Here is a 46,167-nt window from a genome sequence, read left to right on the forward strand (position 1 = left end):
GCTGCCAAGCCGTCCACGGTCACGGTGGTGCCACTGACCGATTTGACCAGCGAAGCACCCTGGTAGACGTCGTACCCGGTGACACCCACGTTGTCGCTCGCGGCATCCCAGGCCAGTGCGACGGTGGTTTCGGTCGTGCCGGTGGAGCGCGGATTGCCCGGGACCCCCGGGGCCACCGTGTCGGGCGCGGCCTGCGTCCGCACGGTCACCGCGGCGCTCGGGGCCGACTTGTTGCCCGCGGCGTCCTTCGCGACCACCGTGAACGAGTACTCCGTGTCCGCTGCCAAGCCGTCCACGGTCACGGTGGTGCCACTGACCGATTTGACCAGCGAAGCACCCTGGTAGACGTCGTACCCGGTGACACCCACGTTGTCCGTCGAGGCGTTCCACTCGAGGGCCACACTGGTTTGCGTGGTTCCGGTGGAGCGCGGATCGCCCGGCGCCGCGGGAGCCTGCGTGTCCGGTGCGGCCTGCGTCCGGACGGTCACCGCGGCACTGGCGGCCGACGCGTTGCCCGCGGCGTCCTTCGCGACCACCGTGAACGAGTACTCCGTGTCCGGCGCGAGGCCATCGACCGTCGCGGAGGTCTCCGTGACCGTCTTCACCAGGGTCGCGCCGTTGTAGACGTCGTAGCCGACGACACCCACGTTGTCGCTGGATGCCGACCAGGACAGCTTGACGCTGGACTGGCCGACATCCGCCGCGGCGAGGCCTGCCGGAACACTCGGCGCTTCGGTGTCCGGGACAGTGGCCGTCCGGACGGTCACCGGTGCGCTGGGCTGGGACTTGTTCCCGGCCGCGTCCTTGGCGACGACCGTGAAGGTGTAGTCGGTGTCGGCGGTCAGACCGTCGACCGTGGCACTGGTTTCGGTCACCGACTTCACCAAGGCCGTGCCGTTGTAGACGTCGTAGCCGGCCACACCCACGTTGTCGGTCGAAGCATCCCAGGCCAATCCGACGCTGGCCGCGGCTGTGCCGGTCGAGTGAAGATTGCCCGGCACCCCCGGAGCCTGCGTGTCCGGCGCGGCCTGCGTTCGAGCGGCCACCGCGGAACTGACGGGTGACTTGTTCCCGGCGGCGTCCTTCGCCACCACTGTGAACGAATACTCGGTATCGGCGCTCAGCCCCTCGATCGTGGCGCTCGTGTCCGTGACCGTCTTGACCACCTCGCCACCCCGGAGCACGTCGTAACCGGTGACACCGACGTTGTCACTCGAGGCGTCCCACGCCAGCGTCACACTGGTCTGCGTGGTCCCGGTCGAGCGGGGATTCGCGGGCGCCGTCGGCGCCTGCGTGTCCGGAGCCTTCGCGGTGTGAGCCGTCACCGGCGCGGTGGCCGGGGAGACATTGCCCGCCGCGTCCCTGGCCTTGACCGTGAAGCTGTAGTCCTTGTCCGGCGCGAGACCGTCGATCGTGGCCGAGGTGCCGGTCACGGCCTTGACGAGGTTGGTGCCCTCGTAGACGTCGTATCCGGTCACGGCGACATTGTCGGTGGCGGCGCCCCAGGACAACCCGACGCTGTTCTGCGTGACTTCACCGACCGTCACCGCGCCCGGAGCCGAAGGCGCGGTGGTATCGGGCGCGGACGTGATGGTGAAGGTGTGCAGGACGTTGGCCTGCCCGTTCGCGGGCGTGCAGTCCGCGACGAACGTACCGAGGCCGGTCTCCGCGCCGGTAGCCGTCAGCGGGGTCATGGTCAGCACCAGATCGTGCACCGACAAGGTCGCCGTCCCCGGCTGGTCGAACCGCAACGACGGCGCGGCCCCGCTCGCGTTGATGATCAGATCGTTGCCCTTGGCCGGAATCGGCTGCAGCGGGACAGCGGTCGGCACACCGACGGCCAGGTGGCCTTGCGGGCTGGAAACCAGCGAGGTGGCCAGCGCCGATCCCTTGATGGTTTCGGCGCCGACGAGCCGAAGTCCCTCGGTCGCCGTCTTGCCCGCGTTGGACACCGCGGTGATGTCGATCTTCGGGGTGAACTGGCCCGCCGTGATCGTGTCGGGCAGCGTGGCGTTGATGTCGACCGCCACGTCCTGGTTGCCGATCAGCGGGAACGGACAGCTGTAGACCTGACGGAGCGGCGGATGGTTTCCCACGCCCACAACGGTTTCCGGGGTGACCGGCGAGCCGGTCACCGTATAGGTCTGCAGGACGGTCGCGGCCCCTTCCGACAGGACGCAGTCCGAAGTGAAAGTGCCGAGACCGGTCAGGGTGCCGTCGGCCTTGAGCGGGGTCATCACCAGCTGGAGACCGTTCACCGCCAGGGTCGCGGTTCCCGGCTGATCGAATCTCAACGCGGGCGCGCTGCCCTTGGCGTTGACGACGAGGTCGTTGCCCGCCGCCGGAAGGGGCTGATTCGGCACGTCCGCGTCGACCTTCACCGTCAACGCGCCCTGATTGCCGGGCATCGTCACGGTCGAAGTCGCCTTCGCGATGCCCTGGATGGTTTCCGCGCCGACGAGGCGAAGGCCGTCCGTCGCGGTCTTGCCCGCATTGGACACGGCCGCGATCTCGATCGCGGGAGTCAGCTTTCCCGCCTCGATCGTCGAAGGCTGGGTGGTCTTGATCGTCACCGAAACGTTCTGATTGCCGATCAACGGGAACGGGCACGAATAGGTCTGCGTGAGCTCACCGGGTGCCGCGACACTGGCACCCGAACCGGCCACGAGACCCAACGCCACCAGCGCCGCCGTGGTCGCCACGGCCATCACTCCGGTCAGTCTTCGATTACGTCTTCTGTGCTTCACAGGTCACTCTCCCAGTGCTCACTCAAAGCCCACGGAAACAACGACACAAAAAAGCCTCTGCCGCCCGTCCCCCCAACGATTTTCGGACGCGCTACCGGCATGCCATACGGAATTAACACACCCGAAGCACAGGCCAGGCAAGAGAAAAGACGAGACCTGTAGAACGATTCGAAACACTTGTCACGGGCGGGTGCTTCACCATCCGCGAACCTGTCAAGCGCGGGATATATCGAAGCCCGTTATGACGCGACCGCTGATGGGTTCTGACCAACTGTCGGCACAATGCCGAGATTGTCCAACGGGCGTTGCCTCAGCCACGTCGAGGCGGCGCTCATCGACGCGCTCGGCGGGACGATCGGTGCTCGCGCCTGCTCTTCCGCGGAGACTCCCGGGATTTGCGGATCACCTTCACCGAACCCCACCAGGCGAACCCGGTGACCCGCAGAATCGGCGTACCCACCAGCGATCGCTGTCCCGCCGGCCTCCGGCCGCCCCCGAACCCGCCCATGAGCCCGACACCACGGACATCGACGACAACGTCCTCGGGGACCACGATCTTGATCCCGCCCATGATCGCCCTGGCCTTGATCGTGCAGAGTCCGTCGACGAATTCCGCGTGACGCAGGTCGAGGCGGACACTCCCCCAGAACGCACGGCTGACGTGTTCCGCGGGCAACACCCCGTCGAACCGCCGCGCGACTCCGGACATGACCGCAACCGACCGCCGCGGCCCCTGTACGCCGTCATCCGGGTGCACCGGGCGGGCGGGGGAAGCGGCCGGAAGGTCCGCGATGATCGGCTCGAAATCGGCGAAAGTCTTGGCCGCGTAGACGAGATCGAGCCTGCTTTCCACTTCGGCGGCGGTGAGCCGCCCCGCCCCCATGGCCTCGTAAAGGAGTTGTGCCATCCGCTCACGGTCGGAATCGGCCACCCGCATCGCCGATCGCTCCAGGTTAGACATGACAGCGACTATAGAACGCGCAATGGAGCACGGATCTGCCGCACAGGACATTCTTCTTTCCAGTCGCGGGCTATAACGGCCGTCAGCATGAATAGCGCACAGAGGCTCACGCATCGCACAAAAAAGGTCGACCGGGCACTGACCACGAGCGAATCGGGCGCAGGACGAATCCCGCCTGGCAGCGCAAGAGTCACGATGCGGCCTCGACCGGTAACGAAAGATCAGGTTCGCGGGACATACCGACGTAGACCATCGTCATGCTGGAGGAGTTCGTGACCATCCGTCGTATCGTGGCCGCCGCTTCCGTCGCGCTGGCCGCGCTCTCGTTGGCCGCGTGCGGCGGTGGCTCGCCGTCGGCGATCGGTTCCGCCACGGCCACCGCCGGGAGCAGTGCCCCGAAGACCGCGGAAGACGTCACGAAGACGCTCGGCGAAAAGATCGCCACACTGAAGCCGATCAAGGCATACACCGCCGAGGACGACCCGAACCACCTGTTGGGCCGACCGAACGGCTACACGTCGAAGACGGCGTTCGGTGACTCGCGGGTCAAGACAGCCGACGTCGAGTACCTGGGCGCGGATTCCGTGGAGCGCGGCGGGTCGGTCGAGGTGTTCGCGGACGAGGACGGCGCGAAGACGCGGATGGACTTCATCCAGTCGGTGTCGAAGAACCTGCCTATGGTCGGCGAGTACGACTACATGAAGGGCTCGGTGCTGGTGCGGGTGTCGCGGTTCCTCACTCCGGACCAGGCAAAGGAGTACGAGGCCGCACTGAACGGCTGACGGAGCAAGGAAAACGCTCCGGCTGTCCCGCTCACCTATCGCCTCGGGCCCCGGCGATCCGGCCGAGGACAAGCCCCATGACGCGGGACTCGCGAACCCAGGTTCGGACTGCGAGGCGCGGCGGAGGTTCTGACAAGAAGCACCCACCCACGCGTTTCCGCCTCCTTGCCTTTGACCTCCAGCGGCGAATACGACGCCGCGTGACTGAATTCGCTGTGCTGGATCACCTCATCGAAAAACCACTCGGACCCGACGATGGCCAGAACCGCGGAGCTGTCCGCGAGCGCCACCTTGAGCGATGACGCGTCGAGGAGCCGGAACGCGTGGATGATCGAGTAGCCCGTGACTCCGTAGTCATCGTAGTTGATCTCCCCCGCATGCAGGACAAGCCGAAGGCGCATCTGTTCTTCATACGGATGAGTCGAATTGTGCCTGGACAACTCCAGCGCGAGATTACAGGGAAGACGGTCGACGAACAGGCCCTTCGGCGTCTCAGCACGAGAGAGGATCAAGATGCCGTCACCACGGTCTTCGCGGTGACACGAAAGCCACGGAATTCCGGCGCCTTCGAAGGCCGCCCGCATCACCTTGTAGAGACCGCGGCGTATGCGCACTCGGTTCGCGTTGCTGCGGTGATGCTGCCCGAAGCCCTCGATGTCGACCGCGACGATGGTGCAGTGGGCCGCGGCCTGACCGACCGCCTCCAGCGCCACAGCGTCACTCACGTCGAAACTCAGCGTCGTCGGCGACTGCGGATCATCGCTCGCCATGACAGCCTCAGCGCGGGGAGGCGAACCCGTCGACAGTGAGCGGCGGCCGGTGATGGACGGCTCAGGATGGGCATCGGGCCCATATCGACCAGGAGTTGACATCTGGTTCCTCCCCGTTGGCGTACGGCATCGATGTGGCGGCACACCGCCAGAAAGCCAGGCGCGGGGTCCCGGTCGCGGAGCGTCGGACTGGACTCTCGATGGGCCCTTGTAACCACGACATGCAGCTTGACTGGGCGGTCAGCTTGCCAGGTCGCTGAGAACGTTAGAGTGGGGTTACACTTCCCCGCTACAGTGACCGGTCTATCGTGTGGTTACCGTAACCATGCACGTGAACCAGCTCATGCACGAAGGTGACGACCGGAGGGGAGGGGAAGTGTCACAGCCGACATCTCCCGTGGTCGCGGCATGGGAGCTCGCCCTTCGACTCCGCGAACGTCGCGATCAACTGAACATCGACGTCAAGACCATCACCGCCACGCTGGGCTTCTCACGCAACTACTGGTCCGCCGTGGAAAACGAACGCAAGATCCTGTCCGAAGAGAGCCTGAAAAAACTCTTGACGCTTCTCGAGTTGGACGACAGCGAGCGGCAGGAGTTGCTTGATTTGAGACACCTTGCCAAAGAGCGAGGCTGGTGGACCAAATACACCAGCTTCCTCGGCAACGAGATTCAACGCATGTTCGGCCTTGAACTGGGCGCCCAGGGTGTCCGCGATTACGAAAGCCTGATCATTCCCGGACTACTACAGACCGCGGACTACGCAAGGGCGATCATGACACCGGCTGTCGTCGTTCGCCAAGTCGAGGTCGATCAGCGCGTCGACGTCCGGCTCCATAGGCAGCAGCGACTCGGGGGCGAAAATCCACTCCATGTCACGGCCATTATCAGCGAAGCCGCGCTGCGACAGCGGATTGGCGGCCCGGCTATTTTGCGCGACCAGCTCGACTACCTCGCGAACATGATCGAAGAGCATTCCGAAACCATCAGAGTTCGCATTATCCCCTTCACCGCGAAAGCATGTGGGCTCTTCGGTGCGTCCACCGTACACATGATCGATTTCGAAAACCCGAGGTTACCGACTGTCGCATGGCAAGAGACGGTCACAAAATACGATATCATCGACGACCCGACACAAATCCGCGATCTGACATTGACCTACAGTGACGCATTCGGCCAAGCCATGGACGAACAGCAATCACTGGAAATGATCCGCCAATACGCCAGGGAACTAGATTGAACGACGCTCAACTTCCGCCGTCAACGACAACTCAGGGAGACTGGTTCAAAAGTAGCTATTCGAACGCGGCAGGCAGCTGCGTAGAAGTAAAATTTTTGAGCGATCACGTCTTGGTGCGCGACAGCAAAGATCGCGCGGAAAACCAGCCGACAATCAAAGTCGAACTTACCAGATGGCGTTCCTTCTTGAAATCTCTCGAAGCACCTTCGTAGCAGAGACGCGCGAGGACCCGACGGCGCCGAAGTCGATCTGGAACAGGTCGGCCCACTCGCTGTCCGGACGCCCTCAGTCGGACGCGAGGATTTCGGCCAGCCGGACAGTGTCTTCGAGGTAGCGCTCATAAGGAAAGCCTGCCGCGACGAGCGCCTCGCGGAACTCGTCGTAGAGCGGTTTTCCGGCGGCATGGAAGGCTTTCCGGCCGAGATCGGTGAGGCGGACCAGCCGTCGCCGCGCGTGTTCGGGGTCGACGGTGATCCGCACCAGGCCGTCCGCTTCGAGTGGCCGCAAGGCCCGGCTGATCGCCGGATCGGACACCGACAGCGCCTGAGCGAGCCGATGCTGCGTCGTCGGCTCGATGTCCTCAAGCGTACCCAGAAGCCGTATCTGGCTGTAGGTCAAACCGTCGGGGTCGTCGGTGCGCCGCCGGGTCGCTTCGCCCATCAGCATGACCACGCGGTGCAGCGAGTCTGCGAGTCCGTCGTCCACGACCTCACCGTACCACATTGTTGACTTGTTAATATTAACTAGGCAAGACCTGTGCTGGCTCCCGATCGAGCACGGCCGGATAACCGGGGCCACGCAAGGGTCCGCTCATGATCTCCGCGAAATGGTCCCGCTGCGACGCAGGCGCTCGCGGGCCTCACTCTCGGACAGCGAGGTGATGGGCAGCCCGGCCACGGCTTGATACTTCGCGTCGTAGGCCCTGGTCCAGACACCGGCCGCCCACGACCGCTCACGTTCGTCGGCGCTGAATACCCGGCCACGAGCTTGGCAATACGCGTCGAGGAACCGCTCAGTGTCCTCGACGGTCGCCAGCTCGTCCACGCTGCCGGTCGAATACAGCGCGGCGGCAAAGCCGACGAGAACGGCTTCGCCATCCACGGTCATGCTGTCCCAGTCATGCACCACCAACAGCGTGTCTCCGCTCCAGCGCAGGTTGCCGGCAAGCCAGTCGCAGTGGCCGATCACAGCCTCGGACTCGCCGTCTCGCAGCCGGTCACGGGCACTGCGCCCGGCATCGTCGATCCACTCCGGACCGGCGACCGCGTTGAGGTCGGCTTCTTGATTCTCCGGACATGGCCACAGTCCGTCCTCGGCGTGGTCCCACGCCGCCCACGACGGTGCCGGTTCGAGCGTGGACACCTCGGCCGGCGGTGGGGCGAGCCTGATCAGCCGCGCGAACGCCTCAGCGAAGACCCGGGCCGCGTCGTCCGCGCCCGGGAGCATGGCGCCGCCGGGGACGTAGGTCTCAGCGGTCGCGACATCCTCCCCGAGAGGCTCTGCGCCGGTGAGCGGCTGGGGGCACGGATACCCAGCCTGGAACATCCGGCGCTGGACGTCGACGCAAGCCGCTGTCCGGGGCATGTCCGGACGAACCTTGACCACGACCTCACGGTCGTCGGCCAGCCGGAGCCCGATGACGGTGGAGAGATGCCCGGAGCTGAAGATCTCGTCCGCCGGAGGGCTGCCGAGATGCTCCCTGCACCACTGAGCAAGGCGCGCCGGATCGATGGCATGTGCGCGAGACGACATCCGAGCATCCTCACCTGCGCTGCTTCCGAAAAGGGCGACCAGACCACTTACCACCGTAACGATGATTGCCGGTGTAAGTGGCAAGTTCGACCGAGAACACGCAAGTCAAATACAATCGACCAGCATGTATGACGGCTTTTCTCCTCACTCCCCTGCCCTTGTTAGCCTTATCCAGTGAAACCCTGATAGACGGTGCATAAGTGATGCTTTCCGGGGTAGACGGACAGCATGCACACCGGAGCAGCAGCCACCACGACCCAGGACGCGGAAGGCGGCCGGGCGAGTCCCTGGCTTCCCGGTCTGTCCGGGCTGGCGACACTCGCGGTCACCTACGGCTTCGGCCGCTACGGATTCGGTCTCTTCCTGCCACGCTTCCAAGCCGAATTCGGCGGTTCCACCGGCGCGCTCGGAGCCGTGACCAGCATCGGTTATCTGGGCGAGTTGGTCGCGCTCTGTGTCGTGGGATGGTGGGCGGGCCGGAGGTCGCCGCGGTTGCCGATCGGGATCGGGCTGGGCTGCGCCGGTACCGGGATGCTGCTCATCGCCGTCGCTCCCGACATGTGGGTCCTGGCTGCCGGGGTCGCGGTGTCCGGAATGGCACCGGGGTGGGTCTGGACGCCGTATTCCGACGTCGTCCAAGAGACCGTGAAACCCAGTGGGCGGACACACGCGCTGTCGATGATCAGCACTGGCACGACCTTCGGGGTCGTGCTCGCCGGCCCGGCCGCTTTCTTCGCCACGGACTCTCGATGGAGGCTGGTCTGGCTCGGCGCCGCGGTGGTCGCGTTCCTCGTGATGGCTTGGAACATCCGCGCACTGCCGTCCGCGCCGGTGAAACGCGCACAACCACATGCGACGGTTCAGTGGCGTGAACTGGTCGGCAGGCGGGGCGCGTGGCCCTTGTTCGTGGCAGCCACGTCATCCGGGCTCATCGGTGCGGCCTACTGGTCGTTCGCCGGAGTCGCGGTCGCGACGGCCAACGGCGGAAACGAACGCGTTGCCCCGGCACTGTGGACGGTCATCGGGATCGCGGGAACGATCGGCGTGTTCACGGGTCGTTTCGTGCGACACCACGGTCTTCGTGCGATCTTCGTGACCGCACAGATCGCCCTTTCCCTCTCGACGGCCGTTCTGTGGCTGGCGCCCGCGGGCTGGGGATTCGCCCTGACCTCCGCCGCGCTCTACGGCTGCGGCTTCATGGTCGGCGGCACGCTGCTGTCGGTGTGGAGTTCGCTCGTGTTCCCGGACCAGCCCACCCGCGGCTTCAGCGTGGTGGTCGTCTTCATCACCCTCGGCGCCGTGGTGGGCCCTGCGGTGCTCGGGCGCGTCGTCGACAACGCCGGGCTTCCCACCGCCTTCACGATCGCCACCCTGCTCGCCCTCGCCACACTGGCGGCCCTGCCACGACGCTCACGTAACCGCCCGGAAGGGCCACAGTGCTTCCGGAAGGATCGTGATGCCTGAACCGCTGGAACACATCGGTGGCCTGGTGTGCCTCGATTTCGCCAACACCGTGGGCCCTCGACGGGCTCGTGCCGACAAGGACACTCACGATTACCTCACGGACTTCGCAAGCCTCATCGAGTGGTCCACCGACGCCGGAACCATCGGGACGAACCGCGCGGGTCTCCTGCGCAAACGCGTCCGACGTGACCCCGAGGCCGCCCGGGGCACCCTTTCGCGCGCCAAACGACTACGCGAGGCCATTTACGCCGTTTTCGCCGCCATCGCCCAGGGCGACGAACCGCCCGGCCCGGCGCTCACCCATCTCCAGCAGGTATACGCCGAGGCGATGCGACACGCCGCCCTGGTCTCGACCCCCACCGGCTTGGACTGGAGCTGGGCACTTCGCGGAGAACTCGACTGCGTTCTCTGGCCGGTCGCCCGCTCCGCCGCGGAAACGGCGATCAACGCCGACTTCGACCGGATCAAAGAGTGCCTCGGCCACGAGGGCAGCTGCGGCTGGCTGTTCTACGACACCAGCAAGAACGGGTCCCGCCGGTGGTGCAGCATGAGCGGCTGCGGTACGTGGGAGAAGACCAGCCGACGCGGTTCGACTTCCAGGAAGGCGTGACGAGCTTCCGGACACCTGGCCCGGTCCCCGTCGACTGTTCTTTCTGAATATAGAGCCCCACGGCGAATGAGGACGGCCCGGTGCGGCGTCGCTGTGACACCGACATTGCGCGTGCGCCGGTACCCGGCCATATCCCGCTGATACTTGTCCACGAACGAGCGTCGAGCCGGCTCAAAGCCGCTTGGTGTCGTTGTCGGGTTGTGCCTCCGGGCCGGTGGACGGCGACCCCGACGGAGCGGAAACGATTCCCGTGCTGCCGGGAAGGTTCGTCGAGAACGCCGCCACGCCGTGACACACCCGTTCGGCGCGGGAGCGCTTGAAGCGACCGGTGTGCGAGCCGTCCACGCGCGCCTGGATCTGGGTCTCTACCTGTTAGTACGCGAATACGGCTCGCACGTCGCTCACGCCATCGGGCGACTCTTCGTCACGAACGCCGCGGAACACCCTGGCGCTCACCGTCCGCCGGCACCGTCCAGCCCACCACCCAGCCTTCCGCATCCTGCGATGGCGCTCCCAGGAAACCAACACCAAGCTACGGACACTCGCCGAAAAACTCACCGCCGCCATCACCACCCTCGGCGGCAGCCCCACCGGACAACGCACCCAGTTCGACCACATCCTCCTCACCATCCACGACCAGCCCGACACCTCGACCACCTGGCACGTCTTGTGACCTGCGCGACGCGACCCGCTTCGTGTCCGATTCGCCGGTTCTCGACCGGTTATCCTGTGCCCCATGATCGACGCGCACCTGACCCCCTCCGAGGCTTTCGACCTGTTGCTCGCCGGAAACCGGCGGTTCGTCGCCGGCACCCCCGAGCACCCGAACCAGGACGCCACCCGGCGCGCCCAAACCGCACCAGGACAACGTCCCTTCGCCACCCTCTTCGGGTGCTCGGACTCACGACTGGCCGCCGAAATCATCTTCGACCGCGGTCTGGGAGACCTCTTCGTCGTCCGCACCGCCGGCCACGTCGCCGGGGCGGAAGTGCTGGGCAGCATCGAATACGCCGTCAGCGTGCTGGACTGCCCGCTGATCGTGGTCCTGGGCCACGACTCCTGCGGCGCGGTCGCCGCCACCCGCACCGCCCTCGCCGATGGCCTCGGCACCAATGGTTTCGTCCGCGACGTCATCGAACGCGTCACCCCCAGCGTGCTCGCCGCCCGCGCCGCCGGACTCACCGAAGACGACGACATCATCGCCGAACACATCCGCCAGACCGTCGACCTTCTCATCGACCGGTCCCGGCTCCTCGCCGACAAGATCGAAGCCGGCGAAACCGCCATCGCCGGTCTGTCCTACCGGCTCGCCGACGGCAGCGCCCGCGTGATCACCACCCGCGGGATATCCACGGAACAGGCCACCGCCTGACGAAAGGAACGGCTAGAGGGCGCGGGCGCCCGTCTTGGCGGAGAAGCGGAACTCCACGGTCACCGGCAGGGTGTCGAGGTCGAGTGCCTGCCGCAGTCGCGGGAGGCCGTCGGTGTCGATCCGGCGGCGGATTTCGGTGACGTCGCCGTCCTGTTCGGCACTGATCACCAGCGCGACGGCCGGTGCGTGACGGGTGCCCGCGAGCGTCGCGTGCGCGGCGTGGACGCCGGGATAGTTCGAGACCTCGGCGACGAACGGCTCGATCGCGGCGCCCGCGGCCAGTTCGGTGCGGCCTGCGGCAGGGTCGGTCTCGAAGCGCCAGGTATGGGTCTTGGGCTTTCGGGTCAGCTGCGCGATGAGCCACCGCAGCAAGAGCAGGCCCAGCACGACCGCGACCGCGGCGGCGACGTAGAGCGCCCAGGTGGGCGGCTGCCCGGTACCGGCCACCAACGCGGATTCCGGTCGCACGACGGTGAGCGTGCCGAAATGGGTCAGCAAGGTGAAGGCACCGGCCGCGATCAGGACGAGACCGAACAGGGCGAGCAACGTGCGATTGAGCCGGGCGGGACGGTTCAGGCTGGTCATGACGCGCTCCTGGCACTGCGGACCTTGACCTTGACGGTCGGGCGGAGGGCGGGGTCGATCTGGTCGAGCCGGTGCGCGATCGCGCCGCGAACGGCTTCGGCCAGACCATCGGTGGTCGCCCGCCCGGTGCTCACTCTCGCGGAAACCTTGCGGGACTTGAGTTTCACCGTCGCGCTGGACACACCGTCCACTGTGGCGGCCGCGGCGCGAAGGGTGGAGCGGTAGCTTCGACGCGAGGCTCCGGAGTCCAGATCGCCTTGCAGCGGCAGGACGGTGAGCCTGCCCGGCAGCACCGCCGCCAAGAACAGGATCACCCCGAGGAGCACCGCGACGCCGCCGATGACGGCCGTCGCGAGGTCACTCCAGCGCAGATCGTGCAGGGTGCCGGCGACGGTGTCGTAGCGGATCCAGGGCGGTTCGCCAAGAAGCATCTGGACCGCGACGACCGCCACGAGGGCGCAAGCGGCGAGCAGGACGATCGCGGTGAGAGTCGCGGGAATGCTGCGGCGTGGGCGGCGTTTCACTGGACCCTCCTGGTTTCGGCGGTGGCGGTGTGCAGCGCCGTGACGGTGATGTCCACCTGTGACACCGTGAGACCGGTGAACTCTTCGACGCGGCGCATCACATGGCGGCGGGCGTTCTCCGTGGTGCGCGAGACCGACATCGGATAGCTGACGGAGATCCTGACATCGAGGCTGACGGTACCACCGCTGACTTTCGCGGTGACCTTGGCGCTGTTGTCGATGTCTTCGCCACCGACAGCGACACCGAGGACCCGGCTCGCGGCACCGCCGACACCGTCGACCTCGGTCACCGCGTGCGCCGCGATCCGTTGCACCGTGCTGTCGGAAATGGTGAGGATGCCCCGGTCTCCGGCGTCGGCGGGAGCCGTTTCGAGGGGCGCGCTCGACAGGGTGGCGGTCATCTGGTCAGCCCCTGTCGCGGCCGGTGAGTTGCGAAAGGTCGAGCTTGCCGTCGAGGACCCGGCCCACCAGCAGTCCGACGGCGCCGAGGACCAGAACGACGATGAAGGCGCTGAACCCGCCGAAAGCGGCCGCGAGTCCGAGAGCGAGGCCGGTGAGCAGGCCGAGATGCGTGGAATTCATGCTTTCTCCTTGGCTGGTGCGGAGGCGATATCGCCGATCCGCACGTGTACCGGGAGGCCGACCGGCCCCACCGCCGCGCGGACGTCGTCACTGATCTCGACGGCGGTCGCCGGATAGCGGCCGGTGACACCGATGGTGATCTCGTCGTCGCGGATGCGGATCCCCGGGATCCGGCGGCCACGCAGGAGGGTGGCGATCTCGCCGAACCGGCCGCTGTGCAGGCCCGCGACATGGGGTTGGGCCTGCACAGCGGCGGCGATGCGGTCGGCGTCGATCTCGACGCCGCGGGTCACTGGACGCGGCCGGTGTCGCTCTTGGCGTCCTCGTCCTCGTCGTCGCCCGGGATGTGCACGTCGGACACGTTGATGTTGACCTCGACGACCTCGAGCCCCGTGATCTGCTCGACCGCGCCGATGACGTTCCGGCGCACCGCGCGGGACAGGTCGGCGATGGACACGCCGTATTCGACGAGGATCTGCAGGTCGACCGCGGCCTGCTTCTCGCCGACCTCGACCGACACACCCTGGCTCGCCGAGGCCGTGGCGCCGGGGATGCGCTCACGGATCGCGCTGAACGCCCGGGCCGCACCGCCACCCAGGTCGTAAACCCCGGAGATCTCCCGAGTGGCCAGTCCGGCGACCTTCGCCACGACGGTGTCGGCGATGGTGGTGGCGCCCTTGCTCGACTCCAACGCGCCCGTACCGGTCTTCTCGACCTGGGCCGACTGGCTGGGGGCCTTGGTGGCAGTCGAATTCGTCATGACTCTCCTCGGGTCGGTTCTTGCGGTCTCGATGGAAGTTCACGCTCGTTCCATCCTTACTTCCACACCACTAAGACCCCGTGCTGAGAAGATCGTCACGACCCCATCGTGTGACACCCGTCCCACCCACCCGGCGCCCGCAACGGTGATCAAGCACCCGGCGGGTTCCGTCGTGGTTCGGCGGGCGGATAGGTGTTCGCCGGCGGCGTCCCGGGAGCCGCGGCCGGATATCCCGTCATCGCGCCCGGTTTCGGCTCACGGCGGACCAGCCCGGCAAGGCCCAGGAGGCCGAGCAGGCCCAACAGGCCCCATAGACCGTTGTCCCCGTCGGAGTCGTTCCTGTCGTTCCTGTCGTTCGGGTCGTTCGGGTCGTTGTCGGCCTGCTGCCCTGCGTGTGTCGCGACCGCGGTCGCGGGCACCGCCTCGGCCGGAACCGTCCCGGCCAAGGCGATGGCTACGGGCACCGCGCATACGGAAATGAATTTCGCTGCCCTGTGGCGCATTTGATGAACCTTCCCTCGGTGGCAGATGATCGGACGGCTTCTGCGTACCCGCGCGGAGCCCGCCCACACCCGCATCACCCTGACGTGTCACCCACACGGGGCTTTTCGGATTAGAAGACGGCTCACCGGTCATCCGGTTTCCAGCGGCACGAGGAAAGGGAGGAAGGCGATGACGGCGGCGTTGTGGGGTCTGATCGGACTATCCGGCCTTCTGGGCGTCTACGGACTCGCCCGGGTCCGGCCCCGAACAGAGGGCCAAGCCCGAACTCCGGCAGCGGACGCCCTCGCCCGGTATCCCGTGGCTCGCGAACCGGCGGTGCCGAACGCCGATACCGCGCACACACCGCTCATGATCCCGGCGGTCACCCCGGAGATGATCCTCGGCGCCGGGCGCAGGCGGGTTTCCCGGCGAGGCGGGGTTCAGGCTCCCGGCAAGCCTCAGTCGCCGACGCCCCGGCCGAACCTCGCCGGAACACAGCCCGCCGCCGCGGCGCCGGTCACCGACCCCGATGCTGTGCCGGTCCAGGCGGGGCCGCGGATCGAATCCGCGGCCCCCAAGTGGCCGGAACCTGAAGAGACCGCCTCGGCGGAGGCGGAATCCGAACCGGCCCAAGCCCCGCCACCGGCAAAGCCCGCCGAAGTCTCATCGCGAAAACAACACCGGTTCGGGACGCCCGACCTGCTCGATCCGGTCACCCGTAAAGCTAAGCGGGTCAAGGGAAATCTCCGCCGGAAACGGTCGAGCCGGTGAGCCGGGTCGTGCTGTGCGCGACAGTGCCCGCCTCTGAGCACCGAAGTGGCGGTCAGACCCGGTCGCGTCCGACGTAGACATTGCGGGCACGGTAGTAGCTGGGTGCCGTCGGACGCGGCGACCCTGATGAGCCTTCCATCTGCAGGTTGATGGATGATCAGCCACATCGGCTTGCCGACGAAGTTCGCGCCGCGTGCCGGGCGACCCACTTCCCGTCGAGGTAGTAGTGGATGTCCACATCGGTCGCGTTCACCTTGGTGATCCAGCTCCGGTAGCCATGCCATCCGCCCGGGTTGCTCACGTTCACCAGCGAGTTGGGCCAGGCACCGGAGCCGTTCTTGGAGGTGTTGAACCAGTCCCGGCTGTCCCCTTTGAATTCGAGGATGTCGCTCTCCGGCGGCCAGCTCGTGGCACCGGTGAGCCAGAACGCCGGCCAGGTGCTCCGCGCCGACGGAGCCTGCCATTCGCCCCGAACCTCCCAGTTCGGGAACTGGTCCGTCGCGGTGACCTGCTGCTTGGCGTGGATCGCGCCCGAGATGTAGTGAATCGGCAGATACGGATCGGCGGAGCTGTTTCCTTCGTTCGCCTTGGTCCGCGTGGCCTTGAGTACCAGGACTCCCCCGGATTCGAGATAGAGCTGACTGTGGTCGGACGGACTCGCGTACATCCTGGCGGTGCCGTTGTGATCGGAACCCAGGGATAACGGTAGTTCCACGCCGACTGGAGATTCCCTGGTGGATGCCGGACAAGTTGTGGTCAACCAGCGACGGTTCAGGGCCGAATCAGCTCTCCGCTTGGCTGATGGAGACTTGCCGCAGATCCGGGTCACGCGTGGTGATCCGGCCGCCGGGCGCGCAGTCCGGATAACTGATCGGGCTGGTGTCGATGCCTGCCGCCCAGAGACGGCGGCACAGATGCAGAAGATTGCCGGCGCTCAATGCGGGGGCACTGCCGTCTGAATGAGCGTTGGGGTCGCCTTGTTCGAGCACGAACAGGGCATCGCCATTGCGCAGCTGCACCCACCCGTGACCTGACCGGCGGGCTTCGCAACCCACGTCGAGGTAGAACCGCACCGACCGAGTCAGGTGGCCGGTACGGAAACGTCGTGTATCCAGGGCAATCGACAAATCCGCCAAGTCGGCGTTGTCCATGATGAAGCTCCTGACGGGACGGGTTCCTGAGGTACCCCGCCACGGTCCGGAGCGGTGACGGCTCCGGCACCGGTGTGGACACCGGGCCGGTCAGCTGTCGGCGAACCGTCGCACCGGTCGCGGGAGAATGCAACCTACGGCCGCGGACCGCGTGGCACCCCTCCTTGGTGGGAAATGCGAGAATTCCCTTGAGTGTCAAGAGTTTTCTCGGAAGAGACGGACCACATCGGACCGACCAGATTAACCCGATCGTGCCAGGGTTGCGGGCGCCCAGGTCGTGAGTGGCGATTCGGGTTCTAACCCGAATCGCCACTCACGACCACCTGGACCGACGGCCCACCGCCGCCGCCCTCTCGTCCAGTACATGATGGCCTTCCGGGACGGGTGAAGGGAACTTTGAAGGACCCAGAGTCCCTCAAGGAGTCCTTTACGGACCGGCCGCTACCGGGCTCACCCCGTCGTAGGTACCTAAAACACTCTTGGTTCTAGGCGACCACGCCGGTCATCAGCCATACATCCGGATCGACGAGGGTTGGAGGAAGGTGTTCGAGATCTCGAAGCTCGCCTTGTTCCCGAAGGTCGGGAGCACCGAGTTCGCGAACTGTGCGACGTCCTGGCGTTCGAACAGCGCCGTCTCCGCGGCCAGCCAGTCCGGGCAGCCCGCGGCCCCGACCTGGGTGGCCGCTTTGGCGACCAGCGCGTCGTAGCGCGGATTGTCGATGTGCGCGAAGTTCGTGCCCTCCGGGGGACGGCTGCCGGACACGAACGGGATCAGCTGGCTCGGCAGATTCAGGCTGACCGGTGCCATCGAGAGGTCCCAGTCGCCGGTGGCGAACAGCGTCTGGCTGGTCGCCGGGCTGTCCAGGCCCTTGAGCGTGACGTCGACGCCTGCCTCCTTCCAGCCCCGCTGCATCAGCTCGGCGGCCGGTGCCATGGTCGAGCCGATCTGGGTGCCGTAGATGGCGGTCAACGCGAGGCGCTTGCCGTCCTTCATCCGGATGCCGTCCGGGCCCGGTTTCCAGCCTGTCGCCTCGAGTGCGGCCTTGGCGGCGGCGAGGTCGAAGCCGGGGATGTGCCCGGTGGCGGAGTCGCCGGTGCACACCGGGGGTTCCATGGTGATCAAGCCCCGGACCGGGGCACCGGCGTCCCGGGTCAGCACCTTGGCGACCGGGGTGAGGTCGAGTGCCTGTATCAGCGCGCGGCGCATCGCCTGGTCCGCGCCGAAGCGGCCGGGCGCCTGGTTGAACCACAACTCGCCGAACGCCACGGTCGTGTCGGCGTGGAACAACCCGCGCGCCCGCAGCCGCTGCTGGTCCGGCCCGATCACCTGGGCGGCGTTGAGTTCGCCGGACAGCAGCAGGTTCGTGACGGTCGTCGTGTTCGGGATGACCCGGATGACCACCTTGTCCGGCAGGCCCTTCTGCCGGGGATCGAAGGTTCCCGGACCCCAGGTGTAGTCCTTGCGCCGGGTCAGCGTGTAGTGGTCGTTCGGGACGATCTCGGACACGGTGAACATGCCGGTGCCGTTCTCGCCCTTGGCCAGCGTCTTGCGGTCGGCGAGGCCCTTCGCGCAGACGATCGGGACGTTGCCGACGTTGCGGAGCAGGAACGCGTCCGGTGCCCCGCTGGTGACCTGCACCGTGCCCGCGGAATCGTCGGCGACCGCCTTCGTGCCCACCTGCACCGTGTTGCCCGCGATCGGCGACTTGTTCGCCGGGTCGCCGATGAAGTTGATGTTCGCCGCGACGTCCTTCGCGGTGAGCGGGCTCCCGTCGGGACACGTGATGCCCTTGCGCAGGGTGAAGGACGCGGTGGTCGTGGTGGCCTCCCACTGCGCCGCGAGCCCGGCCTCGGGCTGCCCCTTGCCGTCCATGCCGAGCAGCCCGTCATAGAGGTAGCGGCCGATCTCGCCGGCTATCGAGAGCACGGTGAGCGCCGGGTCGAGCGTCCCCGGATCCGAACCGACGGCATAGGTGAACGTCTTGCCGTCGGCCAGTTTCCGGTTCGCCGTCGGGTCCGCCCCGGAAGGCGCCGGTGCCCCGCACGCGCTCACGGTCAAAGCCACCGCGACTGCCGTCACGGCGGTGTGCCGAGCAGTTTTCATGGGAGTTCTCCTACGGTGTCGCGTTTTCGGCGAGAAGGTGGTCGACTGCCAACCGGGCGGTGGCGCCGATGGACGCGTCGACCCCGGGAAGGCGATCGTCGAAAGAATGGGCGCGCGTGAACACCGCGACCGCGAACCGGCGGCCCTCGGGCAAGGTCACCACTCCCGCTTCGTTGCGGATGCCCGGCAGCGTCCCGGTTTTCGCGGCTATCCGCACACCGGAGGGGAATGCGGAGGACAGCCGGTGCGGCCAGATCTGCTGGGCCATGATCGCCCGGACGCGTTCGCAGGCTTCGGGTTCGCCCGCCCTGTCCATCCAGATCGCGTCGAGCAGTTCGGTCGTCTCGCGCGGTGTCGACGAGGTTTCCCTTTCCGGGTCGCACATCGACAGGTTCCGCAGCTGTTCTTCGGTGGCTTCGGCCAGCAGGGCGTCGATTTCGGCGAGGTCGGTCCCGCCGAGTTCGGTGATCCCGATCCGGGACGAGTCTTCGCAGGAGCCGATCAGCCGGGTGCGGGTCAGCCCGAGGTCGGCGACCACCCGGCAGATCGTCTCCTGGCCGATCCGGTTCCAGATCAGGTCGGTCGCCGCGTTGTCGCTCATCGTGAGCATGAACCAGGCCAGGTCGCGCCAGGTCATCTCGACGTCGTCGGCGCAGCCCGCGGTGCCGATGCCGCCGATCCGGTACCGGGCGGTCACCTTCGTGTATTCGGTCTCGTCGAGCCTTCCGGCCACCACCTCACGGGCATAGGCGAGCGCGATCGGGATCTTGAACACCGAGGCCAGGACCACCTGATCGTCGCCGCCGACCGACACTTCGGCACCGTCCGGCACGCCGACTTCCCGCGCGTGCAGCGACCCTTCGGCCCCCGCGGCGGCGAACACGGCCTCGATCCGTTCGCGGATGTCGCTCACTTCGCCACCCGCCGGTCCGCGCGTCCGGTGTGGAGGAACCGGGCCCGGCCGGTGCCGTCGTCGCCGACGAACTCGTGAGCCACGTAGGCGCCGGGAACTTCCGGAATGACGGCGACGAAGGTTTCGCCGTGCCACGGCAGCAACTCGACCGTGCCCGAGGGCTCGTCGAGTTCGGCGAACTCCCCCTTCGGGGTGCGCCGCAGCCAGAGCCGTCCGCCCTCGGCGGTGACGACGGTCGAGACCACCCTCGACGAGTACTCCCCCACGTACCGGGAAAGATCGGCCGGGGACAGTGCGGGATCCGGTTCGGGCAGCGGTGGGACCGTGATCCCGGCGAGTTCGCGCATCAGCTCGGTGGCGATCTCGTGGTAGACCTTCAGCGTGGCGCCTCCGTTGGTCAGCAACGCGAACGCGACGTCGCGCTCCACCGCGACCCGCAGGAAGGCCGACTGGCCGATCGTGCCGCCGTCGTGGCCGACCACCGTGCCGCCCTGCCAGCCGAAGTCCACCCAGCCGAGGCCCCAGTGCGCGCCCATGATGCCGAGCTCGGGCACGGCGACCTGCGGCTCGCGCATCGCGCGCACCGACTCCGGCGACAGTACCTGGACGCCGTTGTCCGCCTTACCGTCGTTCAGGTGCATGCGGGCGAAGGTCAGCAGATCGCGTGGGCGCATGACCAGCGTCGCACCGGCGGGTGCGTTGGAGCGGGCGAGCGACCAGACCTTCGTGGGCACCGGCTCGCCGCCTGACTCCGGCAGGAGGTGGCCGACCGCGGCGCGATGGCGGATGGCGTCCTCGGCCCCGCAGCCGGCATGGGTCAGGCCGAGCGGGCCGATCAGCCGTTCGCGCACGCAGTCGTCCCAGCACTGGCCTCGCAGCACCTCGACGATGCGGCCGAGCACGCAGTAGCCGGCGTTGCTGTAGGAGAACCGCTCCCCCGGCGGGAACAGCTGCGGCACGTCCGACAGCAACGGGATGAGCTTCGCCACCGCGTCCTCGCCGGTCCCCGTGTCGGCGAAGACGTCGCCTTCGAACCCGCCCGTGTGACACGCCAGCTGCCGGACGGTGATCGTGGCCGCGGCCTCCTCGTCGGCGACCTGGAACTCGGGCAGGTAGTCGCGCACCGGCCGGTCGAGTTCTACCAGGCCCTCGTCGACCAGCTGCATGATCAGCGTGATCGTCCAGATCTTGGTGATCGACCCGATCTGGAACACCGAGTCCGTTGTGGACTCCACCCCGGTGCCCGTGTTCACGACACCCGCCGCGTGCTCGACGACCTCACCGTCGGCGAACACCGCGATCGCGGCACCGGGAACCTGGTGCTTGTCCAGCAAGACGGAGAAATTCTCCCGGAGCCAGGTATCGATCTCGGAAATTTTCGACATGTGCACCTCTTGTCCGGTGTGGATGGTCCGGCGTTGCGGGAATGCTAGGTCCCGGCGAGACGTCCTTTGTTCGTCCGGACCGAGGAGAGCGCACGGGAAAGTTCCTCCGCACGGAGGAAGCTCGCCGGGTCAGGCTTTTCCGGGCCGCATGCCATGGAGCAGCAGATGCAGTTGCACCATCGCCGCGAACCGGTCCCGGGGGTCGTCGAGGTCGATTCCGCCTACCTCGGCCAGCCGTCGCAACCGGTAGCGGAAGGTGCTCGGATGCACGTATGCCGCCGCCGACGCGGCGTTGGTGTCCCCGAACGAATCGAGCCAGCACCGCAGCGTGTGCACGAACTGGGACTGGTGTTCCCGGTCGTAGGCCAGCAGCCTCGCGATCGGCCCGGTCGCGACATCGCCGCGGGCCGCGGAAAGGTCCGCCAGTTCGAGCATCAGCGCGTCGACGTGGGCGTCCTCGGCCGTGAGCACCCGCTTGGAGCCGCCGTTGGCGAGCAGCACCCGCAACGCCCGGTCCGCCCCGCTGCGAGAGTCGTACAGGCCCGCACCCTCGAGCGCCGTCGGTCCGACGCCGATCGCCGCGGAGACCCGGTGCCCGATTCGTTCCAGGAACGCGGTCGCGACGCGCACCGAGCGTTCCTGGTGATCACCGTGGTTCCCGGGCACCGGCACGATTCCGTACGCGACGTCGCCGACGAGCGCGACCGCCGAGCGCGGCTGGACCGCGCTCAGATGCATGGCGAGCGCGTCGGCGACGCGTTGGCGTTCGGTGGCGAGCCAGGGGTCGTCGTCGGCCGGGTCGAGCAAGCCCATCGCGAGCACGACGGCGGGTTGGCCCAGCAGCCCGAGGCGCGCGACGGCTTCCGGGGCCTGGCGCCCGCCTTCGAGCGCGGTGCTCACCAGATCGGCTCGCAACCGACGTTCGACATCGGCTCCGGCGCGCAGCCGGAGCAGGTGCAACGCCACGATCTTCGAAGCGTCCATCAGCGCCACCGCACGTTGCTCGCTCAGCGTGTGATCGACCACGGCCCAGATCGAGCCGAGCACCTCGTCGCCTGCCCGGACGGCGACCACGACCCGGGGACGGTTCTCGCCCTCGTCCTCGTCCGGATGGAAATAGACCGGTCCCGCCTCGCTGTAGAGGCGGTCGAAGAAGCCGCTCTTCTCCAAGCCACGGGTGTAGCGTTCCGGCACCTGGCGGCCGAGGATCGTCTCGACCCGAGGCGGATCGGTCTCGTCCTGGCGGCCGGAGAACGCGAGCACCCGCGAGTCACGGTCCTCGATGGTGATCGGCGCGTCGAGCAGCGCGGCGATCGCGTTGGCGAGCGCGAACAGGTCGCCGGTCGGGATTCCGCCGAGTGCCTGCGGGGCGACGTCGCCGACGTCGCCCTCGGCCAGCAAAGTGCGGAGCATCGCGGCCAGCTGCGTCCACGACGCCCTGCTCGCCAGCCCGAGCAACGCGACGCCGGAGGACGCGGCCGCCCGCGTCAGCTCGGCCGGAGCGGAGATCGGCGCGCGCACGACCAGCGCGGACGCGCCGCGTTCGCCGAGCTCGTGCAGCAGTTTCACGATCCCACCGGGATCGCGCACCCCGACCCCGAGCACCACCGCCCGGTCGGGGAACTCGGCGTCGTCGTACGGGTCGTGGATCACCACGCCGCCGAGATGGCGACGGGTGTCCCGGCCGACCGCGATCGGCTCGAGGAGCACGTCCCCGAGTGCTTCGATGACACGGCTCAGACTCGTATGCGATGTGCTCGGCACCGGTGTCCGCACTCCCGAAGGTAGATCCGGCCTCGCCCGAACCGGCTGGTCCGACCGGACGGAATGGTATTCCGGACTCGACGCTGACCGGCGCGTATCCGAGCAGCACGCCGAAGCCGAGCGTGCAGCGGCCGTCCCGCCGCGACCGCCTCCGCGTAAGCCCGGCCGACCGGCGGTGCCGTCGAACCCGGTAGCCGGGATCGACGACACGACCGCCGCGCGAAAGCGTGCGCATACCTGCCCTCCTGGCCTCGCTGGTGACGACCCTAGGAGGATTCGCGGGCGGGCCGTTCGTCCCGCCGCATGAATCCCAGCGTGAACTTCCCTCCGGAAGCACCAACCCGGGAACCGAGTTCGGGTTGCCGAGGTCGATGAATGGCGGGTCGGTGAGTACCGGACGACAAGCGCCGGTGTGCGCCTTTCCGGCCGCTCCGTGTGGTGTGATCTCGGCTGACACCGCGGTCGTCCCGTCGTCGGTGAATTCGACGCGGAAGCGGGAATCGTCTGCGCGGTCAACGGAAGAGCCAGGCACACAGCCATGACGGCGCCGACGCGTGGGTCGGGATCGCGCCGTACGTCCAGCCGATTCACGGGAATCGAACCGGACCCGAGTCGCCCTGCCGCGGCGTTCGCGCTTACCGGGCCCGGCAAGTCCTGAGGTAGCTGAGGAACGAGGCCTGCAGGCCGGTCACGTGCGTTTCGCGCAGGACGGCACTGGTGACGTCCGCGCCGAGGGAGGTGAGGCGGTGCAGGACGGTGGCCGTGTTCTTCGTGAGGTTCTGGTAGATGGCCAGGTCTCCGAGCAGTTCCCGCTCGTTGAGGGTCACATGAAGCTTGGCGGCCTGCCGCCGGTCACCCAGCTCTTGGAGCTGGGTGAAGATCCGACTGTCTTCACCGGTGACGCCGGGGCTCCCCGCTCCGATGCTCTCGAAGAGCGTGCTGCCGGTGAGCCAGGTGTAGAGGCTGAAAAGCCCGCCGTAGGAATAGCCGAAAAGGCCGTGCCCGCTCGTGGCTGTGCCGTAGTCGCGTTCGATCCGCGGGTGCAGTTCCGCGGTGAGGAAGCTCAGGAACACGTCGGCGTGGGTGTCGCGCAGTTCGGCGAGGTAGGCGTCGGATTCCTCGCGTGTCCTCGCGCCCGCTCGAACCCCCATCTCCACGGCATCGACAAGTTCCTTGGCGATGGGCTCGCCGGGCGGCACGAGGTCTCTGTTGCGCAGCCGATCCCAGTGCTGGGCGTCTTCGCCCGCGTAGCCGACGCTGACCTGGATGTAGGGCTGTATCCGCTGCATGGGGTCCGTCTGGGTGACGATGAGCGGAGCCGTCATGCCCACGGCCCAGTTGCCGTCGAGCACGTACACGGCAGGCGCTCGCGTAGTGGCGGGGTCGTAGCCCGGTGGCGTGGTGACCCAGACGCCGTAGTCGTGCCCACCGCTGGAGCGCGTCTCGAAGTAGTCGGTGTCGGCGAGGCAGCCGTGCCACATGGCGCTCATCGCAGGTCCTTCACGACACGTCCGGCTTGGACGACGCCGACAAGCTGAAAACTTCCCACAAGTCATTCCCTTCGCTCTTTTCCAATGGATAAACTGTGGGAGTGATCTTGTCAAGCACGGAACACACCGGTGACGCACGCGAGCGCCTCCTGGCTCGGCTTCTCGACGCCTTCGGCGAGACCCTTCCCGCACCGGAGGTGTCACTGCGCGAAATCGCGGCCCGGGCCGGGACCAGCCACGCCCTCCTGCGATACCACTTCGGGTCGCTTCCCGGAGTGTTGGCGGCCATGCTCAAGGCGCAGCGATCCCACGACAACGAGGCTCTTTTCGAGGCCGCCCCGCAGGGCACCTTCGACGACCTCGTCGTGGCGATCTGGCGGACCTACACCCGCCCGGAGCAGCTGTCGCGTGTCCGCGGCTTCTTTCACGTCGTAGGGCTGGCCGCGTACAGCCCACAGGACTTTCGTGAGTTCATCGACTCACTCGACGACCTGACCAAGATGCTGGCCTCGCTCGCGGAACGCGAAGGGCTCGACGCCGACGAAGCGCTCACCACGGCCACAGTCACCATCGCCGCGATTCGTGGCCTGCTCCTCCAAGAGGTCCTGACTCCGGCAGCCCACTCGGAGGACACGGTCGCCTTGATCCTGCGCATGAGCAAGAACCGACCCGTTCCACAGGCACATCCGAAGCCGTGAGCGGCACGCGCGCGTGCGCGTGCCGCTCACTATCGGGCAGGACTCACCGTCGCCGCCCGCGTTCGCTGGTCCCGGCGGCTTACCGGGCCTGCTTCAGTCGGGCCTGCCGACTTGGGTGTTCGACAGATCGAGACCGATCGCGAAGTCCGCCGTGTAGCCGTTTCCGGCCTGCTGGGGACGCAGCAGCATTTGGGCGCCGCCGTTGCGGTAGATCGAGTCCCGGCTGTTGGTCGTGTCGGCCGGACCTTTCCGCCGGTACGGCTCGGTCCGGAGGTACGCCGCGCCGAACTCGGGCGTGAAGTAAAGCTGCGAGGTGAACTCGTACGGCCTGCCGTTCGTCCCGACGGTGCGTATCTTGACGTGGATATGCAGCGTGCGCCCGGAATACCAGCCCGGAAGAATGGTGGTGAACCGAGCTACTCCCGATTGGTCGGTATTCTGGTAACCGCGCAGGAAACGGCGACCGGAACTGCCCTGGGACGGAATGTCGGAGTACAGCCCGAACGCGTCGCACTGCCAGAGGTCGACCATCGCTCCCGGCAGTGGCGTGCACACCTGCTGACGGATTTGCTGGACGGTGAAAGTGATTGCCAGCGCGGTGCCGGGAACCAGTTGCCCGGTGGCCGGTTCACTGCGGATATCGGAGCGGTTGAGCCGCTCGTCGACGAAGTACGGACCCTCCATTTGCTCTGGCTTGACCACGCAATCCAGCGTGCAGACCTCGGGTGGTCCCGCGGCGGGGGTGGTGGCTCGCGCTGTGGCGGCCCCGGCGACAGTGAGTGTCGCACCGGCGGCGCCGAGCAGAAGCAACGCCTGCCGCCTGCCGAGCACCCGGCCTACTGGCTCATCATCGTCATGCATAGGTTTCCTTTTCGCCAAATAATGGGAGCAGGGAACTGAGCGCAACAAGGGATTTGCTCGCAGGGTGCCGCGCGTATCCGATCATCCGCCCCGACTCGCCCGCTGTCGAGACGGTTCACTCTCGCGCATCATACTTCGAACCGGGCAGCGTCCTTTGATGAGCCGAATTCTCGAACACCACTACGGCATTTCGCCTACGCCATTCGAAGGTGAGCTTGAGGTCTCGGCAGCCGACTTGTACTCACCTGTCCACTGAGTGACATACTTTGGCCAGATGTCACATCTCGTGCCTGATCTTTGCTAACGTCCAGGGAACCGACATGAGGAGGCTGGGGCGATGACAGGGAATCTCGGACGACGGGCGATCTTCGGGATGGCGGCGACCGCCGGCGGCGCGTTGCTGGCAGGCGGCACCGCGGGCGCGGATGAGTCCACTGTGGACTCCACGGTGGACGGCAAGCATCAGGTGAGCCCGTCGTTCACGGTGGTGGACAAGCGAGGACGGCAGCGGTTCCTGCTCGACAGCCGTAAGCCGCCGCTGATCATCGACGGCCGGACCTACCCGCCCGAGCAGCGCTCCGGGCCGGAGAACGGCTCGTATCTGATCTTCAACGACGAGACCGGTGACGAAAAGGGCGGCCTGCTCGTCCATCCCACCGGCGGTCGCATCGCCTTCGACTATCCGCACGCGGTGGACGGGATCAACCTCAGCTTGTCCGCGAAGGACGGCGTGGGCGGCGCGGGCCTGACCATCAACGGCATTCCGGATCCCGACGCCGGACCCGGCGTCCGTGCCACGCCGCGTGCCCTCTTCGGCTGCCACACCACCTTCGGCGCACAGCTCGCGTTGTGCGATTCCCAAGGCCGTCCGCGAATCGTGCTCCAGGTCGACGAGAACGACCGGCCGACCATCAAGATCCTGGACGGGGACGGCAAAACGGTCAACGAACTGGCCTAGGGCGTGGAAGTCCTTCGGCTGTTCGGTCCACTCAAGACGACGGCCGTCTGAAAACCGCCGAAACCGCTGCCCACACTGAGCACGACGTCGGTGCGCTGCTCGCGGGCCACCAGTGGGACGTAGTCCAGATCGAGGTCCGGGTCCGGTTCCTTCAGGTTGGCGGTCGGCGGCACCACCTGGTTGTCGATCGCCAGCAGGCAGGCGACGACCTCGAGGGCACCGATCGCCCCCAGCGAGTGCCCGATCATCGACTTGATCGAGCTGACCGGGACGTCGAACGCGTGCGGCCCCAGGCTCCGCTTGAACGCCGACGTCTCGTGCCGGTCGTTCTGCTTGGTCGCCGAGCCGTGCGCGTTCACGTAGTCGATCTCGCTGGGGTCTCGTTTCGCGTACCGGAGCGCGGCGTTGATCGCCTCCGCCATCTCACGGCCGTCCGGCTTGAGTCCGGTCATGTGGAAAGCGTTGGTGCGATTGGCGAATCCGTCGATGACGCCGTAGATCTTCGCCCCCCGGCTCCGCGCCGCCTCCTCGCTCTCGAGCGTGACGATCGCCGCGCCCTCGCCGAGCACGAAGCCGTCACGCCGGGCGTCGAACGGACGGGAGGCGTGCTCGGGGTCGTCCAGATTCGGCGTGGTGGCCCGGATCGCGTCGAACGAGGCCACCGTGATCGGTGAGATCGGCGCCTCGGTGGCGCCGGCGAAGACGACGTCGGCTTCTCCCCGCTGCACCAGCATCGCGCCGTTCCACACCGCGTCCAACCCCGACGTGCACCCGGTGGAGATCACCGAGGAGGGCCCTTCCGCGCCGACCGCCCAGGCCACCTCGACCCCGAGCGTGCTCGGCACCATGTACCCGTACAACTGGGGTACCGCGTACTCGTGGTCGAGCAGCCAATGCTTGCCGTCGTCGGACAGCACCCGGTACTCGTTCTCGAGCCCCACGGTGCACCCGACCGCGCTGCCGACGGTGACGCCGACGCGTTCCGGCGGGATCGCGCCCGCGTCGAACCCGCTGTCCCGCATGGCTTCCTCCGCGCAGACCACGGCGAACTGGGCGGCCCGGTCCATCCGGCGCACCTCGCGCGGGGTCAGCCCGTTCGCCAGCGGATCGAAGTCGACCTCCGCGGCGACCTGGGAGCGGAACGGCGCCGGGTCGAAGTGGGAGATCCGCCTGGTCGCCGTCCGGCCCTCGCTGAGCAGGTCCCAGTACGCCTTCCGGCCGATCGCCCCCGGCGCCACCACGCCGATGCCGGTCACCACCGCCCTCCGGTTCATCGAGCCCCGCCGACCACGGGCTGCGACTCGTGCGGGGCGGGAGGCTCCTCGGTGTCCACGTGGCCCAGCTCCGGTCTCGGCGCGAGCGGGGACAGGTGGAAGACGTAGTGAGCCTGCTCGGTGCCGTCGTTCACCAGGCGGTGACGCGCGCCGATCGGCACCAGGAGGGAGTCGCCCGCGGTCAGCTCGATCGGCTCGCCGTCCAGGTAGAGGGTGCCCGTGCCGCGGACGAGGTGCAGGAACTCCTCGGAATGCGGGTGGTAGTGCTCGGAGACGTATTCGCCGGGCTCGAGCCACAGCACCCCGCCGAAGCCGGATGTGCTGGCCACTGTCCGCGGGCTCAGCGTGACCCGCATTTCCCCGCCTCGCCGCCGGTTCGCGGCGACCTCGGTGAAGTGTACTTTGTGGACGGTCTCGGTCACAGTTCCCTCCCGTTCTCGGCCGACCAGACGTAGAATTGCCGGGCCATCGCGTCTTTCGGTTCTTTCCAGTTCGGGTCGTACGGCGACACCAGCGGCAGCAGCTTGGTGTGGATGTCCTGGTACTCGGCACCAGGCCGGGCGCGGTACAGCCGCGGGGAGATGTCTTCGTCGGCCTCGACGAGGTGGAAATACAGGTCGTGGAAGCTGAACAGCGTCCGGCGGGAGACGCCGACCTGGTGCGGCAACCCGGTGGCGTCCGACTCCTCGAACACCTCCGCGATCCGGCCGGGGTCCGGTGTCTCGAGTCGCGCCACGATCAGGGTCCGGTGCACGGCGTCCTCCTAGAAACGGCCTGGAAACTGGCGTATTCCGATCTGACACACCGGAGCTGGAATCCGGCTCGAACCTGGCTCACCAGCCGATCAGCCGGTCGCCGCGGCGGAAGGTGCCGGTGGGCCCGTCGTCGGGCAGCGTCACCGCGTCGGCGATGGCCACGGCGGACTCTTCGGCCGTCCTGGTCGCCGACGGCATCATCCTGGTCTTGGTTTGCCCGGGGTTGACGGCGTTGACCAGCACACCGGTGCCTTCGGCGTGCGCGGCGAGCATCTGGGTGAGGCCGTTGAGCGCGGCTTTCGACACCGAGTACGCCGGGCAGCCGATGAACAGGCCCGCGGTGAAGGAACCGGTCGCGCTGGAGACGAACACCAGCCGGCCCCAGCCGCGGCCGATCATGGCGGGCAGGAAGGCCTGGGCCACCCGCCAGGAGCCGATGAGGTTCACCGCCATGGTGCGCTCGACCAGTTCCGGCAGGACGGTCAACGGGTCGGCACCGGTGTCGAGCATGACGCCGGCGTTGGAAACCAGGACGTCCACCTCGGGCAGGGCGCGCGCGGCGGCGGCCACGGAGCCGGGATCGGTGACGTCCAGCTGGATGTGCCGGACATCCTCACCCAGCCCGGCCGCGGCTTCCCGCGCCTGCGCCCCGTCACGGGCGCTTACGACGACCTCGAAACCCCGCCGTCGCAGTTCGGCGGCCACCGCCCGGCCGAGGCCCCGGTTGGCACCGGTGACCAGGGCGGTACGGGCCTTCGGGCGGTGTTCGTTCAGGGCAGTGCTCGTGCCGTTCATGAGGGCTCCGGATCGCGTCGGCGAAGCTGACGCGTCCGATGCTGGACAGAGCGGCTGGACCGTGAATCGGCCCCGGGTCGAAGCCGGGGTCAGGTGCCGCCGGCGGTCCCGTTCCGCTGGGCGGCTTCCAGCTTTTCGAGCATCCCGCGCAGCCAGGTGATCTCGGCCCTCGCCATCGTCCGCTGGTAGTCCGTGTCGACGAGGTGGATGGGGTCCAGTGGACCGCCGAAGTCGGCCAGCCGGGCGTTGACCTCGGCTTCGAACGCGGCGAGGTTCCGCTCGCAGGTCTCGAGCCGCTCGTTCAGGGCGGCCATCGCGTCGGAGCGCGAGATCGACGCGATGAACGCCAGCGCGGCGGGGAACTCCGGGTATTCCACGGCGGGGGTGCGCAGCATGTCGCGCACCCATTCCCGGGACAGCTGGACGCCGCTCTCGGTGGTGCGGAAGACGGTGCGTTCCGGCCGGTTCTCGTGCTTGGTGGTCTCGTGCACGGTGATCAGCCCGTGCCGCTCCAGCCTGCGCATCGTCTGATAGATCGCGTTCCGCTGGCTGACGTTGATGACGCGGTCCTTCTCCCATTCGAGAATCCGCTGACGCAGCCCGTACGGATGCTTGGGCTCGACGGCGAGCAGCAGCAGGACGGCCATGGCCAGCGGAGAGCGGCGGACCGTCGCCGTGTCTGCTTCCTCGTCCTTCGAGTGTCCGATCACCACTTGATTATAATCATAACAGAAACATTACATCGGACACCGATCCTCTGGCCGCGCCGGAAGTGCCGAGACAGCCGCTTGAGCCTCTCTCCAGCCCCCTGTCACACGGTTTGATTCCCGCCCCGGACAGCTCACGAGGAGACCCGATGCCCTTCGCCGCGATCAGTTACGACGTCAAGAGCGGGTTCGAGGACGAGCTCGTCGAGGTGTTCGCCGGCTTCCGCAGGCCGGACACCTCGCGGGTGCCGTCCGCGGCCGCGGACGGCACGCCGAGCCGCATCCTGAGCACCGCCGTCTTCATCCGCGACGGACTTCTGGTGCGCTTCATCGAGTACGAAGGCGACCTCACCGCGATCGCGAAGTTCATGGCCGCCCAGCCCGGTGTCCGTGAGGTCGAACGCAAGCTCAAGCCGTACCTGCGGACGCCCCGTGACACGGACACCGAAGAAGGCTTCGTGCGCACCTTCACGGCCAGCCTGCTTCGCAGCGTCACCCAGCTTTCCCTGCCCAAGGCCGCCGCTTCTTCCTGAGCCCACGGCGATCCGCCACGGAGGAACTCTCCCGTCCAAGGTCGAACGAAGGAACCGAACATGCAGGAAATCGCTGTACCAGTGCTGATCGTCGGCGCCGGGCCGGTCGGCCTCTCCGCCGCGGCGTTCCTCGGGCGGCACGGGGTGAAAGCGCTCGTCGTCGAGCGGCGCGACGGCACCTCCACCCTGCCGAGGGCGCCCGGCCTCCAGGCCCGCACGATGGAACTGTTCCGCGCGGCGGGCTTCGTCTCGAAGATCCGCGCGTTGGAGATGGGTGACTCGCATCCCTACTTCGAGGGCGGCATCATCCAGACCAGGACGTTCGCCGAAATCGACCACGCGGTGACCCTGGAGGCACCCTCGCTCGACGGGGAGCACATCAGCCCGGAGCGGGTGATGGGCTGTGGGCAGGACCGGTACGAGCGGGTACTCGCGGGGCTGGTCACCGACACCGGCGGCACGCTGAAGCACAGCACCCGCCTGCTCTCGTTCAGCCAGGACGAAACCGGCGTGACCGCGGAACTCGAGGAAAACGGGCAGCCGCTGCGGGTCCGGGCACGGTATCTGATCGGCGCGGACGGATCGGCCAGCACCACCCGCGACGTCCTCGGTATCGAGCGGACCGGGATGGGCACCGTCTTCGACGCGATGTCGATCTACTTCCGCGCCCCGGAGCTGGAAACCATGCTGGCCCACCGGAAGTTCATCCTCTGCTACGCGACCGCGGCCCCCGGCACCCTGATGGGGCTGTCCCGGCTGCACGGTTGCGACCCCTGGCTCGCGGCGCCGCTGTACTTCCCGGACAAGGGCGAGACGCGCGCGGACTTCACGGACGACCGCTGCCGCGAAATCATCCGCACCGCGGCGGGCAGGCCTGAGATGGACGTCGAGATCATGGCCAAGGTGCCGTGGCGGGGCGCGCAGCTGGTCGCCGAGACCTTCCGCGCCGGCCGGGTCTTCCTCGCGGGCGACGCCGCGCACCTGCACCCGCCTGCCGGCGGTTTCGGTGCCAATACCGGGATCCACGACGCGCACAACCTCGCGTGGAAACTGGCGGCGGTGCTGGCCGGGAAAGCGGAAGAGCCGCTGCTCGACTCCTACGACGCCGAGCGACGGCTGGTCGGTGACGCGATGGCGAGGCAGGCCATGGTGCGCAACCGGATCCGGCACGGGCACGCGGACGAAGAGACGGCCGCGAAGATGGTCGACGACGTCATCGTCACCCTCGGCTACCGGTACCGCTCCGCCGCGATCACCGGCGTGCCCGAAGACGCGCCGGTGCTCGCGCCCGAACTCGCGCTGACCGGCAGCCCCGGCACCCGGGCACCGCATTGCTGGCTCGAACGCGACGGTGAACGACTGTCCACGATCGACCTCTACTTCGACGATTTCGTGCTGCTGACGGGTTCCCGTGACAGCGGCTGGCTGGAAGCGGCGGACCGGGCCAGCAAGCTGCTCGGGGTGCCGGTGCGCAGCCACATACTCGCCGAGGGCGGCGACCTTCGCCCGGAGCAGGGCACTTTCGGTACCCTGCATGGGGTTCCGGAGCACGGTGCCGTCCTGGTCCGCCCCGACGCCTTCGTGGCATGGCGTACCGGCGCCACCGCTGACACCGCCGAAGACGCGCTGCGCGCCGCACTCGCCGCCGCGACGGGGAGGCCGTGATGGTGTCCGCGGCCGAACAGGACCTCGGCGACCGGACGGTCACCTTGTTCCGGATGCCTGACTGGTACTCCAGGTTGTTCTCCGCGGACCTGCTGGAGCGCTTCGGTTTCTATGGCCTGCAAGCGGTTCTGGTGTTGTACGCGGCGGCGCCGGTGAGCACGGGCGGGCTGGCTCTCGGTGCCGAGGCGGCCGCGCTGTTCGGCGCTTGGATCGCGTTCACCTACATGCTGTCGCTGGCGGGCGGCTGGCTCGGCGACCGGGTGCTCGGCGCCCGCCGGGCGATGCTCACCGGATGCGCGCTGAGCGCCGCGGGGTTCGCCTCGCTGAGCGCGGGACTGCCCGCCGCGGCCGGGCTCGGCCTGCTGGCGGTCGGCAACGCCGTGTTCAAACCGAACCATCAGGCCATGGTCAACCTGATGTTCGGGGACGGCCGGGGCCGGGAGTCCGGTATCTCGCTGATGTTCGTCGCGACCCAGGTCTCTTCCCTGCTCGCCCCGCTGGCCTGTGGCTGGCTCGGCGAACGGGTCTCCTGGTCGGCGGCGTTCCTGGCGTGCGCCGCGGCGATGGTGCTGGCAGGCGCCAGAATCGCCACCGCGGCGAACCGGTTCGGATCCATCGGCCTCGCCCCGCGAGCCGGGCTCACCGCGGCCGAACGGGCACGGCTGCTCCGCTGGACCGGGCTGGTACTCGGTGTCGCGGCCGTCGCCACGGTGTGCGCCGCGATCGCGGAAGTGCTGAGCGTCCGCACCCTCGTCAGCGCGGCGGCGGTGCTGCTGCTGGTCGCGACCGTCACGGGATTCCGTTCGCTGCACCGGAATCCGGAACTCACCGGCGCGGACCGGCGACGGCTCACCGCGTTCCTCACGGTGTTCTGCGGTGCCGCCCTGTTCTGGATGATCTTCGCCTATTCCGGCTCGCTGCTCACCCTGTTCGCCCGTGATCACGTGCGTCGCGACTTCGCCGGTTTCCTCGTCCCGGCGAGCTGGATGCAGTCGGTGATCCCGTTGTTCACGCTGTTGTTCGCCCCCGTGATCGCGCGGCTGCTGCCCCGGCTCGGGCGGCGGCACAACGTCGCGGTGAAGTTCGCGATCGGGCTCTGCCTGATCGGCGCCGGTTTCCTGACCATGGCCATCGCCGCGGGCCAGACCGGCGGCGGCGCCAAGGTCTCCCCGCTCTGGCTGGTCGGCGCCTACCTGGTCTCGGCGCTGGGCGAACTGGTGATCGCGGCGGTCAGCATCGCGGCGACCGCGGACGTGCTGCCGCGCTCGTTCACCGCCAGGATGCTCGGCCTCTACTGGCTTTTCGCCGGTCTCGGCAGCGCGATCGGCGCCGCCCTGCTCCGCCTGCTGCAACTGATCCCGGAGCAGTACTACTACCTCGGCCTCGGCACGGTCAGTGTCCTGACCGGACTGTTGTTCCTGCGAAGCCGCCGCCGCCTGACCGCGGCACTGCGCCACGACCCCGGCGAACACGAGGCCCTGCGGGCGAGTGAGCCTCCCACCGCTTCGCGCACATTGCCGGACTAAGACCCCGCTACCGAACCTCCCGAAAGGACCTCCGGATGCACCAAGGACTGGACGGCAAGAAAGTACTGGCGACCGGCGGCACGAAGGGCATCGGCCGCGCGACCGTGCTCGCGTTCGCGGCGGCGGGCGCCTCCGTGGTCACCTGCTACCGCGACGACGAAGAAGCGGCCGCCTCGTTGGAAAAGGAACTGGAACGGCTCGGTGGGACGCACCGCGTGGTGCGGGCCGACGTCACCGGTGAGAGCGGCGCGGCGGCCCTCGCGGCCGCGGCCACCGAGACACTGGGCACGGTCGACGTGCTGGTGAACAACGTCGGCGTGGACGGAGTGGTGCCCTTCGCCGAGCTCACCCCCTCCGAATGGCAGCGGGTGATGGAGCACAACGTGACCAGCGTGTACCACGTGACCCACGCGGTCATGGGCGCGCTGGCCGACGGCGCCTCGGTGATCACCGTCGGCTCCTCGGTGGCGCTGCGCGGACGGGCGAACGGTGTCCACTACACCACCTCGAAGGCCGCGCTGATCGGCTTCACCCGGGCACTGTGCAAGGAACTGGGCCCACGAGGCATCCGCGTCAACGCCGTCGCACCCGGGCTCACCGAAACCGAGCCCGGCGCCGGGCTGCCGCCGGAGGCCGTCGGCCGGATCGTCGGGATGACCGCGCTCGGCCGGATCTGCCAGCCGGAGGACGTCGCCGGGGCGGTCCTGTTCCTCGCCGGGGACACGTCGGCCTACATCAGCGGGATCACCCTCAACGTGGACGGAGGAGTCTGATGCCCTACGCGGCCATCTGCTATCGGGTCAAGCCGGGCAACGAAGACCGGATCGCGGAGATCTTCGCCGGGTTCCAGCGGATGTCGACGCCGCAGGCACCCGCCGGGAACGACCATGAAGGCGCCCGCCTGCTCGGCACGGCGGTGTTCGTGCAGGAAGACGTCGTGGTGCGCATCGTGCACTACGAAGGTGACTTCGCCGCGGTAGGAAGGCATGTCGGCGCGCAACGCGGAGTGCACCTGATCGAGAAAGCGCTTGCACCGTACCTCGCCGAACCGCGCGAGACCGTGACCGAAGAGGGCTTCTCCCGGTACTTCGCCGACGCGACCATGCGCTGTGTTTCCCAGCTTTCGGTCGCCGACCACCCGAACGCCCGGTGACCGCCATGAGCACCAGGGTGGCCGCGATCGGCCTCGGGGAAATGGGTTCGGGGATGGTCCGCGCGCTCCTCGCGGCGCGGTACGAGGTCGTGGTCTTCAACCGCACCACCTCCCGCGCCGAAGCGCTCCGCGCGGCCGGGGCGCGAGTCGCCGCCACAGCGGCCGAGGCCGTCGAGGACGCATCGCTGGTACTGGTCAGCCTCGCCGACGAAGACGCCGTGACCCAGGTGGTGCTCGGCGACCTCGCCGGAGTGCTCACCGACCGGCACACGGTGCTCGACACCTCCACGGTGTCCCCGCGGTTTTCGATACAGGCCACCGCGAAACTCGCCGAAAGCGGCGTGCGCCGGATCGAAAGCTGCGTCATGGGCAATCCGGAAATGGCGCGGGCCGGCCGGTTGCGGGTGTTCGCGGCCGGGGAGGAACCACCCGGCGCAGACGTCTCCGCGGTGTTCGACGCGCTCGGCCAGCAGGTGAGCTGGCTCGGCGAGACCGGCCGCGCGAGCACCCTCAAACTCGCCTTCAACCTCCTGCTCGGCGTGCAGACGGCGGGGCTGGCCGAGGCACTGGAGTTCGCCGAATCCGCCGGGATCGACCGCACGCTGATGCTGGACGTCTTCTCGGCCAGCGGCTGGTATTCGCCGATCCTGGGCTTCCGCGCGCGCTTCATGCGGGAACGCGACTACAAGCCGGCGGCCTTCCGCAGCGTGCTGATGCACAAGGATCTCCGGCTCGGCTGCGAGGACGCGGCCGGGCGCGGAGTGCCCATGCCGGTCACCGTCGCGGCCGCGGACCGGTACAGCACGGTCGTCGACGCCGGATTCGGCGACGACGACGCGGCCGTGATCGCGGAAGGATTCCACAGCGACACCCCGCCTTCGCGGTGACGACCGTGTCGACGTGGGAAGGCTGGCTGGCCGGCACGGTGACGGTGACCAGCGGCGTGATCGCCGGTGTGCTGTTCGCCGTCGCGCTCGCCGTGCTGCCCGCGTTGTTCGCGATGCCACCGGCCCAGTACGTCTACACCCACCAGCTGATCGGAAAACGGTGGGATCCGACGATGCCGGCGCTCGTGCTCGGGTCGACGGTGGCCGACGTCGTGCTCGCCTTTCTCGTACCGGAGCGGGCCTGGCTCTTCGGGGCGGGCGCGCTCGCCTTGACCGCGGTGTCGGTGGTTTCGCACTTCTGCAACGTGCCGATCAACCGGGTGGTCAAGCGGCTCGACCCGGCGGCGATCCCGGCCGACTGGGCCGATCCGCGGCCGTTGTGGCGTCGCTGGCACCTGCTCCGCACCGGGATAGCCGTGCTCGCCGCCGGGCTGAACACGGCCGCGCTGTTCTGAGCGGACCTGTCGAGCACCGTTCGAGAACCACTTCAGTGACCGCGCTGAAGATCGGAACCCAGGGCAGAAAGACTGCCAGACAAGAAAAGGTGAGGATCATGACCGATTCGGCTGGTGCCGATCGACCGGTCGTCACGGGGATCGGCGTAGTGGCACCGACCGGGATCGGGACGGCGGAACACTGGCGGGCCACGCTCGATGGCCGTTCCGGCATCGGCTACATCGACCGCTTCGATCCCGCGAGCTATCCGGTCCGGCACGCGGGAAAGCTCCGCGGGTTCGCCGCCGAGGACCACCTGCCCGGCCGGTTGCTGGTGGAAACCGACCTGTGGACGCAGACCGGGCTGGTGGCCAGCCACGAGGCACTGGCCGACGCGGCGCTCGACCCGGCGACGGTCCCCGAGTTCGAGATGGCCGTGCTGACGTCCAGTTCGTCCGGCGGGGTCGAGTTCGGCCAGCGCGAGATGGCGAGCCTGTGGCAGAACGGCCCGCGGATCAGCGCCTACCAGTCCATCGCGTGGTTCTACGCGGCCACGACCGGGCAGCTCGCGATCCGGCACGGCATGCGGGGTGCCTGCGGGGTGATCTGCGCCGAACAGGCAGGCGGGCTCGACACCCTCGGCCACGCCAGGAAATTCACCGCCGAGGACACCAAAGTGGTGGTCGCCGGCGGCACTGACGCGCCGTTGTGCCCGTACTCCCTGGTCGCCCAGCTGAGCAACGGCAGGCTGTCCACCGAGCCCGACCCGCGCCGGGCCTATCTGCCGTTCGACGAGGCGGCTTCGGGCTACCTGCCGGGCGAAGGTGGCGCGATCCTCATCGTCGAAGGCAAGCGCGCCCACCGCGAACGCGGGGCCGGGCACTCCTACGGCGAGGTGGCGGGCTACGCGGCGGGAATGGACCCGCGACCGGGATCGCCGAGGCCACCCGCGCTCGCCAGGGTGATCCGCGCCGCGCTCGCCGACGCCGGTCTCGGACCGGGTGAGATCGATGTCGTCTTCGCGGACGCGGCCGGCTCGACTCGGGACGACCTGCTGGAGGCGCGGGCGATCACCGAGGTGTTCGGTGCCCGCGCGGTTCCGGTCACCGCGCCGAAGACGCTGGTCGGCAGGCTCTACGGCGGCGGGGCCGCTCTGGACGTGGCGACCGCGTTGCTGGCGCTGCGCGACGGCGTCATCCCGCATACCGCCGGCACCACCCGGCTGGCTCCCGGCTGCGACATCGACCTGGTGCGCTCGGCCCCCAGGGAGGCGGCACTGACCAGCGCGCTGCTGCTCGCGCGCGGCTACGGCGGCTTCACCTCGGCCCTCGTCCTCCGGAAGACCGAACCCGACGGAACCACCCAGGGAGCCCATCGATGAACCAGCTCACCATCGAAGACCTGCGCGAAATCCTGCGCAGCAGCGTCGGGGTCGACGAAGGAGTCGATCTGGACGCCGACATCCACGACGTCGAGTTCGCCGAACTCGGCTACGACTCGCTGGCCATCTTGGAGCTGGCAGGCCAGCTCCAGCGCCGATACGGGGTCACGATCTCCGACGACGTCGCCCTCGACATGCGCACCCCGGCCGAAGCCCTGCGAACCATCAACCGCCAGCTGGAAAGGACGGCCCGCTGAGATGTCCGGTCACGTCGACAACGAGATCCTCATCAAGGCCCCGCTGGAGCTGGTGTGGGAGCGCACCAACGACATCGAGTCCTGGACCGAGCTTTTCAGCGAGTACTCGGCCGCCGAGATCCTCTCCGAACGGGACGGCACCATCGTGTTCCGGCTGGCACTGCACCCCGACGAGAACGGCAAGGTGTGGGACTGGGTCTCGGCGCGGACGCCGGACCACGAGACCTACACCGTCCGTTCACAGCGGGTGCAGACCGGACCGTTCAAGTACATGTGGATCTACTGGGAGTACAGCGAAACCCCGAACGGCACCCGGATGCGCTGGGTACAGGACTTCGAGATGAAGCCCGCCGCGCCGATCGACGACGAGGGCATGCGGAAACGGATCGACCACAACACCGGTATCCAGCAGAAGCTCATCAGGGACAAGCTCGAGCGGCTCGCCGGCCACCGCGCCGCGGCCGGCTAGCCACCGGGAGACGCCGTGCTCGGGTTACTGCTTCCCTTGGTACTGCTGGCGAACGGCCTGGCGGCCGGGGTGCTCGTCGGCACCCAGCTCGGTGGCTGGCCGCTGCTGCGCGGTCTCCCGCCGGACCGGTACGTCCAGGCTCACGCCTTCTTCGCCACCCGCTACGACCCGTTCATGCCGGTGTGTTTCGTCCTCACCTTCGCCGGCGACCTGGCGCTGGTGTTCGCCGACGAAGGGCCGCGGCGGGTGGCGTTCGGTGCCGCCGCGCTGCTGACCGTCACCGCCATGGTCATCTCGGTGGTGAAGAACGTGCCGGTGAACAAGTGGCTCCGCACCCTCGACCCGGACAGCCTGCCTGCCGATTTCGCTCGGCTGGACCCCCGAAAGCATTGGGGCGTTTGGAATCGTGTCCGCGGCACGCTCGCCGTGCTCGCGTTCGCGCTGAACTGCGCCGCGCTCGGTTTCCTGCTGGGCACACGGATCTGACCCGACGAAGAAGACGAGGAGCATTCCGATGGATCTTGGTTTGAGGGGCAAGACGGCGCTCGTGACCGGCGGGAGCCGGGGTGTCGGCCGCGGCATCGTGCTCGAGTACGCCCGGCACGGCATGGACGTCATCACCTGCCACCGCACCGATTCCGAAGCCGCGGCCACCCTGCAGCGGGAGCTCAAGGAGATCGGCGGCAAGCACCACGTGGTCAGGGCCGACCTGACCGACGCGGGCGAAATCGACCGGCTGTTCGAGGTCGTCCGCTCGCAGTACGGCACGCTGGACGTGGTCGTGAACAACGCCGGCGCGATCAGCCACATCCCCTACGCCGAACTCCCGCTCGACGAGTGGCACCGGGTGCTCGCGACCAACCTGACCGCGGTGCACCTGGTGACCCAGCAGGCGATCGAACTGCTCGACTCCGGCGGCTCGGTGATCAGCATCGGCTCCAAATCCATCGACGCCGGGATCCCGCTGCGCGCGCACTACACCGCGACCAAGGCCGCGCTGCAGGGCTTGAGCAGGTCGCTGGCGAAGGAGTTCGGCGGCCGCGGTGTCCGCTTCAACGTGCTCGCCCTCGGCGTGATCGCCACCGAGGCGATGGACGCGATGCCCGCCGATACCCGCGAAACCATGGTGCGCCGCTACTCCGACAAGACCGCCCTGCGACGGCTGGGCACCCCGGCCGAGGTCGCGGGTGCCGCGCTCTGGCTGGCCAGCGACCTCGCGCGGTACGTCACGGGTTCGGTGCTCAGCGTGGACGGGGGTATCTCCTGATGGCCACCGACACGGTTTTCCGGGTGATGCTGCGGATGCTGATCAAACCGGGCATGGGGCCCGATTTCGAGCGGGTCTGGTCGGAGGTCGGCGACTCGGTGGTCACCCATCCGGCGAACCTTGGCCAATGGCTTTCGCGCTCGGACGAAGAAGATCCCGAGAACGGCGGCAGCGTCTACTACATCGTCAGCGACTGGGTGAGCGAACCGGCGTTCCGCGAGTTCGAGACGAGCGACCGGCACCTGACCCACCGTCAGAAGCTGCACCCGTACCGCTCCGGTGGCTCGATGGTCACCATGCGGGTGGTGGCCCACCTCCCCGGGGCGGACTGATGCCCGGCAAGGTGCGGGTTCTGCTGTTCCACCGCACCGCCGACGGAGAAGGTCTTCGGGCCGCCTATCGCCGGACCAGTGAGGCGCTGAGCGGTACCCCCGGACTGCTCGGCAACGAACTGCTCGGCTCGGTGCACGACAGCGCCGAATTCATCGTCATCAGCGACTGGGCCGACCAAGCGGCCTTCGACGCCTGGGAAACCGGCGCGTCCCACCGGGACAGCACCGCGCCGCTCCGGCCGTACCGGGATCTGGCCCTGGCCCGCCCGTTCGGCGTCTACCGCGTGCTCGACGGCTTCGGCGAACCGTGAAGGCCTGGTACCGCTGGGTTTCCTGGCCGCTGCGAGGTTTGGCGGCACTCGGCGCCGGCGCCGGCTGCGTCGTGGCTCCCGCGGCGGAAGCCACGCACGGCGACAAGAGAGAGGAAACGGCATGTCCGCAGGACGTCACGGACCACGGGTGGTCATCATCGGCGGAGGTGTCGGCGGGCTGATCCTGGCGCAGGGACTGCACGCGGCGGGGTTGCCCGTCACGGTGTACGAACGTGACGAGTCCCCGCGGGTGCGGACCCAGGGCTACCGGCTGCGGATCAGCCCGGACGGCGAGCGGGCGATGCGCGAATGCCTGCCGTCGCGGGTGCTCGAACTGCTGCTGGCCACCTCGAACGAACGCCACGGGCACGGCCTGCTGGCCTTCGACGAGCGGTTGCGCCCGCAATGGGCACCGGAGTTCGACGATCCACGGGGCCCGGGGCCGGACAAGATCGACGCCGTCGATCGCGTCACCCTGCGGCGGGTCCTGCTCGCCGGGCTCGGCGACGTGGTGCGGTTCGGCCGACGGCTCACCAGGGTCGAGGAGAACGCGGACGGCGTCACCGCCCACTTCGCTTCCGGTGAAGCCGCGACCGGGGACGTCCTCGTCGCGGCGGACGGGGCGAACTCGGTGGTGAGGAACCAGCTTCGCCCGGCGGAGCAACCCAGGGACCTGGGTGTGCGGACGGTCTTCGCCCGCCTGCCGATGGACGGGGTGCACCGGGCTGGTCTGCCCGAGGGGCTTCGCGGCGCGTTCAGCTATGTGATCGGCTCCGACGGGCATCACCTCGGCCTGATGCCGATGGTCTTCCGCGAGCCGCCGTCACGTGCGGCGGCCCGGCTCTGGCCAGGGCTGGACCTGCCGCCTGGCGACGACTACTACATGGCGGTGCTCAACGTGCACCGCGACGAACTGGCGATGCCGGACTCGGAGTTCTTCGCGTTGGACGGCCGGGAGCTGGCGGGCTTCGCCGCCGTCCGGATGCGTGACTGGAACCCGGGCCTGCGCGGCCTGTTCGGACTCGGCGACCCCAAGGACACCTTCGCGGTCTCGCTGCGGGCCGACCTTCCGGTCCGGCCCTGGGGCACGGAACGGATAGTGGCACTCGGCGACGCGGCGCATACGATGCCGCCGTCCGGTGGAGTCGGGGCGAACAGCGCCGCCTGGGACGCGGCCTTGCTCACCCGGTTGTTCCGCGAGGTCGCCGACGGCGGCACCACCCTGCCCGCCGCGTTCGGCCGGTATCGAGAGGCCGTGACCGAGCACGCGACCGAGGCCGTCTCGCTGTCGCTCAAAATCGCTCAATGGTCCATTCGCAAGATCGACATCGAGGTGCCCACGGCAGGCTCGGAGAAGTCCGCGCACCATTCCCGGTGAGAATTCCGATTTCGACCGGCTAATAACAATGGCGAACCCGACTCCAACTCCGGCAGGCCGATGAAATTGATCGAATGAACGATTCTCGCCGACCATCCCGTTCCACCGGGGATGCTCGGCGGGAATTTCCGCGCCCCCCTCGATCGGACACCGCCGGGCCCTCGACCGGTCGCCACTGCGGGCGCGACGCCCTCCAAGGCCAGGTCACAGGCCCCCTGGCCCGGCCAGCGGGACGCGGGGGTCATCGGGATCGGAAATAGTGTCATTAAGTCTAATCATCATCGACCCAACTCAGGACAATTGCTCACTCTTTTCACCGGTCAGCCGCTTGCCTCCCACTCAGGGCGACCGATCTGAACCGCGCCGATGGGAATAATTCACCATATCGAACTACACCGGGGCGTCGAGGGTCGCCGTCGGCCACCCCGCTCCCGGCGGGTCTCGGAGCGGCCGCCCACGTCTCCCGCGACGGCTTGCCATATGTCCGTAATGCACCATCTTCTCCAGCGGCGGCGACACATTTCCGACTGCTCTTCGACAGAAATTCGGGCACGCCCGAAATGCGCCCCCGGTACGGTCTTACAGTCCGTGGTTCTTTTATCGCCCATCTGGCCGTAGACCTCGACTGGTCATTTTGAAACTATTAGCGCGAGTAATCTTGCTTGTCGAGCCATGGGGGGCCCACCTTGAGAATCAGTGTGCTCGGACCGTTGGAAGTAGTTCACCTCAACGCGATTATCACCCCGACAGCCGCGAAACTTCGCCAGGTACTCGCCCTGCTCGCCTTGCATTCCGGCCGGGTGGTGCGCAACGAGCAGATCCTGGAAGAGCTCTGGGAAGACAACCCTCCGGTCAGCGTCACGACCACCATGCAGACTTACATCTACCAGCTGCGCAAGCTGCTCCGCCTCCAGCGCACCGGACTGCCGACGTCGGAGGAATACGACACGAGACCGCTTCCCAGCCTGCAGACCTCACCAGGCGGGTACAGCCTCAACTACGAACCCGAATGTCTTGACGCGTACCGCTTCGAGCAGTTGGTGAACCAAGGGCGGCTGGAAAGTGCGGCGGGCCGCTGGACCGACGCCGCCGCCACCCTGACCCACGCCGGTCTGCTGTGGCGCGGACCAGCGTTGGCGGATGTCAACGTGGGGCCGGTGCTGCACGCCGAAATCCTGCGGCTGGACGAATTCCGCCGCAACGCGCTGGAACTCCGGCTGGAGGCGGACCTCCGGCTCGGGCGGCATCACGAGCTGATCGGCGAACTCGCCAGGCTGGTCGGCCAGGAGCCGACCAACGAGAGCCTGCAGTCGAAGCTGATCATCGCACTGCACCGGGCCGGGCGGCGGGCGGAGGCCCTCCGCGTCTACCAGCAACTGCGTACCGCCCTCAATCAGGAACTCGGTCTCGACCCGTCGGAGGAATTGCAACGGCTGCACCGGGCCGTGCTCGACGCCGACAGTTCACTGGACCTGCCACTGGACGACGAGGTGCAGCGGGTGACGCTCGTCGAGCCACAGTGTCAGTTGCCGCCGAGGCACAACAACCTCGTCAGCCGGGACGAACCGCGGTCCGTGGCGCTGGCCGCATTGCGCGCCGGCGAATCGAGTGGCCCCCCGACGATCGTCGTGACCGGGCCCCCCGCTTCGGGCAAGTCCGCCTTCGCCGTCGACATCGCGCATTCGGTGCGCCACCAGTACCCCGACGGCCAGCTCTACGCCCGGCTCATCGACGACGACGGCAACGTGGTCGGCAAGAACGAAATCCTCGGCGACTTCCTCCGCGCGCTCGACACCCAGCACCCCGACCTGCCCTCCGGCACCCACGACCGGATGCTCCGCTTCCGTTCGCTCACGTCGAACCGGCGGTTGCTGACCGTCTTCGAGGACGTGACGAACCTCGACCAGCTGGCCGGGCTGATGCCGTCCGGGGACGACTGCGCGGTGATCGTGATCAGCAGGCGACGGCTCGCCCCGTCGCCTTCGGCCACGGTGATCGAGCTGTCACCACTGGACCTCGAGCAGAGCGGCGTACTGCTCGCCGGCTGCCTCGGCCGCGACAAGGGCGGCACATCCGCCGCCGCCGACAAGGAATTGCTGCGGTTGTGCGATGGGCTTCCCGGCGCGCTGGAGACCGTGGCGAACCGGCTGAAAGTCCGTCCACATTGGACATCGGCCCGCGCCGTCCGCTGGATCAAGGCCGAACTGGCGAGGGATGGTGGCGCCACCAGCGATCCGCTCGGCCTTCGCGCCGGGGTCTGGCAGAGTTACCTGTGCCTGACCCCGCCGGGAAGGGCCGCGTTCCGGATAGTGACCGAAGCGCCGACGGGCACGGTGTCCACCGCCGAACTGGCGGCTCGCCTGTCCGCTCCGGAGTACATCGCGGAGACGATCCTCGACGAACTCGCCGAGCTGTGCCTGGTGACCATCCAAGAGGACGACTCGAGCAGTTGCCACTGCCTGCCTTGCATCCGCGCCGTGGGGCATCAGCTGATCGAAGAGCACACGCGGCTGTCGGAGATGCTCACCGAGGGCACCGAAGACACGTTCGACATCCCGGAGCAGGAGCGCTTCCGGCTTCACTACGCGCAGCGAGCCCACTGATGCGCGTACTTCTGACCGCCTGGGCCTGGCCTTCTCACCTGTACGCGCTGGTGCCGATGGCGTGGGCGTTGCGTTCGGCGGGCCACGACGTACTACTGGCCAGCCAGCCGGCCGCCGAGGCGTTGGTGACCGGAACCGGGCTGCCGGGCGCGACCGTCGGGACCGACGTGCCCGCTGCCGACATGGTCCGCCGCTATGTTCTTCCCTCCACAAAGGACACCGATGTCCCGTGGGGAGGCGCGGCGCGCGGCGGGAACGGGCCGAGGGCGATGGAGATGTTCCTCGCCCACGCGGAGTCCATGACCGGCGGGCTCGTGGAACTGGCCGGTCGGTGGCGACCGGATCTCGTGGTGTACGAACCGACCGCGCTGGCCGGGCCGATCTGCGCGGCGGCCGCGGGCGTGCCCGCGATACGCCATCTCTACGGCACCGATCTGATGCTGCGCGCCCGCACCGTCCTGCCCTCGGCACTGGCGCCGCTGGCGGAACGGCACGGCGTCACCGATTTCGACCCTTTCGGGACGTGCACCATCGACCCGGCCCCCGCGTCTTTGCAACCGCCGTCGGACTATCGGCGCCTCCCGATCCGGTACCTCCCGTTCAACGGCCCCGGCCCGCTCCCGGCACCGCCGCCGCGCGATCGGCGGCCGACGGTGTGTGTCAGCTGGGGGCACACGATGGCGAAGCTTCACCCCCGGCTCTTTTTGGCCGGTCGCATCGTCGAAGTCCTGCGGAAGCTGGATGTGCGCGTCGTACTGGCATGTTCGTCGGCGCAGCTCGGCCTGCTCGGGCCGGTGCCGGACGACGTGTCGCTGTACGTCGACGCGCCGCTGGACGGCCTGCTCGGGCACTGCGACCTGCTCGTGTCGCACGGCGGTGCGGCGAGCATCCTCACCGCGCTGTCGAACGGGGTCCCGATGCTGCTCGTACCGCAGCTGCCGGATCACACCGCGCACGCGGGCCGTGTGCTGGCGAAGGGGGCGGGCGAGGTGCTCACCCGCGACGAGGCGACCGACGAGGCCGTCACGACCCAGGTCGAGCGCCTGCTTTCCGAACCGGGCTTCCGGGCCGCGGCGCTGGCACTGCGGGAGGAGATGCGCGCCCAGCCGTCACCGGCTGCGGTGGTCGCCGAACTGGAGCGGGTGGCTTCGGCCCCCGCGAGCTGAACCCGGGCCTGCCCTCCCGAACCCCCCAGCACGGAAGGGCCGGCCCCGCCAGGGCCCCGGTGCGGTCATGCCGCACCGGGGCCCTTTTCACGCCGCTTTCATCGAGAGGGTAAGGCGACCGTGGTGTTCGCGACACGCCACCGCGGCCCCCGCCTCGATAACCCAGACGAGACGTGTCCGTGAAGGCCTCCGATGTGGGGCAGCTGGGTGGGTCGTGAGTGGCGATTCGGGTTCTCTTGAGGGGTAAGGCAAAGGTGCCATGTCCTGCTTCGATGCTGGGGCCGCGGGGTTTCCACTGTGTCGCGAAAGCCACTTTCAGGGCATGTGGTGACCCGAAAGTGGCTTTCGCGACATGAGCGGCTGCGGCTGCGGCTGCGGCTTCGAGGGAATGCGCCGCAGGCCGGTTTGAGGGTGGCCTCCGGATCGCCGGGATCGACGGTGAAGGAATCGGGACACTCAACCTGGATCCACCGGTGTGGTGTGGGTGTTTGGGGTGTGTCTGGGTACGCAAATGCCCTCTGGCTTGGGATGATTGTTCTTGCGACG

The 46,167-nt window shown here is 68.1% G+C and carries 51 protein-coding genes; 26 read left to right on the top strand and 25 right to left on the bottom strand.

The features are described 5' to 3' along the window. Both ACZ54P_RS39785 and ACZ54P_RS39790 read right to left on the bottom strand, forming a co-directional pair. The coding region (locus ACZ54P_RS39785) for a fibronectin type III domain-containing protein (protein WP_465466791.1) at positions 1 to 2,708 on the bottom strand (2,708 nt) is incomplete at its 3' end. 370 nt (positions 2,709 to 3,078) lie between these two features. Next, positions 3,079 to 3,708, bottom strand: a complete 630-nt coding sequence (locus tag ACZ54P_RS39790; protein WP_465466792.1) for a DUF1707 SHOCT-like domain-containing protein — start codon at positions 3,706 to 3,708, stop codon at positions 3,079 to 3,081. A 272-nt stretch (positions 3,709 to 3,980) separates the two neighbouring features. Between ACZ54P_RS39790 and ACZ54P_RS39795 the strand changes: the two genes are divergently transcribed. Continuing rightward, entirely contained in the window at positions 3,981 to 4,490 is a 510-nt protein-coding gene (locus ACZ54P_RS39795) for a hypothetical protein (protein ID WP_465466793.1), read from the top strand. 35 nt (positions 4,491 to 4,525) lie between these two features. Here ACZ54P_RS39795 and ACZ54P_RS39800 read toward each other — a convergent pair whose 3' ends face one another. Then, a complete protein-coding gene (locus ACZ54P_RS39800) occupies positions 4,526 to 5,260 on the bottom strand; it encodes a hypothetical protein (RefSeq protein WP_465466794.1) in 735 nt (244 codons plus the stop codon). Positions 5,261 to 5,591: 331 nt separating this feature from the next. Between ACZ54P_RS39800 and ACZ54P_RS39805 the strand changes: the two genes are divergently transcribed. Then, positions 5,592 to 6,500, top strand: coding sequence for a Scr1 family TA system antitoxin-like transcriptional regulator (locus ACZ54P_RS39805; protein ID WP_465466795.1), 909 nt, complete (start codon positions 5,592 to 5,594; stop codon positions 6,498 to 6,500). Beyond that, positions 6,497 to 6,712, top strand: a complete 216-nt coding sequence (locus tag ACZ54P_RS39810) for a DUF397 domain-containing protein (protein WP_465466796.1) — start codon at positions 6,497 to 6,499, stop codon at positions 6,710 to 6,712. The genes ACZ54P_RS39805 and ACZ54P_RS39810 overlap by 4 nt, the downstream gene beginning before the upstream one ends. 73 nt (positions 6,713 to 6,785) lie before the next feature. Here the strand turns inward: ACZ54P_RS39810 and ACZ54P_RS39815 are convergent, their stop codons facing one another. Next, positions 6,786 to 7,205 carry a MarR family winged helix-turn-helix transcriptional regulator gene (locus ACZ54P_RS39815; RefSeq protein ID WP_465466797.1) on the bottom strand — a complete coding sequence of 140 codons (420 nt, stop codon included), beginning with the start codon at positions 7,203 to 7,205 and terminating at the stop codon, positions 6,786 to 6,788. Between the two features lie 105 nt (positions 7,206 to 7,310). Continuing rightward, on the bottom strand, positions 7,311 to 8,252 hold the full coding sequence (locus tag ACZ54P_RS39820) for a phosphotransferase family protein (protein WP_465466798.1): 942 nt from the start codon (positions 8,250 to 8,252) through the stop codon (positions 7,311 to 7,313). Positions 8,253 to 8,480: 228 nt separating this feature from the next. On the opposite strand from ACZ54P_RS39820, the gene ACZ54P_RS39825 reads away from it, so the two are divergent. The 3 genes from ACZ54P_RS39825 to ACZ54P_RS39835 all read left to right on the top strand — a co-directional run bounded on the left by ACZ54P_RS39825 (position 8,481) and on the right by ACZ54P_RS39835 (position 11,698). Continuing rightward, on the top strand, positions 8,481 to 9,716 hold the full coding sequence (locus ACZ54P_RS39825; protein WP_465466799.1) for an MFS transporter: 1,236 nt from the start codon (positions 8,481 to 8,483) through the stop codon (positions 9,714 to 9,716). Further along, the gene (locus tag ACZ54P_RS39830; RefSeq protein ID WP_465466800.1) at positions 9,709 to 10,326 is read left to right on the top strand and encodes a CGNR zinc finger domain-containing protein; all 618 of its coding nucleotides are present in this window, start codon (positions 9,709 to 9,711) and stop codon (positions 10,324 to 10,326) included. The genes ACZ54P_RS39825 and ACZ54P_RS39830 overlap by 8 nt, the downstream gene beginning before the upstream one ends. Before the next feature lie 736 nt (positions 10,327 to 11,062). Beyond that, entirely contained in the window at positions 11,063 to 11,698 is a 636-nt protein-coding gene (locus tag ACZ54P_RS39835; protein ID WP_465466801.1) for a carbonic anhydrase, read from the top strand. Positions 11,699 to 11,710: 12 nt separating this feature from the next. Here ACZ54P_RS39835 and amaP read toward each other — a convergent pair whose 3' ends face one another. The 7 genes from amaP to ACZ54P_RS39870 form a co-directional block, all read right to left on the bottom strand. Beyond that, positions 11,711 to 12,283 carry an alkaline shock response membrane anchor protein AmaP gene (amaP, locus tag ACZ54P_RS39840; protein ID WP_465466802.1) on the bottom strand — a complete coding sequence of 191 codons (573 nt, stop codon included), beginning with the start codon at positions 12,281 to 12,283 and terminating at the stop codon, positions 11,711 to 11,713. After that, positions 12,280 to 12,807 (bottom strand): DUF6286 domain-containing protein, encoded by a 528-nt coding sequence (locus tag ACZ54P_RS39845; RefSeq protein ID WP_465466803.1) that lies wholly within the window; start codon positions 12,805 to 12,807, stop codon positions 12,280 to 12,282. Before ACZ54P_RS39845 ends, amaP begins: the two co-directional genes overlap by 4 nt. Next, entirely contained in the window at positions 12,804 to 13,208 is a 405-nt protein-coding gene (locus ACZ54P_RS39850; protein WP_465466804.1) for an Asp23/Gls24 family envelope stress response protein, read from the bottom strand. The genes ACZ54P_RS39845 and ACZ54P_RS39850 overlap by 4 nt, the downstream gene beginning before the upstream one ends. Before the next feature lie 4 nt (positions 13,209 to 13,212). Continuing rightward, positions 13,213 to 13,389, bottom strand: a complete 177-nt coding sequence (locus tag ACZ54P_RS39855; RefSeq protein WP_465466805.1) for a hypothetical protein — start codon at positions 13,387 to 13,389, stop codon at positions 13,213 to 13,215. After that, complete coding sequence (locus ACZ54P_RS39860) at positions 13,386 to 13,682, bottom strand: hypothetical protein (protein ID WP_465466806.1); 297 nt, start codon at positions 13,680 to 13,682, stop codon at positions 13,386 to 13,388. Before ACZ54P_RS39860 ends, ACZ54P_RS39855 begins: the two co-directional genes overlap by 4 nt. Beyond that, on the bottom strand, positions 13,679 to 14,149 hold the full coding sequence (locus tag ACZ54P_RS39865) for an Asp23/Gls24 family envelope stress response protein (protein ID WP_465466807.1): 471 nt from the start codon (positions 14,147 to 14,149) through the stop codon (positions 13,679 to 13,681). Before ACZ54P_RS39865 ends, ACZ54P_RS39860 begins: the two co-directional genes overlap by 4 nt. Before the next feature lie 149 nt (positions 14,150 to 14,298). After that, positions 14,299 to 14,613, bottom strand: coding sequence for a WGxxGxxG family protein (locus tag ACZ54P_RS39870; protein WP_465466808.1), 315 nt, complete (start codon positions 14,611 to 14,613; stop codon positions 14,299 to 14,301). Positions 14,614 to 14,821: 208 nt separating this feature from the next. On the opposite strand from ACZ54P_RS39870, the gene ACZ54P_RS39875 reads away from it, so the two are divergent. Further along, positions 14,822 to 15,403 carry a hypothetical protein gene (locus ACZ54P_RS39875; RefSeq protein ID WP_465466809.1) on the top strand — a complete coding sequence of 194 codons (582 nt, stop codon included), beginning with the start codon at positions 14,822 to 14,824 and terminating at the stop codon, positions 15,401 to 15,403. Between the two features lie 157 nt (positions 15,404 to 15,560). Here the strand turns inward: ACZ54P_RS39875 and ACZ54P_RS39880 are convergent, their stop codons facing one another. From ACZ54P_RS39880 to ACZ54P_RS39910, 7 genes are all read right to left on the bottom strand, one after another. After that, complete coding sequence (locus tag ACZ54P_RS39880) at positions 15,561 to 16,118, bottom strand: hypothetical protein (protein WP_465466810.1); 558 nt, start codon at positions 16,116 to 16,118, stop codon at positions 15,561 to 15,563. A gap of 67 nt (positions 16,119 to 16,185) precedes the next feature. Continuing rightward, the gene (locus ACZ54P_RS39885; protein WP_465466811.1) at positions 16,186 to 16,554 is read right to left on the bottom strand and encodes a VOC family protein; all 369 of its coding nucleotides are present in this window, start codon (positions 16,552 to 16,554) and stop codon (positions 16,186 to 16,188) included. 505 nt (positions 16,555 to 17,059) lie between these two features. Next, positions 17,060 to 18,658, bottom strand: coding sequence for an ABC transporter substrate-binding protein (locus tag ACZ54P_RS39890; protein WP_465466812.1), 1,599 nt, complete (start codon positions 18,656 to 18,658; stop codon positions 17,060 to 17,062). Positions 18,659 to 18,668: 10 nt separating this feature from the next. After that, positions 18,669 to 19,571 (bottom strand): serine hydrolase, encoded by a 903-nt coding sequence (locus ACZ54P_RS39895; RefSeq protein ID WP_465466813.1) that lies wholly within the window; start codon positions 19,569 to 19,571, stop codon positions 18,669 to 18,671. Beyond that, entirely contained in the window at positions 19,568 to 20,956 is a 1,389-nt protein-coding gene (locus tag ACZ54P_RS39900) for a serine hydrolase (RefSeq protein ID WP_465466814.1), read from the bottom strand. Before ACZ54P_RS39900 ends, ACZ54P_RS39895 begins: the two co-directional genes overlap by 4 nt. Positions 20,957 to 21,085: 129 nt before the next feature. After that, positions 21,086 to 22,720 carry a helix-turn-helix domain-containing protein gene (locus ACZ54P_RS39905; RefSeq protein ID WP_465466815.1) on the bottom strand — a complete coding sequence of 545 codons (1,635 nt, stop codon included), beginning with the start codon at positions 22,718 to 22,720 and terminating at the stop codon, positions 21,086 to 21,088. Positions 22,721 to 23,355: 635 nt separating this feature from the next. Next, positions 23,356 to 24,210, bottom strand: a complete 855-nt coding sequence (locus ACZ54P_RS39910) for an alpha/beta hydrolase (protein ID WP_465466816.1) — start codon at positions 24,208 to 24,210, stop codon at positions 23,356 to 23,358. A gap of 101 nt (positions 24,211 to 24,311) precedes the next feature. Here ACZ54P_RS39910 and ACZ54P_RS39915 point away from each other — a divergent pair, with 101 nt between their 5' ends. Continuing rightward, positions 24,312 to 24,908: a TetR/AcrR family transcriptional regulator gene (locus ACZ54P_RS39915; RefSeq protein ID WP_465466817.1), complete on the top strand. Its 597-nt coding sequence runs from the start codon at positions 24,312 to 24,314 to the stop codon at positions 24,906 to 24,908. Positions 24,909 to 25,001: 93 nt separating this feature from the next. On the opposite strand, the gene ACZ54P_RS39920 is transcribed toward ACZ54P_RS39915, so the two are convergent. After that, positions 25,002 to 25,769 carry a dioxygenase family protein gene (locus ACZ54P_RS39920; RefSeq protein ID WP_465466818.1) on the bottom strand — a complete coding sequence of 256 codons (768 nt, stop codon included), beginning with the start codon at positions 25,767 to 25,769 and terminating at the stop codon, positions 25,002 to 25,004. Positions 25,770 to 26,106: 337 nt separating this feature from the next. On the opposite strand from ACZ54P_RS39920, the gene ACZ54P_RS39925 reads away from it, so the two are divergent. Continuing rightward, positions 26,107 to 26,727: a hypothetical protein gene (locus tag ACZ54P_RS39925; RefSeq protein WP_465466819.1), complete on the top strand. Its 621-nt coding sequence runs from the start codon at positions 26,107 to 26,109 to the stop codon at positions 26,725 to 26,727. Here ACZ54P_RS39925 and ACZ54P_RS39930 read toward each other — a convergent pair. The 5 genes from ACZ54P_RS39930 to ACZ54P_RS39950 all read right to left on the bottom strand — a co-directional run bounded on the left by ACZ54P_RS39930 (position 26,724) and on the right by ACZ54P_RS39950 (position 30,261). Further along, a complete protein-coding gene (locus tag ACZ54P_RS39930; RefSeq protein ID WP_465466820.1) occupies positions 26,724 to 28,001 on the bottom strand; it encodes a beta-ketoacyl-[acyl-carrier-protein] synthase family protein in 1,278 nt (425 codons plus the stop codon). The genes ACZ54P_RS39925 and ACZ54P_RS39930 overlap by 4 nt on opposite strands. Next, positions 27,998 to 28,423 carry a cupin domain-containing protein gene (locus tag ACZ54P_RS39935; protein WP_465466821.1) on the bottom strand — a complete coding sequence of 142 codons (426 nt, stop codon included), beginning with the start codon at positions 28,421 to 28,423 and terminating at the stop codon, positions 27,998 to 28,000. Before ACZ54P_RS39935 ends, ACZ54P_RS39930 begins: the two co-directional genes overlap by 4 nt. Further along, entirely contained in the window at positions 28,420 to 28,755 is a 336-nt protein-coding gene (locus ACZ54P_RS39940; RefSeq protein ID WP_465466822.1) for a TcmI family type II polyketide cyclase, read from the bottom strand. The genes ACZ54P_RS39935 and ACZ54P_RS39940 overlap by 4 nt, the downstream gene beginning before the upstream one ends. Positions 28,756 to 28,834: 79 nt before the next feature. Continuing rightward, positions 28,835 to 29,551: an SDR family NAD(P)-dependent oxidoreductase gene (locus ACZ54P_RS39945; protein WP_465466823.1), complete on the bottom strand. Its 717-nt coding sequence runs from the start codon at positions 29,549 to 29,551 to the stop codon at positions 28,835 to 28,837. A gap of 89 nt (positions 29,552 to 29,640) precedes the next feature. Then, positions 29,641 to 30,261 (bottom strand): PadR family transcriptional regulator, encoded by a 621-nt coding sequence (locus ACZ54P_RS39950; protein ID WP_465466824.1) that lies wholly within the window; start codon positions 30,259 to 30,261, stop codon positions 29,641 to 29,643. Between the two features lie 146 nt (positions 30,262 to 30,407). Here ACZ54P_RS39950 and ACZ54P_RS39955 point away from each other — a divergent pair, with 146 nt between their 5' ends. The 17 genes from ACZ54P_RS39955 (at position 30,408) to ACZ54P_RS40035 (ending at position 45,621) form a co-directional block, all read left to right on the top strand. Beyond that, entirely contained in the window at positions 30,408 to 30,791 is a 384-nt protein-coding gene (locus tag ACZ54P_RS39955) for a SchA/CurD-like domain-containing protein (RefSeq protein ID WP_465466825.1), read from the top strand. Positions 30,792 to 30,851: 60 nt separating this feature from the next. Then, a complete protein-coding gene (locus ACZ54P_RS39960) occupies positions 30,852 to 32,456 on the top strand; it encodes an FAD-dependent monooxygenase (RefSeq protein WP_465466826.1) in 1,605 nt (534 codons plus the stop codon). Beyond that, positions 32,456 to 33,982, top strand: a complete 1,527-nt coding sequence (locus ACZ54P_RS39965; protein WP_465466827.1) for a peptide MFS transporter — start codon at positions 32,456 to 32,458, stop codon at positions 33,980 to 33,982. The genes ACZ54P_RS39960 and ACZ54P_RS39965 overlap by 1 nt, the downstream gene beginning before the upstream one ends. Positions 33,983 to 34,017: 35 nt before the next feature. Beyond that, positions 34,018 to 34,755 (top strand): SDR family NAD(P)-dependent oxidoreductase, encoded by a 738-nt coding sequence (locus ACZ54P_RS39970; RefSeq protein WP_465466828.1) that lies wholly within the window; start codon positions 34,018 to 34,020, stop codon positions 34,753 to 34,755. After that, complete coding sequence (locus ACZ54P_RS39975) at positions 34,755 to 35,135, top strand: SchA/CurD-like domain-containing protein (protein ID WP_465466829.1); 381 nt, start codon at positions 34,755 to 34,757, stop codon at positions 35,133 to 35,135. The genes ACZ54P_RS39970 and ACZ54P_RS39975 overlap by 1 nt, the downstream gene beginning before the upstream one ends. A 5-nt stretch (positions 35,136 to 35,140) precedes the next feature. Then, positions 35,141 to 36,022 (top strand): NAD(P)-dependent oxidoreductase, encoded by an 882-nt coding sequence (locus ACZ54P_RS39980; protein WP_465466830.1) that lies wholly within the window; start codon positions 35,141 to 35,143, stop codon positions 36,020 to 36,022. Between the two features lie 5 nt (positions 36,023 to 36,027). Then, complete coding sequence (locus tag ACZ54P_RS39985) at positions 36,028 to 36,477, top strand: anthrone oxygenase family protein (protein ID WP_465466831.1); 450 nt, start codon at positions 36,028 to 36,030, stop codon at positions 36,475 to 36,477. A 98-nt stretch (positions 36,478 to 36,575) separates the two neighbouring features. Then, positions 36,576 to 37,838, top strand: coding sequence for a ketosynthase chain-length factor (locus ACZ54P_RS39990; RefSeq protein ID WP_465466832.1), 1,263 nt, complete (start codon positions 36,576 to 36,578; stop codon positions 37,836 to 37,838). Continuing rightward, on the top strand, positions 37,835 to 38,095 hold the full coding sequence (locus tag ACZ54P_RS39995; protein WP_465466833.1) for an acyl carrier protein: 261 nt from the start codon (positions 37,835 to 37,837) through the stop codon (positions 38,093 to 38,095). The genes ACZ54P_RS39990 and ACZ54P_RS39995 overlap by 4 nt, the downstream gene beginning before the upstream one ends. Before the next feature lies 1 nt (position 38,096). After that, positions 38,097 to 38,564, top strand: a complete 468-nt coding sequence (locus ACZ54P_RS40000) for an SRPBCC family protein (RefSeq protein WP_465466834.1) — start codon at positions 38,097 to 38,099, stop codon at positions 38,562 to 38,564. 15 nt (positions 38,565 to 38,579) lie between these two features. Next, the gene (locus ACZ54P_RS40005) at positions 38,580 to 39,050 is read left to right on the top strand and encodes an anthrone oxygenase family protein (protein WP_465466835.1); all 471 of its coding nucleotides are present in this window, start codon (positions 38,580 to 38,582) and stop codon (positions 39,048 to 39,050) included. A 28-nt stretch (positions 39,051 to 39,078) separates the two neighbouring features. Then, the gene (locus ACZ54P_RS40010) at positions 39,079 to 39,831 is read left to right on the top strand and encodes an SDR family NAD(P)-dependent oxidoreductase (RefSeq protein WP_465466836.1); all 753 of its coding nucleotides are present in this window, start codon (positions 39,079 to 39,081) and stop codon (positions 39,829 to 39,831) included. Next, the gene (locus ACZ54P_RS40015; protein ID WP_465466837.1) at positions 39,831 to 40,163 is read left to right on the top strand and encodes an antibiotic biosynthesis monooxygenase family protein; all 333 of its coding nucleotides are present in this window, start codon (positions 39,831 to 39,833) and stop codon (positions 40,161 to 40,163) included. Before ACZ54P_RS40010 ends, ACZ54P_RS40015 begins: the two co-directional genes overlap by 1 nt. Next, positions 40,163 to 40,474, top strand: coding sequence for an antibiotic biosynthesis monooxygenase family protein (locus tag ACZ54P_RS40020; protein ID WP_465466838.1), 312 nt, complete (start codon positions 40,163 to 40,165; stop codon positions 40,472 to 40,474). Before ACZ54P_RS40015 ends, ACZ54P_RS40020 begins: the two co-directional genes overlap by 1 nt. Before the next feature lie 121 nt (positions 40,475 to 40,595). Further along, positions 40,596 to 41,852 (top strand): FAD-dependent oxidoreductase, encoded by a 1,257-nt coding sequence (locus ACZ54P_RS40025; RefSeq protein WP_465466839.1) that lies wholly within the window; start codon positions 40,596 to 40,598, stop codon positions 41,850 to 41,852. A 710-nt stretch (positions 41,853 to 42,562) separates the two neighbouring features. Beyond that, positions 42,563 to 44,455 carry an AfsR/SARP family transcriptional regulator gene (locus ACZ54P_RS40030; protein WP_465466840.1) on the top strand — a complete coding sequence of 631 codons (1,893 nt, stop codon included), beginning with the start codon at positions 42,563 to 42,565 and terminating at the stop codon, positions 44,453 to 44,455. Then, on the top strand, positions 44,455 to 45,621 hold the full coding sequence (locus ACZ54P_RS40035) for a nucleotide disphospho-sugar-binding domain-containing protein (RefSeq protein ID WP_465466841.1): 1,167 nt from the start codon (positions 44,455 to 44,457) through the stop codon (positions 45,619 to 45,621). Before ACZ54P_RS40030 ends, ACZ54P_RS40035 begins: the two co-directional genes overlap by 1 nt. The last annotated feature ends 546 nt before the right edge of the window (positions 45,622 to 46,167 follow it).

It is taken from the genome of Amycolatopsis sp. NPDC034160, assembly GCF_055575355.1.

Coding starts and splice junctions, on each gene's coding strand:
- ACZ54P_RS39790 (WP_465466792.1), bottom strand. CDS start 3,708: ATGTCTAACCTGGAGCGATCGGCGATGCGGGTGGCCGATTCCGACCGT.
- ACZ54P_RS39800 (WP_465466794.1), bottom strand. CDS start 5,260: ATGGCGAGCGATGATCCGCAGTCGCCGACGACGCTGAGTTTCGACGTG.
- ACZ54P_RS39820 (WP_465466798.1), bottom strand. CDS start 8,252: ATGTCGTCTCGCGCACATGCCATCGATCCGGCGCGCCTTGCTCAGTGG.
- ACZ54P_RS39825 (WP_465466799.1), top strand. CDS start 8,481: ATGCACACCGGAGCAGCAGCCACCACGACCCAGGACGCGGAAGGCGGC.
- ACZ54P_RS39830 (WP_465466800.1), top strand. CDS start 9,709: ATGCCTGAACCGCTGGAACACATCGGTGGCCTGGTGTGCCTCGATTTC.
- ACZ54P_RS39835 (WP_465466801.1), top strand. CDS start 11,063: ATGATCGACGCGCACCTGACCCCCTCCGAGGCTTTCGACCTGTTGCTC.
- amaP (WP_465466802.1), bottom strand. CDS start 12,283: ATGACCAGCCTGAACCGTCCCGCCCGGCTCAATCGCACGTTGCTCGCC.
- ACZ54P_RS39850 (WP_465466804.1), bottom strand. CDS start 13,208: ATGACCGCCACCCTGTCGAGCGCGCCCCTCGAAACGGCTCCCGCCGAC.
- ACZ54P_RS39855 (WP_465466805.1), bottom strand. CDS start 13,389: ATGAATTCCACGCATCTCGGCCTGCTCACCGGCCTCGCTCTCGGACTC.
- ACZ54P_RS39865 (WP_465466807.1), bottom strand. CDS start 14,149: ATGACGAATTCGACTGCCACCAAGGCCCCCAGCCAGTCGGCCCAGGTC.
- ACZ54P_RS39875 (WP_465466809.1), top strand. CDS start 14,822: ATGACGGCGGCGTTGTGGGGTCTGATCGGACTATCCGGCCTTCTGGGC.
- ACZ54P_RS39885 (WP_465466811.1), bottom strand. CDS start 16,554: ATGGACAACGCCGACTTGGCGGATTTGTCGATTGCCCTGGATACACGA.
- ACZ54P_RS39890 (WP_465466812.1), bottom strand. CDS start 18,658: ATGAAAACTGCTCGGCACACCGCCGTGACGGCAGTCGCGGTGGCTTTG.
- ACZ54P_RS39900 (WP_465466814.1), bottom strand. CDS start 20,956: ATGTCGAAAATTTCCGAGATCGATACCTGGCTCCGGGAGAATTTCTCC.
- ACZ54P_RS39910 (WP_465466816.1), bottom strand. CDS start 24,210: ATGAGCGCCATGTGGCACGGCTGCCTCGCCGACACCGACTACTTCGAG.
- ACZ54P_RS39920 (WP_465466818.1), bottom strand. CDS start 25,769: ATGCATGACGATGATGAGCCAGTAGGCCGGGTGCTCGGCAGGCGGCAG.
- ACZ54P_RS39925 (WP_465466819.1), top strand. CDS start 26,107: ATGACAGGGAATCTCGGACGACGGGCGATCTTCGGGATGGCGGCGACC.
- ACZ54P_RS39930 (WP_465466820.1), bottom strand. CDS start 28,001: ATGAACCGGAGGGCGGTGGTGACCGGCATCGGCGTGGTGGCGCCGGGG.
- ACZ54P_RS39945 (WP_465466823.1), bottom strand. CDS start 29,551: ATGAACGGCACGAGCACTGCCCTGAACGAACACCGCCCGAAGGCCCGT.
- ACZ54P_RS39955 (WP_465466825.1), top strand. CDS start 30,408: ATGCCCTTCGCCGCGATCAGTTACGACGTCAAGAGCGGGTTCGAGGAC.
- ACZ54P_RS39960 (WP_465466826.1), top strand. CDS start 30,852: ATGCAGGAAATCGCTGTACCAGTGCTGATCGTCGGCGCCGGGCCGGTC.
- ACZ54P_RS39965 (WP_465466827.1), top strand. CDS start 32,456: ATGGTGTCCGCGGCCGAACAGGACCTCGGCGACCGGACGGTCACCTTG.
- ACZ54P_RS39970 (WP_465466828.1), top strand. CDS start 34,018: ATGCACCAAGGACTGGACGGCAAGAAAGTACTGGCGACCGGCGGCACG.
- ACZ54P_RS39975 (WP_465466829.1), top strand. CDS start 34,755: ATGCCCTACGCGGCCATCTGCTATCGGGTCAAGCCGGGCAACGAAGAC.
- ACZ54P_RS39980 (WP_465466830.1), top strand. CDS start 35,141: ATGAGCACCAGGGTGGCCGCGATCGGCCTCGGGGAAATGGGTTCGGGG.
- ACZ54P_RS39990 (WP_465466832.1), top strand. CDS start 36,576: ATGACCGATTCGGCTGGTGCCGATCGACCGGTCGTCACGGGGATCGGC.
- ACZ54P_RS39995 (WP_465466833.1), top strand. CDS start 37,835: ATGAACCAGCTCACCATCGAAGACCTGCGCGAAATCCTGCGCAGCAGC.
- ACZ54P_RS40000 (WP_465466834.1), top strand. CDS start 38,097: ATGTCCGGTCACGTCGACAACGAGATCCTCATCAAGGCCCCGCTGGAG.
- ACZ54P_RS40010 (WP_465466836.1), top strand. CDS start 39,079: ATGGATCTTGGTTTGAGGGGCAAGACGGCGCTCGTGACCGGCGGGAGC.
- ACZ54P_RS40015 (WP_465466837.1), top strand. CDS start 39,831: ATGGCCACCGACACGGTTTTCCGGGTGATGCTGCGGATGCTGATCAAA.
- ACZ54P_RS40020 (WP_465466838.1), top strand. CDS start 40,163: ATGCCCGGCAAGGTGCGGGTTCTGCTGTTCCACCGCACCGCCGACGGA.
- ACZ54P_RS40025 (WP_465466839.1), top strand. CDS start 40,596: ATGTCCGCAGGACGTCACGGACCACGGGTGGTCATCATCGGCGGAGGT.
- ACZ54P_RS40035 (WP_465466841.1), top strand. CDS start 44,455: ATGCGCGTACTTCTGACCGCCTGGGCCTGGCCTTCTCACCTGTACGCG.